The 56,457-nt window shown below is 60.4% G+C and carries 51 protein-coding genes and 9 pseudogenes (1 of these 60 only partly in view); 36 read left to right on the top strand and 24 right to left on the bottom strand.

Translation table 11 applies throughout. The annotated features are described in order from the left end of the window. Together AC0C6X_RS13615 and AC0C6X_RS13610 are read right to left on the bottom strand one after the other, a co-directional pair. Positions 1-665: the 5' portion of an NAD(P)/FAD-dependent oxidoreductase gene (locus AC0C6X_RS13615; protein WP_173519167.1), read on the bottom strand. Its footprint begins 610 nt before the window's first position; 665 of the gene's 1,275 nt are visible here — the first part of the coding sequence; the start codon lies at positions 663-665; its stop codon lies beyond the left edge, outside the window. 15 nt (positions 666-680) lie between these two features. Beyond that, positions 681-1,349, bottom strand: a complete 669-nt coding sequence (locus AC0C6X_RS13610; RefSeq protein WP_173519168.1) for a haloacid dehalogenase type II — start codon at positions 1,347-1,349, stop codon at positions 681-683. A 316-nt stretch (positions 1,350-1,665) separates the two neighbouring features. Here AC0C6X_RS13610 and AC0C6X_RS13605 point away from each other — a divergent pair, with 316 nt between their 5' ends. The 7 genes from AC0C6X_RS13605 to AC0C6X_RS13575 all read left to right on the top strand — a co-directional run bounded on the left by AC0C6X_RS13605 (position 1,666) and on the right by AC0C6X_RS13575 (position 10,080). Beyond that, the gene (locus AC0C6X_RS13605; RefSeq protein WP_472953576.1) at positions 1,666-2,502 is read left to right on the top strand and encodes a GNAT family N-acetyltransferase; all 837 of its coding nucleotides are present in this window, start codon (positions 1,666-1,668) and stop codon (positions 2,500-2,502) included. A 13-nt stretch (positions 2,503-2,515) separates the two neighbouring features. Further along, on the top strand, positions 2,516-3,892 hold the full coding sequence (locus AC0C6X_RS13600; protein ID WP_173519170.1) for an aspartate aminotransferase family protein: 1,377 nt from the start codon (positions 2,516-2,518) through the stop codon (positions 3,890-3,892). A 243-nt stretch (positions 3,893-4,135) separates the two neighbouring features. Further along, positions 4,136-4,849 carry an HAD-IA family hydrolase gene (locus AC0C6X_RS13595; protein WP_173519171.1) on the top strand — a complete coding sequence of 238 codons (714 nt, stop codon included), beginning with the start codon at positions 4,136-4,138 and terminating at the stop codon, positions 4,847-4,849. Between the two features lie 69 nt (positions 4,850-4,918). Continuing rightward, complete coding sequence (locus AC0C6X_RS13590; protein WP_472953574.1) at positions 4,919-6,529, top strand: ABC transporter substrate-binding protein; 1,611 nt, start codon at positions 4,919-4,921, stop codon at positions 6,527-6,529. Positions 6,530-6,614: 85 nt separating this feature from the next. After that, complete coding sequence (locus AC0C6X_RS13585; RefSeq protein WP_173519173.1) at positions 6,615-7,565, top strand: ABC transporter permease; 951 nt, start codon at positions 6,615-6,617, stop codon at positions 7,563-7,565. Beyond that, complete coding sequence (locus AC0C6X_RS13580; RefSeq protein ID WP_173510806.1) at positions 7,562-8,425, top strand: ABC transporter permease; 864 nt, start codon at positions 7,562-7,564, stop codon at positions 8,423-8,425. Before AC0C6X_RS13585 ends, AC0C6X_RS13580 begins: the two co-directional genes overlap by 4 nt. Next, positions 8,425-10,080, top strand: a complete 1,656-nt coding sequence (locus tag AC0C6X_RS13575) for an ABC transporter ATP-binding protein (RefSeq protein ID WP_173519174.1) — start codon at positions 8,425-8,427, stop codon at positions 10,078-10,080. The genes AC0C6X_RS13580 and AC0C6X_RS13575 overlap by 1 nt, the downstream gene beginning before the upstream one ends. A gap of 159 nt (positions 10,081-10,239) precedes the next feature. On the opposite strand, the gene AC0C6X_RS13570 is transcribed toward AC0C6X_RS13575, so the two are convergent. After that, positions 10,240-10,716, bottom strand: coding sequence for an Lrp/AsnC family transcriptional regulator (locus AC0C6X_RS13570; protein ID WP_472953570.1), 477 nt, complete (start codon positions 10,714-10,716; stop codon positions 10,240-10,242). Between the two features lie 235 nt (positions 10,717-10,951). Here AC0C6X_RS13570 and AC0C6X_RS13565 point away from each other — a divergent pair, with 235 nt between their 5' ends. Next, positions 10,952-12,277, top strand: coding sequence for an NAD(P)/FAD-dependent oxidoreductase (locus AC0C6X_RS13565; protein ID WP_173519176.1), 1,326 nt, complete (start codon positions 10,952-10,954; stop codon positions 12,275-12,277). 594 nt (positions 12,278-12,871) lie between these two features. Here the strand turns inward: AC0C6X_RS13565 and AC0C6X_RS13560 are convergent. Next, positions 12,872-13,162, bottom strand: a complete 291-nt coding sequence (locus AC0C6X_RS13560) for a type II toxin-antitoxin system RelE/ParE family toxin (protein ID WP_173519177.1) — start codon at positions 13,160-13,162, stop codon at positions 12,872-12,874. Continuing rightward, complete coding sequence (locus AC0C6X_RS13555; protein WP_173519178.1) at positions 13,150-13,428, bottom strand: CopG family ribbon-helix-helix protein; 279 nt, start codon at positions 13,426-13,428, stop codon at positions 13,150-13,152. Before AC0C6X_RS13555 ends, AC0C6X_RS13560 begins: the two co-directional genes overlap by 13 nt. A gap of 68 nt (positions 13,429-13,496) precedes the next feature. Here AC0C6X_RS13555 and AC0C6X_RS13550 point away from each other — a divergent pair. Together AC0C6X_RS13550 and AC0C6X_RS13545 are read left to right on the top strand one after the other, a co-directional pair. Next, positions 13,497-13,616: pseudogene (locus AC0C6X_RS13550) on the top strand (fumarylacetoacetate hydrolase family protein); the annotation flags it as partial. A gap of 181 nt (positions 13,617-13,797) precedes the next feature. Further along, positions 13,798-14,415, top strand: a pseudogene (locus AC0C6X_RS13545) (DUF433 domain-containing protein). A gap of 1,009 nt (positions 14,416-15,424) precedes the next feature. On the opposite strand, the pseudogene AC0C6X_RS13540 reads toward AC0C6X_RS13545, so the two are convergent. Further along, positions 15,425-16,542 (bottom strand): annotated as a pseudogene (locus AC0C6X_RS13540) (IS110 family RNA-guided transposase). A gap of 276 nt (positions 16,543-16,818) precedes the next feature. On the opposite strand from AC0C6X_RS13540, the gene AC0C6X_RS13535 reads away from it, so the two are divergent. After that, the gene (locus tag AC0C6X_RS13535; protein WP_173519179.1) at positions 16,819-18,273 is read left to right on the top strand and encodes a TrkH family potassium uptake protein; all 1,455 of its coding nucleotides are present in this window, start codon (positions 16,819-16,821) and stop codon (positions 18,271-18,273) included. Here AC0C6X_RS13535 and AC0C6X_RS13530 read toward each other — a convergent pair whose 3' ends face one another. Together AC0C6X_RS13530 and AC0C6X_RS13525 are read right to left on the bottom strand one after the other, a co-directional pair. Further along, positions 18,274-19,521, bottom strand: a complete 1,248-nt coding sequence (locus AC0C6X_RS13530) for a glycosyltransferase (RefSeq protein WP_247958851.1) — start codon at positions 19,519-19,521, stop codon at positions 18,274-18,276. A 491-nt stretch (positions 19,522-20,012) separates the two neighbouring features. Beyond that, positions 20,013-20,453, bottom strand: coding sequence for a hypothetical protein (locus AC0C6X_RS13525; protein ID WP_376741687.1), 441 nt, complete (start codon positions 20,451-20,453; stop codon positions 20,013-20,015). Between the two features lie 524 nt (positions 20,454-20,977). Between AC0C6X_RS13525 and AC0C6X_RS13520 the strand changes: the two genes are divergently transcribed. Together AC0C6X_RS13520 and AC0C6X_RS13515 are read left to right on the top strand one after the other, a co-directional pair. Beyond that, positions 20,978-22,498: an amino acid permease gene (locus AC0C6X_RS13520; RefSeq protein ID WP_472953566.1), complete on the top strand. Its 1,521-nt coding sequence runs from the start codon at positions 20,978-20,980 to the stop codon at positions 22,496-22,498. A gap of 305 nt (positions 22,499-22,803) precedes the next feature. Next, a complete protein-coding gene (locus AC0C6X_RS13515; RefSeq protein WP_247958852.1) occupies positions 22,804-23,412 on the top strand; it encodes a DNA-3-methyladenine glycosylase I in 609 nt (202 codons plus the stop codon). 300 nt (positions 23,413-23,712) lie between these two features. Here AC0C6X_RS13515 and AC0C6X_RS13510 read toward each other — a convergent pair whose 3' ends face one another. From AC0C6X_RS13510 to AC0C6X_RS13500, 3 genes are read right to left on the bottom strand one after another with little or no spacing between them, the layout of a single operon-like run. After that, entirely contained in the window at positions 23,713-24,912 is a 1,200-nt protein-coding gene (locus AC0C6X_RS13510; RefSeq protein ID WP_247958853.1) for an efflux RND transporter periplasmic adaptor subunit, read from the bottom strand. A gap of 4 nt (positions 24,913-24,916) precedes the next feature. Then, positions 24,917-27,280 (bottom strand): ABC transporter permease, encoded by a 2,364-nt coding sequence (locus AC0C6X_RS13505; protein WP_247958854.1) that lies wholly within the window; start codon positions 27,278-27,280, stop codon positions 24,917-24,919. 5 nt (positions 27,281-27,285) lie between these two features. Next, positions 27,286-28,005: an ABC transporter ATP-binding protein gene (locus tag AC0C6X_RS13500; protein WP_472953564.1), complete on the bottom strand. Its 720-nt coding sequence runs from the start codon at positions 28,003-28,005 to the stop codon at positions 27,286-27,288. Positions 28,006-28,254: 249 nt separating this feature from the next. Between AC0C6X_RS13500 and AC0C6X_RS13495 the strand changes: the two are divergent. Further along, a pseudogene (locus AC0C6X_RS13495) lies at positions 28,255-28,659 on the top strand (TAXI family TRAP transporter solute-binding subunit); the annotation flags it as partial. 360 nt (positions 28,660-29,019) lie between these two features. On the opposite strand, the gene AC0C6X_RS13490 reads toward AC0C6X_RS13495, so the two are convergent. Together AC0C6X_RS13490 and AC0C6X_RS13485 are read right to left on the bottom strand one after the other, a co-directional pair. Beyond that, positions 29,020-29,448 (bottom strand): ArsR/SmtB family transcription factor, encoded by a 429-nt coding sequence (locus tag AC0C6X_RS13490; RefSeq protein ID WP_472953562.1) that lies wholly within the window; start codon positions 29,446-29,448, stop codon positions 29,020-29,022. Further along, positions 29,445-30,089 (bottom strand): peroxiredoxin, encoded by a 645-nt coding sequence (locus tag AC0C6X_RS13485; protein WP_472953559.1) that lies wholly within the window; start codon positions 30,087-30,089, stop codon positions 29,445-29,447. The genes AC0C6X_RS13490 and AC0C6X_RS13485 overlap by 4 nt, the downstream gene beginning before the upstream one ends. 124 nt (positions 30,090-30,213) lie before the next feature. Between AC0C6X_RS13485 and AC0C6X_RS13480 the strand changes: the two genes are divergently transcribed. From AC0C6X_RS13480 to arsH, 12 genes are all read left to right on the top strand, one after another. Then, a complete protein-coding gene (locus tag AC0C6X_RS13480) occupies positions 30,214-31,140 on the top strand; it encodes an MBL fold metallo-hydrolase (protein WP_247958855.1) in 927 nt (308 codons plus the stop codon). A 5-nt stretch (positions 31,141-31,145) separates the two neighbouring features. Next, the gene (locus AC0C6X_RS13475) at positions 31,146-31,577 is read left to right on the top strand and encodes a YeeE/YedE family protein (RefSeq protein WP_173519188.1); all 432 of its coding nucleotides are present in this window, start codon (positions 31,146-31,148) and stop codon (positions 31,575-31,577) included. Beyond that, positions 31,574-32,014, top strand: coding sequence for a DUF6691 family protein (locus AC0C6X_RS13470; protein WP_173519189.1), 441 nt, complete (start codon positions 31,574-31,576; stop codon positions 32,012-32,014). Before AC0C6X_RS13475 ends, AC0C6X_RS13470 begins: the two co-directional genes overlap by 4 nt. 14 nt (positions 32,015-32,028) lie before the next feature. Beyond that, positions 32,029-33,705, top strand: a complete 1,677-nt coding sequence (locus AC0C6X_RS13465; protein WP_173519190.1) for a bifunctional protein tyrosine phosphatase family protein/NAD(P)/FAD-dependent oxidoreductase — start codon at positions 32,029-32,031, stop codon at positions 33,703-33,705. A 16-nt stretch (positions 33,706-33,721) separates the two neighbouring features. Then, complete coding sequence (locus tag AC0C6X_RS13460; RefSeq protein ID WP_173519191.1) at positions 33,722-34,513, top strand: sulfite exporter TauE/SafE family protein; 792 nt, start codon at positions 33,722-33,724, stop codon at positions 34,511-34,513. A gap of 73 nt (positions 34,514-34,586) precedes the next feature. Continuing rightward, complete coding sequence (locus AC0C6X_RS13455; protein ID WP_247958856.1) at positions 34,587-34,973, top strand: DUF302 domain-containing protein; 387 nt, start codon at positions 34,587-34,589, stop codon at positions 34,971-34,973. Between the two features lie 332 nt (positions 34,974-35,305). Beyond that, complete coding sequence (locus tag AC0C6X_RS13450; protein ID WP_173519193.1) at positions 35,306-35,590, top strand: EF-hand domain-containing protein; 285 nt, start codon at positions 35,306-35,308, stop codon at positions 35,588-35,590. 678 nt (positions 35,591-36,268) lie between these two features. Then, positions 36,269-36,628, top strand: coding sequence for an ArsR/SmtB family transcription factor (locus AC0C6X_RS13445; protein WP_173519194.1), 360 nt, complete (start codon positions 36,269-36,271; stop codon positions 36,626-36,628). 19 nt (positions 36,629-36,647) lie between these two features. After that, positions 36,648-37,157 (top strand): arsenate reductase ArsC, encoded by a 510-nt coding sequence (locus AC0C6X_RS13440; RefSeq protein ID WP_173519195.1) that lies wholly within the window; start codon positions 36,648-36,650, stop codon positions 37,155-37,157. Between the two features lie 3 nt (positions 37,158-37,160). Continuing rightward, complete coding sequence (locus tag AC0C6X_RS13435; protein WP_472953555.1) at positions 37,161-37,859, top strand: aquaporin; 699 nt, start codon at positions 37,161-37,163, stop codon at positions 37,857-37,859. A 2-nt stretch (positions 37,860-37,861) separates the two neighbouring features. Beyond that, positions 37,862-38,287 (top strand): arsenate reductase (glutaredoxin), encoded by a 426-nt coding sequence (gene arsC, locus AC0C6X_RS13430; RefSeq protein ID WP_173519197.1) that lies wholly within the window; start codon positions 37,862-37,864, stop codon positions 38,285-38,287. Further along, positions 38,262-38,987, top strand: coding sequence for an arsenical resistance protein ArsH (arsH, locus tag AC0C6X_RS13425; protein WP_472953551.1), 726 nt, complete (start codon positions 38,262-38,264; stop codon positions 38,985-38,987). The genes arsC and arsH overlap by 26 nt, the downstream gene beginning before the upstream one ends. Positions 38,988-39,178: 191 nt before the next feature. Here arsH and arsK read toward each other — a convergent pair whose 3' ends face one another. Beyond that, positions 39,179-40,426, bottom strand: coding sequence for an arsenite efflux MFS transporter ArsK (gene arsK, locus AC0C6X_RS13420; RefSeq protein WP_472953549.1), 1,248 nt, complete (start codon positions 40,424-40,426; stop codon positions 39,179-39,181). Then, a complete protein-coding gene (locus AC0C6X_RS13415; RefSeq protein ID WP_173519199.1) occupies positions 40,419-40,784 on the bottom strand; it encodes an ArsR/SmtB family transcription factor in 366 nt (121 codons plus the stop codon). Before AC0C6X_RS13415 ends, arsK begins: the two co-directional genes overlap by 8 nt. A gap of 42 nt (positions 40,785-40,826) precedes the next feature. Here AC0C6X_RS13415 and AC0C6X_RS13410 point away from each other — a divergent pair. The 3 pseudogenes from AC0C6X_RS13410 to AC0C6X_RS13400 all read left to right on the top strand — a co-directional run bounded on the left by AC0C6X_RS13410 (position 40,827) and on the right by AC0C6X_RS13400 (position 41,847). Beyond that, positions 40,827-41,316, top strand: a pseudogene (locus tag AC0C6X_RS13410) (DUF6428 family protein). A 74-nt stretch (positions 41,317-41,390) separates the two neighbouring features. Then, positions 41,391-41,573, top strand: a pseudogene (locus AC0C6X_RS13405) (ProQ/FINO family protein); the annotation flags it as partial. Positions 41,574-41,575: 2 nt separating this feature from the next. Then, positions 41,576-41,847, top strand: a pseudogene (locus AC0C6X_RS13400) (WGR domain-containing protein). Between the two features lie 461 nt (positions 41,848-42,308). Here AC0C6X_RS13400 and AC0C6X_RS13395 read toward each other — a convergent pair. From AC0C6X_RS13395 to AC0C6X_RS13385, 3 genes are all read right to left on the bottom strand, one after another. Continuing rightward, positions 42,309-42,599 carry a hypothetical protein gene (locus AC0C6X_RS13395; RefSeq protein ID WP_173519200.1) on the bottom strand — a complete coding sequence of 97 codons (291 nt, stop codon included), beginning with the start codon at positions 42,597-42,599 and terminating at the stop codon, positions 42,309-42,311. An 83-nt stretch (positions 42,600-42,682) separates the two neighbouring features. After that, positions 42,683-43,225 (bottom strand): hypothetical protein, encoded by a 543-nt coding sequence (locus AC0C6X_RS13390; RefSeq protein WP_173519201.1) that lies wholly within the window; start codon positions 43,223-43,225, stop codon positions 42,683-42,685. Between the two features lie 111 nt (positions 43,226-43,336). Beyond that, the gene (locus tag AC0C6X_RS13385) at positions 43,337-43,750 is read right to left on the bottom strand and encodes a SyrB-like regulator (protein ID WP_472953546.1); all 414 of its coding nucleotides are present in this window, start codon (positions 43,748-43,750) and stop codon (positions 43,337-43,339) included. A gap of 828 nt (positions 43,751-44,578) precedes the next feature. On the opposite strand from AC0C6X_RS13385, the gene AC0C6X_RS13380 reads away from it, so the two are divergent. Next, complete coding sequence (locus AC0C6X_RS13380) at positions 44,579-44,833, top strand: type II toxin-antitoxin system HicA family toxin (RefSeq protein WP_247958861.1); 255 nt, start codon at positions 44,579-44,581, stop codon at positions 44,831-44,833. Beyond that, the gene (locus AC0C6X_RS13375) at positions 44,830-45,186 is read left to right on the top strand and encodes a type II toxin-antitoxin system HicB family antitoxin (protein ID WP_247958862.1); all 357 of its coding nucleotides are present in this window, start codon (positions 44,830-44,832) and stop codon (positions 45,184-45,186) included. Before AC0C6X_RS13380 ends, AC0C6X_RS13375 begins: the two co-directional genes overlap by 4 nt. Before the next feature lie 207 nt (positions 45,187-45,393). Here the strand turns inward: AC0C6X_RS13375 and AC0C6X_RS13370 are convergent. Further along, positions 45,394-46,725 (bottom strand): annotated as a pseudogene (locus tag AC0C6X_RS13370) (caspase family protein); the annotation flags it as partial. A 367-nt stretch (positions 46,726-47,092) separates the two neighbouring features. Here AC0C6X_RS13370 and AC0C6X_RS13365 point away from each other — a divergent pair. Beyond that, on the top strand, positions 47,093-47,986 hold the full coding sequence (locus AC0C6X_RS13365) for a PGN_0703 family putative restriction endonuclease (RefSeq protein ID WP_472953543.1): 894 nt from the start codon (positions 47,093-47,095) through the stop codon (positions 47,984-47,986). Here AC0C6X_RS13365 and AC0C6X_RS13360 read toward each other — a convergent pair. Then, positions 47,959-48,246, bottom strand: coding sequence for a topoisomerase DNA-binding C4 zinc finger domain-containing protein (locus tag AC0C6X_RS13360; RefSeq protein WP_472953541.1), 288 nt, complete (start codon positions 48,244-48,246; stop codon positions 47,959-47,961). The two genes, AC0C6X_RS13365 and AC0C6X_RS13360, sit on opposite strands and share 28 nt — an antisense overlap. Before the next feature lie 109 nt (positions 48,247-48,355). Between AC0C6X_RS13360 and AC0C6X_RS13355 the strand changes: the two genes are divergently transcribed. Continuing rightward, positions 48,356-48,709, top strand: a complete 354-nt coding sequence (locus AC0C6X_RS13355) for an AbiH family protein (RefSeq protein WP_472953539.1) — start codon at positions 48,356-48,358, stop codon at positions 48,707-48,709. 248 nt (positions 48,710-48,957) lie between these two features. On the opposite strand, the gene pdxY is transcribed toward AC0C6X_RS13355, so the two are convergent. Beyond that, positions 48,958-49,803: a pyridoxal kinase gene (gene pdxY / locus AC0C6X_RS13350; RefSeq protein ID WP_472953795.1), complete on the bottom strand. Its 846-nt coding sequence runs from the start codon at positions 49,801-49,803 to the stop codon at positions 48,958-48,960. Positions 49,804-49,808: 5 nt separating this feature from the next. Further along, positions 49,809-51,035 (bottom strand): benzoate/H(+) symporter BenE family transporter, encoded by a 1,227-nt coding sequence (locus AC0C6X_RS13345; RefSeq protein WP_247958866.1) that lies wholly within the window; start codon positions 51,033-51,035, stop codon positions 49,809-49,811. A gap of 115 nt (positions 51,036-51,150) precedes the next feature. On the opposite strand from AC0C6X_RS13345, the gene pdxR reads away from it, so the two are divergent. The 3 genes from pdxR to AC0C6X_RS13330 all read left to right on the top strand — a co-directional run bounded on the left by pdxR (position 51,151) and on the right by AC0C6X_RS13330 (position 54,888). Next, positions 51,151-52,641, top strand: coding sequence for a MocR-like pyridoxine biosynthesis transcription factor PdxR (gene pdxR / locus AC0C6X_RS13340; protein WP_472953537.1), 1,491 nt, complete (start codon positions 51,151-51,153; stop codon positions 52,639-52,641). Positions 52,642-52,789: 148 nt separating this feature from the next. Then, positions 52,790-54,091, top strand: a complete 1,302-nt coding sequence (glyA, locus tag AC0C6X_RS13335) for a serine hydroxymethyltransferase (protein ID WP_472953536.1) — start codon at positions 52,790-52,792, stop codon at positions 54,089-54,091. Positions 54,092-54,102: 11 nt separating this feature from the next. After that, positions 54,103-54,888, top strand: coding sequence for a YggS family pyridoxal phosphate-dependent enzyme (locus AC0C6X_RS13330; protein WP_247958869.1), 786 nt, complete (start codon positions 54,103-54,105; stop codon positions 54,886-54,888). 211 nt (positions 54,889-55,099) lie between these two features. Here AC0C6X_RS13330 and AC0C6X_RS13325 read toward each other — a convergent pair. Beyond that, a pseudogene (locus tag AC0C6X_RS13325) lies at positions 55,100-55,689 on the bottom strand (alcohol dehydrogenase catalytic domain-containing protein); the annotation flags it as partial. 19 nt (positions 55,690-55,708) lie between these two features. Beyond that, the coding region (locus AC0C6X_RS13320) for an ATP-binding cassette domain-containing protein (RefSeq protein ID WP_472953534.1) at positions 55,709-56,457 on the bottom strand (749 nt) is incomplete at its 5' end.

Below are 56,457 nucleotides of genomic sequence, written 5' to 3'. Positions count from 1 at the left end.
CCGCGGGCGGTCTTCAATGCGTGCCGGCCGGCCGCCTGCCGATGCTCGGTAACCGCCGCGCTCTCGAAGACCGTGGCGCCATGGCGGGTGGCCGCTTCGGCGAGTCCGACGACATAGCGCCCCATGTGCATCATCGCGCTCTTCTTCGAGAGCATCGCCCCGCAGAAGGGCGAGCCGACTTCCTGCTTCAGGTCCTGTGCGCAGAGAAGCGCGGTGTCGCGGTCAACTTCCGTGTTGACCGCCTCGAAATTGCGGGCGATCGCCTCGAAATGCTGGGGCTTCGAGGCGAGCTTCAGTTTGCCAGCGCGGCGGAAACTGCAGTCGATGCCTTCTTCGGCGATTAGTGCCTCGATCGTGTCGATCGATTCGTCGAACGCCTGGTAAAGCGCAATCGCCCGCTCCCTGCCGAGTTCCGCCTTGGCCGCGAGATAACTGTGGGCGAGCCCGTTGTTCAAGTGGCCGCCATTGCGTCCGGAGGCACCCCAGCCAACCCTTTCCGCCTCCAGCACGACGACTTTGGCGCCAGCCTTGGCAAGTTGCCGAGCAGCGGCGAGGCCGGTGAAACCGCCGCCGATCACCGCGACGTCGTAGTGGCCCTCGACCGGACCCTGAGCAGCCCCGGCAAAGGCCGGGGCGGTGTCGTGCCAGTAGGACAGAAACTTCATGGCGGACTGCCCTTTCTAAAGACCGACGACGCCCGGAAGGGAAGAGATGCCGGCGATCTCGATGTAACCGTAATACGGATTGGCCGGCTCGTGGCCGCGATTGACCCAGACCTTGTTCTTCATGCCGAGATCATGCGCCGACATCAGGTCATAGCGGAAGGAAGACGAGCAGTGGAGAATGTCCTCGGGGCCGCAGCCGAGCATGTCGAGCATGTATTCGAAGGCCTTGAAGCGCGGCTTGTAGGCCTGCGCCTGTTCGGCGGTGTATACTGCATGGAAGGGTGCGCCGAGCTTTTCGACATTCGACATGATCTGCGAATTCATTGCATTCGACAGGATCACCAACGGGATCTCCTTGGCGACCCTGGCAAGCCCCGCCGGCACGTCCGCATGCGGCCCCCAGGTCGGGACACGCTCGTAGACCATCTTCGCAGCTTCATCGCGGAACTTTATGCCGTTGCGCTTGCAGGTCCGTTCCAGCGAATTGTGCACCACCTCCGCATAGGGCTTCCAGTCGCCGAGAATTTCGTCAAGACGATAGGCGGCGAAATTCTTGATGAATTCGGCCAAGCGCGCTTCATCGAGCTGCTCCCCATAGAGGTCGCGCGCAGCTTCTGCCATCTGGAAATTGGTTAGCGTGCCGTAGCAGTCGAAAGTGATGTATTTCGGACGGAACGTCGTCATGTGCGTATCCTTGTAAGAGCGGGACCAGGTATTCTGTAAGGATCATAGGCGCTGCGCCTCCCATCGCCTCGCCTGATTTGGCGGCGTTCGAAGCAGAATCTATCGTATCGAGAGCCGGCTTTGGCAGAAGGTTGCGTGGCTGCTGATCGTCAACAGTGCCTTTCGGCCCGGCGCCGTCCCAGCGCTCCTTCCTTATCAGCATAAGATGCGGCGACCGGCAGACGCAAAGCTATAAGATACCGCGCGAGCCAAAGCTTTCAGACGATCTTCCGGTCAGCACTCCTTCAGACTAGCGGGCAGAAATGAAGGAAACGCCATGCAGACAAGTCAGATCGATATTGCCGCCTTCGGGCCTGAGCATCTGGAGGCCGCCGTCAAGCTCTCGCGGCAGGCCGGTTGGCCACATCGCCTTGAAGATTGGCAGATGGCGCTAATTATGAGCAAAGGTGTCGTCGCGATTGAGGGCAACCGGGTCGTCGGCACTGTATTCGTGACCCCTTACGAGTCGGACTGTGCGACGATCAACATGGTCATCGTCGACGAGGCGATGCGCGGCCGCGGCCTCGGTCGCAAGCTGATGGACGCGGCGGTGGAGCTGGCAGCCGATCGTCCGCTTAGACTCGTGGCAACGACTGAGGGCATGCCACTGTACGAAAAACTTGGCTTCGAGAAGACCGGGCGCGTGCTGCAACACCAGGGGATCGCTCGAGAAATAGCCACGCCAGCGGCAGCCGAGGCGGCGGACACCTTCGACATCCAGGCGATCGCCGAGCTTGATCGTCTAGCCTTTGGTGCCGACCGCAGGAGGCTGATCGCCTATCTGGCCGAGGTTGGCGAATTCGCCGTCATTCGCCGCGACGGTCGCGTCTCCGGTTTCGCAGCCTTGCGCGCCTTCGGCCGCGGCGAGGTCATCGGCCCCATCGTTTCCGGCAACCTCGATGACGCCAAGGCGCTCGTTCAACATTTCATCGCCGTCAAAACCGGCCGCTTTCTCCGAGTTGATACTACCGCCAATACGGGCCTTTCGCCCTGGCTTGCCGAATACGGACTTGCCCATGTCGGCGGCGGGATCGCCATGATGAAGCCGCCAGTTCACCGCGCCGCCGATCCCGCCGCCATCACCTTCGCCCTCGCCAATCAGGCGCTCGGCTGATCCGGAGATCATTATGTACAGCAATTCCCTTATCGAGCTCGACCGTGCCCACCTGATCCATCCGGTCGCCTCCTATCGCAGCCACGAAAAGCTCGGCGTGCGCGTGCTCGCCTCGGCCAAAGGTGCAACGGTCACCGACGCCTCGGGCAGGCAAATGATCGACGGTTTTGCCGGACTCTGGTGCGTCAATGCGGGCTACGGACATGAAAGTATCGTCGAGGCGGCAGCAAAGCAGATGCGCGAACTCCCTTACGCGACGGCCTATTTCGGCCTCGGTTCGGAGCCGGCCATCCGCCTCGCTTCTGAACTCGCCGAACGCGCGCCAGGCGATCTCAACCATGTCTACTTTACGCTGGGCGGTTCCGATGCCGTCGATAGCACGATCCGCTTCATCCGTTATTATTGGAATGCCCGTGGCGAGCCGCAGCGCGATCAGTTCATCTCGGTCGAACAGGGCTATCACGGCTCCTCGACCGTCGGCGCCGGCCTCACCGCGCTGCCGGCCTTCCATGCCGGCTTCGGCATTCCCTTCGACTGGCAGCACAAGATCCCGTCGCATTATGCCTACCGCAATCCGGTGGGTGAGGATCCGCAGGCAATCATTGACGCATCGCTGGCGGCACTCCGTCGCAAGGTCGAGGATATTGGCCCCGAGCGCGTCGCCGCCTTCTATGCCGAGCCCATCCAAGGCTCGGGCGGCGTGCTGGTGCCGCCCAGGGGCTGGATGAAGGCGATGCGCGAACTTTGCCGCGAGCTCGGCATCCTCTTCGTTGCAGACGAGGTGATCACCGGCTTCGGCCGCACTGGCCCGCTCTTCGCCTGCGAAGAGGACGAGACCGTGCCGGATTTCATCACCACGGCCAAAGGTCTCACTTCCGGCTACGTGCCGATGGGCGCGGTCTTCATGGCCGACCATGTTTATCAGACGATCGCCGACGGTGCCGGCGCTGCCGCCGTCGGCCACGGCCATACCTATTCGGCTCATCCGGTCAGCGCGGCGGTCGGCCTGGAAGTGCTGAAGCTTTACGAAGGCGGCCTGCTGGAAAATGGGCGGAAGGCCGGTGCCCGTCTGATGCAGGGCCTTGAAAACCTGAGAGACCACCCGCTCGTCGGCGATGTGCGCGGCCGTGGCATGCTGGCCGCCGTCGAACTCGTCGTCGACAAAGTGAAGAAGACCCCTTTGCCGGCAGCCGCGGAGCCAGCGCGCCGCATCTTCGACCGTGCCTGGGAAAACGGCCTTGTCATCCGTGCCTTCGCCAATGGCGTGCTGGGCTACGCGCCGCCGCTCTGCTGCACCGAAGCGGAGATCGACGAAATCGTCGAGCGCACCCGCCAAACGTTGAACGAGACCTTGGAAGACCTGGATGTTCGCCAGGCTTTGAGGGCCTGATGGACGACTGACGCGATATGTCGCGGAACCGCCATATTCGAAATTTTGTGCCGCGCTACGGCGCCCTTTCAGAGACTCCAGCGCGGCACAACTGCCAAACTCAAATCAAGGAAGCGGCCGGATCCCAGCATATGCGGCCTTTCCAGCAAGAGCGGGAGAGAACATCCCGCCGACGGGAACAGAATATTCTTCTTCATGAAGTCGGCGCTCCGACGTGGGACGCGAAAAAACTGGGGAATCGATGTGCACAAGAGCCTTCCCGAATTCAAATACATGACCTTCGACGTCGTCGGCACGCTGGTCGACTTCGAGGGCGGTCTCAAGGATTGCCTCGCCGGCGTCGCCGCCGAGGCCAGTGTCGCCATCGATGGCGAGGAGGCGCTCAGCCTCTACCGCGCAGCGCGCTACTCCAAGGACGCCGACCTCTTCCCGGACGATCTGGTGCGCGTCTATCTTGAAATCGCGCCGAAGCTCGGCCTTCCGACTGAGCGGAAATATGGCGAGCGTCTCAGGGACTCCGCCAGGAACTGGAGGGCCTTCGCAGACAGCGCCGAAGCGCTGGCGCGCCTTGCGAAGAATTACCGGCTTGTCGCTATGACCAATGCGCGCCGCTGGGCCTTCGATTTCTTCGCCGAGGAACTGGGCGATCCCTTCTACGCCGCCTTCACCGCCGACGATACCGGCACCGAAAAGCCTGACCCCGCCTTCTTTCAGAAGGTTTTCGACTTCATCGGCTCGCAAGGCAATTCGAAGGACGACGTCCTCCATGTCGCCCAGAGCCAGTACCACGACATAGGCATTTCGCGGAAGCTCGGACTGACCAGTTGCTGGATCGAGCGGCGCCACGCGCAGAAAGGTTACGGCGGCACCATAGAGCCGGCCGAGTTCACCGAGCCCGACTACCACTTCACCTCCTTGGCCGGCCTTGCCGATGCCGTGGCCGTCGCACGTAGCTGACCAGTTCACCGGATTGGGTCTAAGTCCGCGGAAGACGTGCAGCCCGTCAACAACGAAAAGGGGAATGACATGAACGACAAGATCACCAATTGGACCAGTTCCGACGACGCCCTGGTCGAAAACGCCATCCGCCGCGGCGCTACACGCCGTGAGCTGCTGCAGATGATGCTCGCGGGCGGCGTTGCTCTCTCCGCCGGCGGTCTCGTGCTCGGCCGCGCCTCCAACGCGGTTGCCGCAACGCCGGTCTCCGGCGGCGCGCTTAAGGCGGCCGGCTGGTCGTCCTCGACTGCGGACACGCTCGACCCGGCCAAGGCATCGCTCTCCACCGACTATGTGCGCTGCTGCTCCTTCTACAACCGTCTCACCTTCCTCGATAAGAGCGGCACCCCGCAGATGGAGCTCGCTGAGGCAATCGAGTCTGAGGATGCGAAGACTTGGACGGTCAAACTGAGGAGCGGCGTCACCTTCCACGACGGCAAGCCGTTAACCGCCGACGACGTGGTCTTCTCGTTGAAACGCCATCTCGATCCATCCGTCGGTTCGAAGGTCGCGAAGATCGCCGCGCAGATGACAGGCTTCAAGGCCGTCGACAAGCAGACAGTCGAGATCACGCTCGCAAATCCGAACGCCGACCTGCCGACCATCCTGTCGATGCACCACTTCATGATCGTCGCCGATGGCACGACGGATTTTTCCAAGGGGAACGGCACCGGCGCCTTCGTCAGGGAGGTCTTCGAGCCCGGCGTACGCTCGATCGGCATCAAGAACAAGAACTATTGGAAGTCCGGCCCGAACGTCGATTCCTTCGAGTACTTCGCGATCAGCGACGATAGCTCGCGCGTCAACGCATTGCTCTCAGGCGACATCCATCTCGCTGCTACGATCAATCCGCGCTCGATGCGCCTGGTCGAGGCCCAAGGCGACGGCTTCGTGCTCTCGAAAACCACCTCGGGCAACTACACCAATCTCAACATACGCATGGACTTGGAGCCCGGCAGCAAGCGGGACTTCGTCGAGGGAATGAAGTACCTCGTCAACCGCGAGCAGATCGTCAAGTCGGCGCTCCGCGGCCTCGGAGAAGTCGGCAACGACCAGCCGGTTTCGCCGGCAAATTTCTACCATAATGGCGACCTGAAGCCGCGGGCGTTCGATCCGGAGCAGGCGAAGTTCCATTTCGAGAAGGCCGGCGTTCTCGGTCAGTCGATCCCGGTGATCGCATCCGAGGCGGCGAACTCGTCGATCGATATGGCAATGATCATCCAGGCTTCCGCTGCCGAGATCGGCTTGAAGCTCGATGTCCAGCGCGTTCCGGCCGACGGCTATTGGGACAATTATTGGCTCAAGGCACCGGTCCATTTCGGCAACATCAACCCGCGTCCGACACCGGACATCCTGTTCTCGTTACTCTATACTTCGCAAGCGCCATGGAACGAGAGCCAGTACAAGTCGGAGAAATTCGACAAGATGCTGATCGAGGCGCGCGGCTCACTTGACCAGGAGAAGCGCAAGGCGATCTACAACGAGATGCAGGTGATGGTCGCAAACGAAGCCGGCACCATCATTCCGGCCTATATCTCCAATGTCGATGCGATCACCGCCAAGCTCAAGGGCTTGGAAGCCAACCCGCTTGGCGGCCAGATGGGTTATGCTTTCGCGGAATATGTCTGGCTCGAAGCCTGATGAAGCGAACGGTCGGGGTTGCAGCCGCAGCGCTGCAGCCCTGATCCTTTTGGTTTGAAATCTCGAATGCCGAAAGGGAACGCGTGTGAACAATCGTGTCCTATCGCTCGTGTTGAGCAGATTGCTCATCGCCTTGATCACGCTGGTGATCGTCTCCTTCGCCGTGTTCTTCGCCACGACGCTCTTGCCGGGAGACACAGCGACGATCCTGCTTGGACAGGCCGCCACGCCGGAGGCAGTCGAAGGCTTGCGCAAGGCCATGCATCTCGACGACCCGGCGATCTTCCGTTTCCTGCGCTGGATCGTTGGTTTGCTGCAGGGCGACCTTGGCACCTCCTATGCCAATGAGATGCCTGTCGCGGATCTGATCGGCGGGCGCTTCATCAACACGCTGCAACTCGCGGGCGTCACCGCGCTCTTTTCCGTGCCAATCGCGCTGACGCTCGGCATCACGGCGGCGATGCTACGTGGCTCGCTGTACGACCGCGCCGTCACCGTGCTGACGATAGGGGTCATCTCCGTGCCGGAATTCATGATAGCGACCTCCGCGGTGTTGATCTTCGCCGTCTACCTGAAATGGCTGCCGGCGCTCTCCTTCGCGAACGAAGTCACGTCGCTGACAGAGCTCCTGCGCATCTATGCTATGCCGGTGATCACCCTTACCTTCGTCATCTCGGCACAAATGATCCGCATGACCCGGGCAGCGGTGATCGAGACGCTCAACACGCCCTATGTGGAGATGGCGTTGCTCAAGGGTGCCTCGCGGCCGCGCATCGTGTTTCGGCATGCGCTGCCGAACGCTCTGGGCCCGATTGTCAACGCGGTCGCGCTTTCGCTCTCATACCTGCTCGGCGGCGTCATCATTGTCGAGACGATCTTCAACTATCCAGGTATTGCCAAGCTGATGGTCGACGCCGTCGCCACTCGCGACCTGCCGCTGATCCAGAGTTGCGCGATGATCTTCTGCCTCGGCTATCTGCTCCTGATCACGGCCGCCGATATCATAGCCATCCTTTCCAATCCGAGGCTCCGATGACAATGACCAATTCTGAGACCAAGGCTGACCGGATTTCAGGAACCCGGCTTGGCTATCGCTTCAACATCATCGGCATGGTCGGTCTCTCGGTCATCCTTTTTTGGGCGTTGATCGCGATCTTCGCGCCGCTGATCATCCCCTACCCCGTCGGCGAGATCGTCGACCTCGACTACTTCGGCCCGATGAGCCGCGACTTCTGGCTCGGCTCGGATTATCTCGGCCGCGACATGCTCTCGCGAATCCTGATGGGCGCCCGCTATACGGTCGGTATCTCGCTTGCGGCAGTTACGATCGCCTGCTTCAGCGGCGTGATGCTCGGCATGTTCGCAGCGGTCGCCGGCGGCTGGCTCGACACGGTCCTGAGCCGCTTCCTCGACGCCCTCAACTCGATCCCGAGCAAGCTGTTCGGCCTTGTGGTCGTCGCTGCCGTCGGCTCCTCCATTCCCGTACTAATCCTGACGCTGTCGGTGATCTATATCCCCGGCGCGTACCGTTTCGCCCGCGCGCTTGCCGTCAACATCAACGCGATGGATTTCATCACCGTCGCCCGCATCCGTGGCGAAAGCACGCTCTATCTCATCCGCTCGGAAATCCTGCCGAACATCGTCGGACCAGTACTTGCCGACCTTGGCATCCGCTTCGTCTTCATCGTTCTCCTGCTCTCCGGCCTCTCCTTCCTCGGCCTCGGCGTCCAGCCGCCTTACGCAGACTGGGGGGCTCTCGTGCGTGAGAATATCGGCGGCCTGCCCTTTGGTGCACCGGCGGTGATGGCTCCCTCCTTTGCGATCGCCAGCCTCACCATCAGCGTCAACCTGCTGATCGACAACCTGCCCAAGAAGATCCGCGATCGGAGCGAATGATGGTAAATCTCGTAGAAATCCGCGACCTGAAGGTCGAAGCCACCACCGATTCCGGCCGCCGCGTCGAGATCATCAACGGCGTCAGCTTCGACATCGCTGAGGGCGAGATCGTGGCGCTGATCGGCGAAAGCGGCTCCGGCAAGACGACGATCGCACTCACGCTGATGGGCCATGCCCGTCCCGGCTGTCGCATCTCCGGCGGCAGCGTCTCAGTCGCCGGAAAGGATATGGTGACGCTGAGCGAAAAGCAGCGCGCCAGGGTACGCGGCACCGAGGTCACCTATGTTCCGCAATCAGCCGCCGCCGCATTCAACCCGGCCACCACAATCATGGACCAGGTGATCGAGGTCACCCGCATCCATGGGATTATGTCGTCCGACGAGGCGCGCGCCCGCGCAGTGGATCTCTTCCGAGCGCTGTCGCTACCAGAGCCCGAAACGATTGGTAGGCGCTATCCGCACCAGGTCTCCGGCGGCCAGTTGCAGCGGCTTTCAGCGGCGATGGCACTGATCGGGGACCCGAAGCTCGTCATCTTCGACGAGCCAACGACGGCGCTCGACGTGACGACGCAGATCGAGGTGCTGCGCGCCTTCAAGTCGGTCATGAAGAAAGGCGGCATCGCCGGCGTTTACGTCTCGCACGACCTCGCCGTGGTCGCCCAGATCGCCGATCGGATCGTCGTCTTGAAAGGCGGCGAGACCAAGGAGATCGGCACGACCGAAGAGATCCTCAATGGCGCGAAGCACCCGTACACGCGGGAGCTGCTCGCCGCCTTCGAGCCGAAACCCCGTGGCGCTGCGGGCGCGGCCGAGAGTGGTCCGGCCCCGTTGCTCGAAATCGAAAATCTCATCGCAGGCTACGGCCAGGTTCAGGCCGACGGCCTGCCGCTCGTGCGCGCGGTCGAGCATGTCAGTCTCAAGGTGGAGAAGGGGCGCAACCTCGGTATCATCGGCGAGTCCGGTTGCGGCAAGTCGACGCTCGCTCGCACCATCGCCGGCATATTGCCGGCCGCTGTCGGCAAGATCGTTTTCGACGGCAAGGAACTCGGTCGCAGCGCCCGCGAGCGCTCGCGCGACGAACTACGCGAAATGCAGATCGTCTTCCAATATGCCGATACGGCGCTTAATCCGGCGAAATCCGTCGAGGACATCTTAGCCCGGCCACTTACCTTCTATCACGGGATGAATGCCAAGGCGCGTAGCGCACGCATCGATGAGCTGCTCGACATGGTGCGTCTGCCGCGCAACCTGCGTCATCGCCGCCCGGGCGAGCTTTCCGGCGGCCAGAAGCAGCGCGTCAACTTCGCCCGCGCGCTTGCCGCCGACCCGAAGCTGATCCTTTGCGACGAAATCACCTCGGCGCTCGATACGGTGGTCGCCGCCGCCGTCATCGATCTCCTCAAGGAATTGCAGCGCGAGCTCGGTCTTTCCTACATCTTCATCAGCCATGACCTCTCCGTGGTGGAGTCGATCTGCGACGAGATCGTCGTGATGTATGGCGGCAGAAAGGTAGAGGAAATCTCGCCGGCGAAGATCAAGACACCTGAGCATCCCTATTCGCAGTTGCTCTTCTCGTCGGTGCCGAGGCTCGATCCCACGTGGCTCGATGGGCTCGAACAGGATCCGGAGCTCGTGCGAGCCTATCGCCAGCGCTGAGGCGCCGGCTCATTCCAACCTGCTGGCCATCGCCTCAGTCCGAAGAAGGACCGAAGGAGACGCGGACGAAACATCATACCTTGTCAGGTGCGGCTCCGGAGGAGCGGGCCAGATCGCAGGCGCCCGCTGCGCAAGCCGGCGCAAGCCGATCCGAAGATTCTACATCCGAAACAGGCTGGTCAGTGGCATGTGCACCTTGACGATCGGCGACTTCAAGACGACGAAACTAAAATACTTGTCGATGCCGACGTCCATGTCGGTGAGGCGCTCCATGATCGTCTGGTATTCGCCGATCCCGGCCGTGACGAATTTCAGGAGATAGTCGTAGCCGCCGGACACCAGATGGCATTCGATCACTTGGTCGACCTTCTCTATCGACGCAAGGAAGCGGGCGAAGTCGATCTGCCGGTGGTTCTTCAGCGTGATCTCGGTGAAGACCGTAAGGGTTTGCCCGAGCTTGCTGACGTTGATCTGCGCTGAGTAGCCCTCGATATAGCCCTCCGACTGCAGCTTCTTGACCCGCATGAGGCATGGGCTCGGGGAAAGATTGACGAGCTCTGCAAGCTCCACATTGGTGATGCGGCCATTCTTCTGCAGTTCGTACAGAATCTTGATGTCGATCCGGTCGAGTTTCATGGCGGGCCTTTCCCCTTGCTGAAGTGGCCAACGGCGCAGCAGATTGTGCTGCGATTTTCCCGACGATGACCTTAACACATTGGAGAGGCGTGTCGATTTGGTTTGGGACAGTGGGCCAAAGCAGAAAGGGCGGCATTGCTCCTGCAAGACGGCATCTTCTGCTGCGCTTCGGCCATACTCCGGCAACGCCTTCGCGCCCAAGCCGCTAGACTGCGCTCGAAACGGAGGTCCCGCCATGCCCGCACCACTGAAACTCGTCGACACAACTCCGCAGTTGCCCGATGCCGCCGATGCCGTGGTAATCGGCGGCGGCATTGTCGGCGTGTTCGCGGCCTATTACCTTGCCCGCCGCGGATTGAACGTCGCCCTCGTCGAGAAGGGACGGATCGGCGCGGAACAGTCGAGTCGCAACTGGGGCTGGTGCCGCCAGCAGAACCGGGACGCCCGTGAATTGCCGATGGCGACGAAGAGCCTCGATCTTTGGGAGCGTTTCGCCGCCGAGAGCGGCGAGGTCACCGGTTTCCGCCGCTGTGGGCTGCTCTACCTCAGCAATAGCGAAGAGGAACTGGCCGGCTGGGCACGCTGGCGCGATTTCGCCCGGACCGTCGGCGTCACCACCCATATGCTCGACAGCGCCCAGGCGACCGAGCGCGGCCGCGCAACCGGCAAGCCATGGAAGGGCGGCGTCTTTTCGCCGAGCGACGGCACCGCCGATCCGGCAAGCGCGGCACCCGCGGTCGCGCGTGCGATCCTCAAACTTGGCGGCACCGTGCACCAGTCCTGCGCCGCCCGCGGCATCGAGACAGAAGGCGGTCGCCTATCCGGTGTCGTCACCGAGCATGGCACCATCCGCACGAAAACGGCCGTCCTCGCCGGCGGCGCCTGGGCCTCCTCCTTCTGCCGCCAGCTCGATATCCGCTTTCCCCAAGCGTCTGTCCGCTCATCGATTCTCGCCGTCTCGCCGGGCGCCATCGGCCTTCCGGATGCGCTGCATACGGCCGCTGTTTCGGTGACGCGCCGCGCCGACGGCGGCTATACACTCGCCATCAGCGGCCGCGGCCGCGTCGACCCGACGCCACAGCAATTGCGCTTCGCGCCGCAGTTTCTGCCGATGTTTGCCCGGCGCTGGCGCAGCCTTGCACGCGGCGGCCTTGAAGGTTTGCGCTCCGGTCACGAGAGCCTCACCCGTTGGCGCATCGATGCTCCGACGCCAATGGAGCGTATGCGCATCCTTGATCCCGCAGTCGACAAGGCCACCATTCGCCTCACTCACTCACGCGCGGTCGAGCTGTTGCCTGACCTGAAGAACACCAGCATCGCCGCCGCATGGGCCGGCTACATTGACAGCACGCCCGACGGTGTGCCGTGCATCGGCGAAATCGCCACCATACCAGGCTTCATCCTGGCCGCCGGCTTCAGTGGGCACGGCTTCGGCATTGGTCCTGGCGCCGGTCACCTGATCGCCGACATCGTCACCGGTGACGAGCCAATCGTCGACCCCCGCGCGTACCATCCGGACCGCTTCCGAAAATCCGTCTGGGGTAAGGTCGCCGATTTCTAGTCACCTGAATCCATAGTTCGGTCATTGTTTTTTGGCAGAATCGTTTGACGGCGGCGAGGATGCTGAGCGTCGATCAAGCGAGGACCAGTCCACCGGAAGGAAGCCGTAGCGGGACGTCATCCCTCGTCGACGAAATGCAGATCAGAGCTTGCAAGTTCAAACCCGCCTTGACGGCATGCCATAAAGCAGTTCCGCCGGCGCTGAAACCAATCCCGAGGCACGAAGGGCTCTCTTCACGACGGCTCTGGACGGCCCGCTCTAAACCATCACCCTTAAAAAGATGGTTGTGAAGCTCCTCTCCGCTCAGATCCGGCCGTCCACTTACGTCAGCTAGTGCAGATTTCGGTGTTCGAAGCGAACAAGCGGTTCAAATACGTTTGGACAACCACGAATGAATGTCTCCACCACCAACCAAATCTCGTATCCGGGACATTAATCAAACCTGGCTTCATCAGAGTGGCAGCTTTGCACCGCTAGAGTGCTTGCGATACCTAAGATGGCCATTCCAGTCGATACATTATGCGTTCTTCGGGCGGGTGAACCACTGCGGCCCGTTGGCCTTCGCTGATAACCAGACCAACAGCCGGTCTACCCTCAGAAGCCAGCTTCTTTCTGATGCCGCACGGCGAGGATTGTCACAACGTCGTCGTCAATGCGGTACCGTGTAATGTATCCGCTATCTCCAAAATCGATGAGCCACTCTCGATACTGATCCGGCAAATCATCAATGAGGCGCCCCAATTTTGGATGTACGCCAAGGGCTTGCACACCTGTTAGAATGGCTTCAGCCGCGCGCTTTGCTGCCAACGGGCTTTTCGGTTGCAAGAATTTTCGGAGGCGCTCAAGATCACGAACCGCTGCCTGAGAGAAGACTATTTGTGGCATTCAGGCGCAGCACTCTCGTCGTCAGCTCCCCACGTGGATAGCCAGTTTTCGACCTCAGCCGCAGTGGCATGGAGGCCGGTCGATTGATACTCCTCCCACGCCGCCAGCGTGTCCTGTCGCAATGCTTCTCGCTTCTCTTCTCGCTCGACGTATTGCGCAATCGCTTCTCGCATGATCCAGTGAGACGACCGGCGACGGATTTCAGCCAAGTGTTGAACGCGGCCCTTCAACTCATCATCGAGCTTGAGCGAAGTCGGGGATGCCATAGCAGCCGTCCTTAGTTTAAGGTAATACCAAGCGCTAAATATAAGTGCTGCGGTTTCACTTGTCTATGATCCAGCATCTCGTTTCCTACCTGTCGCAGTACACGTCGCTGCAGCCGGGCGACATCATCTCGACCGGCAAGCCGCCCGGCGTCGGCACCCAGAAGCAGTTCGCACGCGCGGACGACTGATCTTACGTCGAGGAGAATGACCGCTAACGGAAATCCCACGCCGTCGTTTCCAGACGATACATTATGCGACTTTCGACGCACAAAACAGGAACAGCACGCCCGTCCTCAATACTGACACTTTAGGGAGGCTCGGAACTCCTCGATCGCGAATTATATATTCCGCCACATCGGAAGATTTAATATGGAGGCTCAGGTGTCTGCAGTTGCGGAAATGCTGAAGGCGAGCGAGGCTCGCCGTTGTCTCACGCGTGAGCTTACGCGACATCAATCGCGTCATTGATGAGCACGTTCTGCCAGACGCCTTCGTTTCGCTCGACAATGGCCGCCACATCCTGGCGGGGGCCTGTTCACTCATCGCCTTCTATTTTGAGAGCGCACGCCGCCTTACGTCGGAGGAGCGATTGTTTGCTATCCGCACCGCAGAGGCGCGACTGGCAAAAGCGCGCACACTCCCCTGGGCGGCTCTGTTGCGCGAGGACTGGACCGTGCACCATGAGTTTCTGACGATCGATCTTATGCCCTTTATGAGAGGTGCGAGCGAACGGCTGGACGACTTGCCGCAGCGCGAGAGATCGTCACAGCCTCACCCGACGTCCTTGGCGATACGCCTGTCATCCTCGGCACCCGCGTTCCGGTCTATGATGTTGCCGCATCCGTGGCTGCTGGTCATTCGGTTGAGCGCATCCTGGAAGCCTGGCCTAGCCTGGACGCGGAGAAGATAAGGCTCGCCTCTATCTATGCGGAAGCGAACCCCTTGCGCGGCCGGCCCCGCGTCTCCCGCGACATTCCCGAAGGCTAGGTCATCCCCACGGATCGTCGCGTCCCCCGCCGTAGGAAGACGGGATGAAGTTTCTGATCGACGAGTGCCTCAGTCCTCAACTGGCAAAAATGGCAATCGAAAGGGCCACGGCGAAGGCGGCCTGAAGGACCGGGAGCTCAAACCGATCATTCTCGAAGGCGACTGGACATTTGTCACGAAAACTCGGTCGATTTCCGGGGACCAAAAGACAAGCCAGGCACCAAGGGACAATATGCCGACGTCGCCATCCATGCCGGGCTGATCTGCCTTAACGGCCCACCCGGCATGGACCTCGACATGCAATTGAGTTGTTCGAGCAGGCATTGATCGAGCTCGACAATGACGATGATCTCATCAATCGGGTGTTGGAGATTTCCCTCGAAGACGAAGACCTGCGCGTGCTTCGCTACGCTCTGCCGAAAGAATAGTCAAAAAGGGCGCGCGCACCCCTCGACTTTCATCTGAGCCTCGACGCCCAACGTGTGTTCGGAAACCGCGGAAGATCTTTTCTACATAATTGCCAAAATCGGGGCTCTTGAGATCCCATCAGGGGTGAGTAGCGGCCAGCACCGTGGCAGAGTGAGGTCGCTAGAAAACTCTCTGGAGGCCAACCATGCCGATGACACCAGATCAAACTCAAGCACCGACCGCTACCCCCATCGATCTTGGCGCAATTTTCGTTTCGTTGGAATTCTTATGTTCATTTGCAAGTGGCGTAACCACGACTGTTCGCCCCGCCAACAATGGCTGGTCCTTTAGGGTGTAGCTAATGCGCAATGTAGGAGACAGGGCGTCAAGACGACGGTTTGCAAACTCTTATACGCGGGTTGAATACCGCATTTCGGTGTGTACGCCTGGGGCTGCTTCTCTCTGAGCACGGGCATCGACGTCGTCGGCCACTCAATTCCATCGAAGATTCCCCGACCAGGGCCCTGCCTCCAACATTGGGCATCAGCAGATGATCGATGTTTGCCCTCCTTCTAATGCGCGCTCTATGCGGGGCGCTTGGCTAAGCTTGATGAACTGGTTGCACTTCCTGGCCAATAGCCCAGAGGAATGCCGCCATTTCTCGCGCGATCGCGGTGATCGCGACGGCCTTTGCTTGCCCGCGAGGGTCATTTTTCGATAGCGTGAGCAGAGGCGGAGCTGACCTTTCCAGGCTATTTCGCGAACGCTTCTCGACGGCCTTCCAACTGCGCTTGCTTGGATCGACTTACCCGCGCAGGGAAGCGGTAAGCCCATGCGCCTTCAACCAGCAGGCGACGGGCCCGAGAGTTCCCGGCCTTAGTGATGCCACCACGTTTGATATGTTCACCTGTCGAGCTCTCTGACGGAACGAGGCCAAGAAAGGCCATCAGCTGGCGGGGGTTTTCGAAGCGGCGGATGTCGCCAATTTCGGCAACAAAGACGACGGCGGCAATCAACGACACGCCCCGCAGCGCCTGATTAGGCTTCAACAACAGGAGCCATCGTCCAGGATTTGACAGTCTCCGATATCAGATCGGTCAGAGGCTTCAACCGCACCTCGGCATCCTCGATCGCCTGGCAGTATTCCTTGAGCACGATGAAGTGCGCCGGATGCTCGAACTTCAGAGTCGATATCCACCGCATATGCGCCAGCGACCAGGATGAGCGGCCCGAATAGACGCGGCCATGTCGAAGGAGGAACGACTGAAGCTGCTGACGCGCCCGCTTTTGAGCCTCCTGTGCTGCTTCTCGGGCCCGCACGAGATCGCGCATAGCCTCGTGCCCGCGGTCAGGCACCCAAACCGCTGTCAGCTCACCCGCACGATGTAACCGCGCCAAGCTGACCGCATCGCGCCGGTTTGTCTTCACTCGATCTCCGGGACGCTTGGGAATTAGTGCCGGTGCCACCACCACACAATCATGGTCCATCTCGGTGAGCTGGCGGTAGAGTTCGTAACCTGTAGGCCCTGCCTCGTAGCAGAAGTGGAGCTTAGCTCCTCGCTTGGCCAGCTTTTGCACGACATTCGCCACCGACGCCGGATCTGAGGGTATGTCCCCAAAAAATCTTACCTCACCACCCCGCTCGCCATCTGCGACTGCTACAGAAATCTTCAGTTTCGCGACGTCCAGACCGACGAAACGTCTGCTATGCTGATCCATGGTTCATCCTCGCTAAGCTTGGGGCTCGGCTTCGGCCACTCCGAAGCAACCCCCGATCTCAGCTTACGGCGAGGGTGAGCCGCCTTCACCCCGAGAACATACGGTCTGAGCGGAATCGAACTGCAGACCCGCAATTCACCAGTTCAAGGTGGCCCGGCTCGACGAGGATCGCCCGGCAACCACAAACCGCTGGATCCCCGCTTAGGCCTTGTTGTTCATTGACCTCTTCACAAGGAAGCGTCACGTTCGAACAAAATCCAGGACCAGGGGCCATTCATGTCAGCTGAAACCTATAGATCCGCGCTCCACGTTGCAGCGGTGTTCGGCTTTTACCTGTGCTGCGCGATGCTGGTGCCTGCCTTCGTGGACTTTTATACCGGGCACCCGGATTGGATGGTGTTTACGCGGGCGGCGATTTTCTGTGGCGGTTTCTGCGGTGCGGCCGCGCTTGCGACACGCGACACCCCACCTCCATTGAACCGCAAGACCGGGTTCTTGCTGGTAAACCTGCTCTGGGTGGTGTTCTCGTTGATCGGTGCCATCCCGTTGTGGCTGTCATCTAAAGATATGAGCCTGATGAAAGCTATATTCGAGTCCGCGTCGGCCGTCACCACGACCGGATCGACGGTCATGACCGGGCTCGATTATGCGCCACCTGGAATCTTGCTTTGGCGATCGATGCTGCAATGGTTCGGCGGCATTGGAATTGTCGCTCTTGGACTTTTCGTCATGCCGTTCTTGAGACTTGGCGGCATTTCCTTCTTCCGTATGGAATCGTCCGACACAAACGAGAAAGTCTTTGCGCGCATTGCCACCTTTATGCGGGCGTTCGTCGTCATCTACATCGCCATCACGCTCGTCTGTTTTACGGTGTACCACGTCCTTGGCATGACGCAGTTCGACGCGCTCAATCACGCCATGACGACGGTGGCTACGGGCGGTTTTTCGACGCACGATGCTTCGTTTGGATACTTCCAAAGCGTGCCGCTGCTGTGGGCCTCGACCTTTTTTATGACGCTATGCAGCCTGCCGTTCTCCATTCTTATTCTCTTTCTTGTCAAGCGAAGTGCCAAAGCCCTGCAGGACCCGCAAATCCTCGTGTTCCTGGGGTACCTCACCGTCGCGGCGTTCCTGCTCGCCGCTTATCACAGGTTCACCAACGGCGTGCCGTTCGGCGTGGCTTTGTCGCACGCCTTTTTCAATCTCGCTTCTATTTTGTCGACTTGCGGGTACGCGAGCGAAGACTATACCCTCTGGGGTAGTTTCGCGGTAATCTTGATGTTCTTTGCGACTTTCGCCGGGGGATGCTCGGGGTCTACGGCCGGAGGGATAAAGGCCTACCGCTTCGTCATTATCTTCGGGACCGTAAAACCCGCGATCACTCGCATTCTTTATCCAAACAGCGTCATGACGGTTCGATACGGTGAAGCAACTGTCGACGCCGATATGCAGCGGGCCGTCCTTCTGTTCTTCGCCGTCTTCATAACGTTGTGGGCGCTGGGCAGCCTTGCCCTGGCCGCATTGGGCTATGATATCCTTACGGCGACCTCAGGTGTAATCACCGCACTTTCCAACGTCGGCCCCGGGGTTGGACCGGTGATCGGACCTGCCGGCAACTTCGCGACCCTGTCGGATCCAGCCCTCGGCGTGCTCACGGTGTTGATGATCATGGGTCGCTTGGAGGTGATGACGGTCCTCGTCTTTTTCTCTCCGTTCTTCTGGAGAAGTTGATCACGATCCCGATCTATGCGTCGTGTCGAGGTCCTCCAGGATGCGAATGGCGCGCTGAACGCCACCCTCGCCTCGCATCTCCAAGCCGACTTTTGACGCACCGGAGCGAATCCGCGGATCGTCGACTGCCCGGAGGGCAGCGATGATCTTTTCGACCGTGAGGTGCTTCATGTCGAGTGGAGGCGGCCCCGCCTCCAAAGCGCACACACGATGCGCCCAGAAGGGCTGATCCCCAAAAAAAGGGCAAATTATCGACGGCTTCCCGGCGCGTAAGGCTGCGGCAGTCGTTCCCGCTCCTCCGTGATGAATTACCGCATCGGCTCGCGGAAATAGCTGATCATGCGGAGCATATTCGATCGGGAAGATGCGGTCCGAACCAGCCACGTTTCCAAGAGCGCCGCCTGTGGCGAGAATCGCGCGCTTGCCGATTCGGCTGGTTGCCTCCACGAATATGGCGGCGAGTTTTTCACCGTCGAGGTTCGGCATGCTTCCAAACCCCACAAAAATTGGCGCAGGCCCTCCGGCGAGAAACGCCTCAAGCTCGGCCGACGGTTTCCAGTCCGGATCGTCAAGCCACCACGTGCCTGTGACATGAACATCCTGCCCCCAGTCTGGGGGGCTGGGCACGAGAAATCGACTATAGGCGTAGAGCGTCCGCGCTGGCTTTCGCGGTGGTGCCGAGCATTGGGGGAGCCCCAGCGACTTCTTCCTCCACTGAGCCAGGTTTTTCGCAAACAGTCGCTGCGAGGACCATTCGGTCAACCTGTGGCTCATCCGGTTCAATGGCCCCAATGTGTGGAACGGGACCATTGGGGTTGGAAACGCCGACGTCGGAGTGAGCACGGGAAGAGGCGCCGCCAAGACCGACAGGCATCCCAATCGCGCCGCCATATGTGGCGACGCGATTGATTTAGGATGATAAACGATCATCTCGGGCCAGAATGCATGCGCCGCCAGCCATTCATGACTGAGCAGATCACTCATCAACGGACGGATGTTTTTGAGCAACCTGAAGCCCGCAAGCGCACTGCCTCGCCCCATGGCTTGCTTGCCTGCCGGGGTGTCGAGCAGCCGGATCATTTCATCCGGCAACGATGCGTATGGCACGCCATGCTGCAATGACAGCGAGCCATACTGATGCGGCCCGACAATTTGAACTGAGTGGCCGGCGCGCAGCAATTCTTTGCCGAGGGCGACATACGGCTGGACGTCTCCACGTGTTCCGTAGGTGTGGATGCTAATACGCAATGGACGAAGGGCTCCTTCCGCGCCGTACAGCTCACACCCACTCGCGCATAAACGCCTTGGGTCAGATCGCATTCATGCACAATGCCCCGTTGTAGCCCTAAGAACAACTGTTGCACAAATTTGGGGAACCCAATTCGGAGTCTTAGAAGAGTGCGCCCGCTCCCGCGGAAACGTCCTTGCCGACCAAGATATGGAATTCGCCCCTCAACTCTGAGACGTCTCCGCCGCAACGGTAGGCTCGACGTGGAGGGAAATCGTGTGTGCTACGCACCGATTGTTGCATGGCCTCGCCGCCAGCGGCTCGTCGGGGCCATACTTCCCTTGGATCAGATATCCCGCGCAAGAATACTGGCCGCTGCTGATCGCTCGCAGTCACTCGGGCCGAGTGTAGCAGTCTTATCTGGTAGGCACTTCCGGGGAGGCAAGGCAGCAGTGCTCAAGCTCGCCTCGGTCAGCGCCCTCTTCCGATGGAGCATTTCAGCGCTACCTACCTAGACTCGAAAAATCATCATCGCGTTCAACAGCATGGCGAACAATCCGGGACCCGGTGCAGCCACTTCACGAACGCATTCGGCGACAACCGCGGCGCGCACCGTAGCTCCAGAATGGCAACTGCACACAAGCTGATGCATATCCAGGTCGCTCAACTCGAAGAACCGCTTTGTCTCCCCGTAAGTATCACCACCAAGACCGTCAGCGCGCAGGACGGAATCCTCAAAGGCCACGGTAAGGGGAGAATTGTCGCTTCGCATCCCATCCCGTATTGCAGCCGGTCGGTACTCGGTCTCCGAAAGCGTGTTGAGGTACCGATCAGGTGTTCTTTCCAAGAGCTCTACCCATCGAGCTAGACGCTCGCCCCGCGTCAATGCGCGACGCATATTTGTATGGACATCGGCTATCCTCTGAAGCCGTTCTCGTGTTTGATGCTCCATTGTCGCCTCCCACTGTTCTACAGTTCGCGCCCAGGCATATGCCCAGCTGCAGCGCCCGCTTCAGGGGAAATTTACTTCCCCTGCAGTGTATTCGTCGGATTGCTACCGATCGAGTAGGATATCACAGCTTTGCCTGAGTCACGAATCCAGCGTAAACCGAAGCGGCTGTCGGGGTCAGGCGAAATTATATTTGTATAGCGCGCTGATTCTTAACTATCGAAGCAGAAGCAGCGTCCTTTTAATACTATCTCAGTACCAAATCGCGCTTCTGTACCACGAGCGCGCTATCATGCGTTTATAGTTTCTCATTTTCCGCGCAAAGGAAACGACCAACATTTGACAAATCAGCTGGTTAGGCGTGAAGTTGTTTTTGAAGTGCTGCGGAAGCTGCGGCGTAATTGAGATTTTCTTTGCATAAAGTCCTCGAAAGGTGAACTTGTCCGGCGACGGCTCATACCAACCTAATTCCGCTTCGTCGCACCGCGTTTCCGCGTACACGTTTACTCTGATCGGGAGGCACGGTCATGGCCAATGATAGCAGGGAGCACGAGGGCGGCGTAACCTACCACGTGCCCGGTCAAGAGTACTTCGAAAGGCGAGGATTGAGGCGCCACGCGGGCGTCTTTTCACTTTGGGCCCTCGGCGTGGGCGCTGTCATTTCCGGCGACTTTTCAGGTTGGAACCTCGGTTTTGCAGTGGGTGGCTGGGGCGGGATGTTCGTCGGCACCATTCTTATCACGATGATGTATCTCGGCCTTACCTATTCTATCGCCGAAATGAGTCCTGCTCTGCCGCATACAGGCGGCGCGTACTCTTTCGCGCGAACTGCTTTCGGGCCGTGGGGTGGCTTCATAACCGGCGTAGCGGAGAATATCGAATATGTACTCACGCCGGCGGTGGTTGTGTTCTTTATCGGCGCATACCTCACCGGAATTTTTGAGACACCACAAAGCTTCCAACCGGTCTGGTGGCTGATCGGCTATATTATCTTCGTCGGCCTCAATGTTCGGGGCGTCGAGCTTTCATTCGCGGTGACGATGGTCGTCACGCTGGTCGCGCTGGCGATCCTTTGCTTGTTTTTCGTAAGCGCGATTCCGTTCATCGACTTCGGAAAATATGCAATGAATATCAGCGTCGACCCGGCGACTGGCGCGATCACGGAGCTCCCGGATGGGGGTGGGCCGTTCCTGCCGTTCGGCCTCTATGGTGTGCTGGCCTCAATGCCCTTCGCCGTATGGCTTTTTCTTGCCATCGAACAACTACCGCTCGCCGCCGAAGAGTCCGTCGAACCAAAGCGTGATATGCCGAGGGGCATCATGCTCGGCATGTTCACATTGATTGCCACAGGCTTCCTGGTGCTGATTATCAATCCGGCAATTCCAGACGGTGCCTTCAAGCTCGGCTCTTCGGGCGAGCCAATCCTCGATGGCTTCCGCGCGATCTATGGGGCCGGATGGGCTAAGATTCTCGCACTGTTCGCAGTCGCTGGGCTGATTGCCAGTTTCCACGCGATCATCTTCGCCTTCGGGCGGCAGATATATTCGCTTTCGCGCGCCGGCTATTTTCCACATTTCCTGTCGGTGACGCACGGACAACACAAGACGCCCAACACTGCGTTGGTCGCCGGTGCGCTGGTTGGCTACCTTGTGATGTTGGTCGTGTGGTTCACTCAAGGAGGTGAGTTGGCGGGGTCATTCATCGGGGGCGTGCTTCTGAACATGGCGGTATTCGGTGCAATGTTCTCCTACCTCCTGCAGGGGCTGACCTTCATTCAACTGCGGCGCGCTTTCCCGCATATCGAACGGCCATATCGTAGTCCGTTCGGTGTGCCGGGCGCGGCGCTCACCGTGGTCATTGCACTTGTCACGATCTTCTTCCAGCTCACCGATCCACTCTATCAGAAAGGCATCATCGGGGTGGCTATCTGGTACGCCCTCGCAATCCTCTATTTCGCCGTCTACGGCCGCAAGACGCTGGTTTATTCGCCCGAGGAAGAGTTTGCGGTCAAGCAGCGAGAGGGCGCCGCATCGATGCAGCACAGGTGAAACTTGAGCGGGTCATGCCAGCTACCACACGTTGGCCTACTGCAAAGCAACAGCACCGTTCGACTAACATATAGGAGAGCAACGCTCCGACCGCCGGAGCCCCAATCATCCAATCTTTTCTTCTTGCAGGCAGCCTCCAGCCGAACGCGGGCGGGACACACCTTGCCCACAATATTGATCGGAAAAGCCTCGAAGCGTTGGTTCAGGAGGATCCTTTCTTGGCAGAGCGAGTGGTGAGCGCCGATATCCACGAAGTCACGCCAGGCCGCGTTGATGAACGGCTTATTTTTCTGAAAGAGTAATCGATGAGCGGAACTGTCCTGGGTCATGACGGGCGGCTGCGCTGCCGGTGGTGCGCGACCGCACCCGAGTTTCTTCATTACCATGACGCCGAGTGGGGCTTTCCGGTCTCCGACGATTTTCGTCTTCTCGAAGGGCTCTGCCTCCAAGGCTTTCAGTCGGGCTTGAGTTGGCGAACAATCCTCGCCAAGCGCGAGAACTTCAGGTCTGCCTTTTGGGCCTTCGATTTCAATCGCATCGCACAATTCAACGACGCCGACATCGATCGACCCTTGAGCGACGAGGGAATTGTACGACATCGTGGCAAAATCAATGCAGTCATCAACAATGCGAAGCGTGCGCAAGAGCCCGTCAAGGCGGAGGGCTCCTTCGCCAGCTATATCTGGCGCTTCGAGCCGAGACGGGAAGATTGCGCCGAACCGCAGACTGCATCGACTTCCGCAGCTTCAATTGCGCTATCGAGAGATTTGAAAAAGCGTGGGTGGTCCTTCGTGGGACCAACCACCGTTCACGCTTTCATGCAGGCGATGGGGCTCATCAATGACCATGCCTGGGGATGCGAGATCAGGGCTTCGGTCGAAGAAGCAAGAGTGGAATTCCAGCGCCCAATGTGACAGACAGGAGAGAACCCAGGATCTTCCAGGGGTTGCGGGACTGCTCGAATTCTACAGTCCTCATAAGGATGAATGAGCATAGGCGCGCGCCGGGAACTGCACGGCGGTGAACGTTTCGGGCACCTCGCCCCGACACGACAACAAGTCCGCCGCTGTCACTCTTTCGAGCTGTACGAAAGCCTCTTTCAGGTGCGACGCCGTGCTTTGTCTGCCGAAACCAGCGAGCAAAAGAATTGTGCCATTAATCTTGTTCACAGGAAGCATCATAAGGGTTGGAGCGCGATCGTTTGATCCCTTTCTTTAACGCTGAACAATAGCCACGCCATCCCGGATCCGGTCGCTCGGATAGAGAACGACTTTCTCCCCTTGTCGAATGCCCTCGCGAATTTCAACCGCTAGGTTGTTGCGGTGTCCAACGACAACAGTGTGGATACGTGCCCTTCCCTCATCCGCGATGAAGACGGCCCATTCTTCGCCTTGCCGGAACAGCGCACCGAGTGGCAGCATAAGAATTTCCCCCTCGAAGAGGAGGACGCGCACGTCGACCCGATAACCATGGCCAAGCGAACGCCAGCGTTCCGGAGATGAAACAAAATCGAGGATAACATCAACGCGCTGCTCCTCGATCCCGAGCGCCGAGACTTCGGTCTGCCCGAACGGTTCGACGCGCCGCACGACTGCATTGAGATCTTCTCCACCCCAGCCGGTAATGATCGCTTGCTGGCCAGGCTGGATCCGCACTGCGTCCTCTGAGAGGAAGTTGACAGCGATCTCAAGATCCGTTGGGTCGCCTATAGCGAGCAGCGGCGTTCCCGCTTCCACCACGCCTTCGCTGCGGCGCAATACCTGAAGAACGACACCGCTCACTGGCGCCGTAACCGGCATACAGTTACATGGCTCACGCAGGCTCCTGATCTCCTGGCGCGACAGCAGGCGAGATTGCGCCTGAGCAAGCTCGTACTCTCGCACTTTCAGGGCGGCTTCAGCTGTCGCGAGATTGGCTTGTGCGACATTGTAGGCACGCTCGGCATCTTCCAGACTGCGCTGCGAGATCGTCCGACGTTCGATCAGCAGTCGAGCGCGAGCGCGCTCCCCCTCGGCAAAGGTCAGATCGGCTTTAGCCTTATTGAGTTCGGCGGCAGCAAGGTTGTGGGCTGCTCGCGCCGCCTCGGCCGCCGCCTGCAGCTCCGCCTCGGTCCGCACGTCGAGGAAGGCGGGCGGCGCGGCTTCGATTTGTGCGAGTTGAGTCTCGCCGGCCTCAACGACGTCGCCGGCCTCGGCGGTAATGCGCTGCAACTGGCCGCGCAACGGCGCGTGAAGCGTGTAGACGTGGCGTACCCGTGTTTCGCCCTCCTCGTCGAGGGTGACGCGCAACACGCCGGTCTCGGCGGTGGCGAGATCGACCTGAATTGGCTGCGGCCGCAATGCATAGCCGATCCCGGCCGCTAGAAGGGCGAGCAGGCTGCCCCAGATTGCCACCCTGCGCTTCGCAATGCTCATCAGCCTACTCCCTTGTCTTCAGCACCGCTATCAGGTCCAGACGATCGAGCCGCCGCCGCACGACCGCAGCGCAGACAAGCGTGGCAGCAAGCGCGATCAACGCCGCCTTGCCGTAGGTCGAATCCCGCAGGACGAGCGGCACGCGGTAGAGTTCCGTCTCGAAGGCGCTGGTCATGTACCATGCGAGGCCGTAGCCGATCGCCGCGCCGAGCGGGATGGCGACCCACGTCAGAATGCCGACTTCGCCGAGCAGGATGTAGGAGATTTCCCAACGACTGAAACCGAGCACGCGCAGCGTCGCGAGTTCTCGCGCCCGTTCGGATAGTGCAATGCGGATCGAGTTATAGGTGACGCCGACGGAGAGGGTCATCGAGAAGGCGACGAAAAAGCCGATGAAGATAAAGATGGTTTCGCCCATGGTCTTGTAGAAGGTGTCGATTGCAGCCTGCCGGAAGAGCACCGCCGCGACGTTGGGGATGTCCTTCAGTTTTGCCAACAACGTCGCGCGGCTCGGGGCATCGACGAGGATATGCAGTCCGCTCACGACGCGACCGTCGCCCGCTATCCGGTTCAGCGCGTACATGTCCATGTAGGCGGGAGTGCCGAGATGGGTTTCGAAGACCTGAGCTACCGGAAGGCTTAATCGCGCCTGGCGCCCTTCCAGGAGTTCAACGCTCACGGTATCGCCGGCGCTTACGTGAAGCAGCTCGGAGAGCTTGCGCGATACCATGAGTCCGCCGGGCGGGACCTCGATCGGACCGCGATCGACGTCGAAGACGGGACTGAGGATTGCACCGGGCGGGACGCCGATTATGCCTTGTCTCTCGACAAGGTGCCCGTGACTGATGCGCGCCGAAGCATAGCGGTAGGGTTCCGCCGCCAGGACACCGGGCAGCCCCTCGAAGTCTCCAACTGTGTCGATGGGTTGCAGGTCGTTGAAGGCAACGGTCGCGTCCTGGTGCTGCCCACGTTCGAAGACTGTTTCGGCAAGGGAATCGATAGCGTCGACCCATTGCAGTGCCATGATTAGCACTGCCATCGACATTGCAAGGCCGAGGCTGGCGAGAAGCGCCCTGACTGGCCACCTGATGATGCGTCTTAATATCATGCGCGACGGCTCGTCTAGCGCACCGGCGAGCGCGGTCCGCGATGCCCAGGTACGACGATAGATGGGCGGGGAAGGGGGCAGCATGGCTTCCGCAGGCGGGAGCCGGACGGCGCGACGGACCGCGGCGAGGCTGCCGGCGAGCGCCGCACCTAGACTGATTGCCCCGGCGATCACGAAGCCGGCGGGGCCGGGGCGATAGAGCAGGAAGGGGAACCGGTAGAATTTCGTGTAGAGCTCGGTGTTCCAGTGTCCGAGCCAGGCGCCGACCAGTGAGCCGATCAGGATGCCAAGCGTGCCGATGACAAGGACCATCTTGGCGTAGTGCCAGCCGATTGCTAAATTGCCGTAGCCAAAAGCCTTCAGTAGCCCGATCTCGCGACGCTCGGTCTCGATTAGCCGCGCCATCACCATGTTCGTCAGAAAGGCGGCGACCGCCAGGAAGATGGTCGGCATGATGCGGGACAAGTTCTTCTGTTGGGCGATTTCGCTTTCCAGGAACCAGTTCGAGGTCTGGTCGGCACGACCGTAGGCGCCGGTGGTGCCGAAGGGAACCAGAAGGTTGTCGAGCCGGCGGATGACGTCCCTTTCGTCGGCGCCGGGCAGGAGGCTCAGCGTGACGCTGTTGAAGGAAGCCTTGAGGTCGAAAGCGGCCGCCAGCGCCTCGTGACCCATCCACAGAATGCCGAAACGCTCATCGTCCGGCATGAGCCCGCCCGGGGCGATAGCGTAGACGAATTCCGGGCTAAGGGCGGTGCCCACAACCTGCAACGTACGTTTGCGCCCCCTTAAGACTGCGTCGAAGCTGTCACCGAGCCTCAAGTGATGGGCTTCGGCGAAGGGTTCGCTGACTACCACCTCGTCGGCGCGCGTCGGGTCGATTGGGCGACCGGTCCGGATTACCAACACGTTCAAAAGCTGAGAGCTTCGTTCAGGCAGCGAATGTAAGTTGGCAACGACCGGCTCCGCAAAGCCCGGCATATCGAGAATGGCGCCTTCGACAATGCGCGTCTCGGCGACGCGGACGCCTGGGATATCCGAGATCTCGCGCGCAAGATATTCAGGAGCGCGCTTCACCTGCGCAAACACATCGGCAAAACGCGTTCGCTCGTAATAGGCGGCGGTCGTCTCCTCCAGAGCTTCGATGGTGGTCAGCGCCATGATGAGCAGGGCAGTACCGGATGCAATCACGAGCGCAATCGCAAGAACCTGGGCCCTTAGCCTCCAGAGTTCACGAAGCAGCTTTCGATCGAGACTGCCCATCATGATCACCAGGCCAGTTCGCCGGGGGCACGTTGGACGGCGTTCCGCCGTGTTTCGACAATGCGCCCATCAGCAAAGTAGAGTACGCGATTGGCAATGTCGGCAATAACCGCGTTATGGGTGATGAGCGCGGTAGTCGTTCCAAGCTCGCGATTGATCTTGAGGATAGCGTCAAGCACAAGGATGCCGGTCTTGCTATCAAGCGCACCCGTCGGCTCGTCGCACAGGAGCACGTCTGGTCGCTTGGCGATCGCTCGGGCAATTGCGACCCGCTGCTGTTCGCCGCCGGAAAGCTGTGCCGGAAAATGATCCAGCCTCTCGCCAAGGCCGACGATCGACAGGGCCTCAAGGGGCGGTATTGGGTTCCTGGTAATTTCGGTCACGAGGGAGACGTTTTCGCAGGCCGTCAGGCTGGGGATCAGATTGTAGAACTGGAATACGAAGCCGACGTGATTGCGCCGATAGAGGTTGAGGGCGCGTTCACTCTCCATCGCCAGCCGCTGATCGCGAAACAGGACATCGCCGCTGGTGGGCGGGTCGAGACCGCCGAGAATGTTGAGCAGAGTTGACTTTCCGCTTCCAGATGGCCCCAACAGAACCACCAGTTCACCCTCGCGAAGGTTAACGTCCACGCCACGCAAGGCGAGAACTTCAACCGTACCCATACGATAGGTCTTGGTGAGTTTTCGCCCCTCAAGGGCAATAGCCGATTTCTCGTTTTCCATTGCTGGCTCCCGGAATCCAGGCGTGGCGTTGCAAATGTCCCGCCCTCGCCGCCGTCAAGCAGATACCGTTCCGAGGGTCTCGATCTCCCGGATCGACTACTCTACCAGATCCTTTGGCTTATGGTGGCGGGAGCAGCAGAGCACAACTGCTGAGAAGGACGGGCGCCCGAGAGTAAACCTTGGCGGCCTCGGCCCCGTTGCGATGGCTCACCAGGGGCAACGTGTTTCCCTTGGTGGTTCAGCATTTCAATGAAGAACCGCCAGCTCGACGCGACACTCCAGTCGGCAGGCCTCGGTGTCTCGTCCTTCAAGGACCTCGCGACATCGCTCGATGTGCAGATGGTGTCGGTGCCTGAGGCCATCGCCGCCAAGCTCGGGGCGCCCTACATCGCCGCAATAGTTCCGGCAGGGACCTATCAAGGCCAGTACAAGGACGTTCCGATGGTCGCGGTCGTCAACTTTCTCGTTACACATTCCAAGGTTTCCGACGAGACCGCCTATCAGATGACCAAACAGCTTTTCGAGAACCTGCCGGCCATGGCAGCCGCTCACAAGGCCGCCGAGAAAATCAAGCTTGAGGACGCAGTGAAGAGCATGCCGATCCCTCTGCATCCGGGTGCGGAGCGCTACTATAAGGAAAAGGGGCTGCTCTGACGGATTTGAGACCGTCCATGCGACGACGGAGGATTGCCGCATGGACGTCCTCTTCCAGCGGATATTTCGGGAGGAAATGATGCACGACAACGATGCACCGGCCGGCAGAACGACCGTCGATCTCAACAAACACGACGCGCTCGCGGGCGCATTTCCCGCGACAAGCGAAGGGCGCCTGCTCTTTGCAATCGCTTTCCTATTTTCCATGTTTCAGATCGCCACGGCGACCCATTTTGTCGACCCGCCGAGCCAGCTCGTGCGCGCAATCCATGTCGGTTTCGTTACGGTGCTGATTTTCCCACTGCTGGCCAACATGGCTGGCAAATTGTGGCGGCCCCTTCGACGTGGCCGAGGTATAGCCTACCGCGCCGGATCCAACCGCGCGAACTGCGCCGCTTCGCCGATATCCGCCTTCCGCGCGGTGTCTGACGACGATAAAGGCGCAGGTTGCCTGTCGCGCGAGGATTGCGGATAGCGGTCGGTGCCGCAGAAGAGGTCGAGGAGCAGGCCCATGACCGCTTCGACCCGTTCATCGGCAACGGAGTAGTAGATCGTGCGCGACTCCCGACGCGTCTTGACCAGGCCTGCCTGGCGCAGTTCCGCAAGTTGTTGCGAAAGTGCCGGCTGCTTCAGCCCAAGATCATTCTGGATGTCGCTGACTGACCGTTCTTGCTGAGCGATATGGCAGAGCAGCATCAGGCGGCCTGGTGTGCTGAACAACCGCATGAATTCGGCCGCCTCGGCTGCTTTGTCCTGCAATGCTTCGACGGGAATGTCTTTCCTCATCATGCGACCCGTTCCCGATAGTACCAGGCGCCCTTCGACCCATTGGCCGTTTCCGCCTCCTCCATGGTCGTTGCCGCTGCCTCGACGAGCGGATCACCAGTCCGCCAGCCCTCTGGTGTGGATGCGCCTTCCTCCAGGGACGCCTGCAAGGCTTCGACAAGGCGCAGAAGTTCGTCCACGGACCGGCCGACATTCATGGGATACCAGACGATGGCGCGGATGACGCCTTCAGGATCGATGACATAGGTAGCCCGGACCGTGGCGCTGCTCGGCGAGGCACTGTCGAGCATGCCATAGGCTCGTGCAATCGCCATCGACGGATCCTCGATCACCGGGAAATCCACCCTTACTCCGAAGCTCCGCTCGATATCGCGCAGCCAGGCAACGTGCGCGTACAGGCTGTCCACCGAGAGACCCAACAGTTCGCACTCGAGTGCCGAAAACCTCCCCTTTGCACGTGCCAAGGCTATGAATTCGCTCGTGCAAACCGGGGTGAAATCCGCCGGGTGCGAAAAGAACAGGACCCAGCGGCCACGATAGGAGGCAAGCGACAGCTCTCCCGTCGTCGATCGAGCCGAGAAGCCAGGCGCGATATCGTTGATCCTGAGAGATCGCACCTCGATCCCTGAATCGGTGTCGTCCATTCCAAATCTCCTGATCGGCCATGCTTCTTCGCCTATAGCTCAGAAGTTTTCACGATTCCATTAAATACATACTTGCATATTTAATGTAAATATATATGTAGTGGGTCCAACCAGGAGGTTAACCATGTCGGACACCGCACTCTCCCACGCTCGCGACGTCATCCTCGCCGCCCAAGACGATGCATCGAAAAGCCCCGCCGTCACATCCTTCTTCGACCCCGCCACATTCACCATCAGCCACGTCGTTCGCGATCCGGGCTCGAACGCCTGCGCCGTCATCGACAGCGTGCTCGATTACGATCCGGCCGCCGGCCGGACGATGAACGCTTCGGCGCGCGCGCTCATCGATTACGTGAAATCCGAAAATCTCGAAGTGCAGTGGCTTCTGGAGACGCACGCCCATGCGGATCATCTGTCCGCAGCTCCGTTTCTGCAGGCGGAACTCGGTGGCGCGCTGGCGATTGGTCGCGAGATCATCCGGGTCCAGGAAGTGTTTGGCAAGATTTTCAATGCCGGTAGCGAATTCCAAAGGGACGGCAGCCAGTTCGATCAGCTCTTTCGGGACGGCGACCGGTTCAAGGTCGGCCGCCTCGAAGCGACCGTCTTGCATGTACCGGGACACACACCCGCTTGCCTCGCCTACATCATCGGCGATGCAGTGTTCGCCGGCGACACGCTGTTCATGCCGGACTATGGCACCGCGCGTTGCGACTTTCCGGGCGGCGACGCCCGCCGGCTCTATCGCTCGATTCAGCGCCTGACGCGTCTGCCGGACGAGGCCCGGATGTTCATGTGCCACGACTACAAGGCGCCTGGCCGCGATGAATATGCCTGGGAGACCACCGTCGGCGCAGAGCGGACCGGCAATGTTCACGTGCACGAGGGCGTTGACGAAGATGCGTTCGTCAAGATGCGCAACGAGCGGGACGCGACGCTTTCCATGCCGAACCTGATCCTGCCATCGGTGCAGGTCAACATGCGCGGCGGCAGACTTCCACCGCCTGAGGACAACGGCGTGCAGTACCTGAAAATCCCCGTGAACGTGTTGTGAGCGCGATGATTGAAATCAACTATCTCTGGCCGCTCGCCGGCGGCCTTCTGATCGGTATATCGGCTGGGCTATACCTTCTGCTGAACGGACGGATCGCCGGGATTTCCGGTCTTGCGGCCGCTGCGGCGGGCCTGACACATGACGGCATCAGTAAGTTGGGACTGGGCTTTCTCGCCGGCATCATCGCCGGCGCGTGGCTCGCGTCCCACCTCATCCGACAACCCCACATCACCATCACCTCCTCGCCCGCGCTGCTGATCGTTGCCGGACTGATCGTCGGCTACGGCACACGGCTCGGATCGGGCTGCACGAGCGGTCATGGCGTCTGCGGCCTAGCTCGTCTTTCGCCACGTTCGATCGCGGCGACGGCGATCTTCATGGCCATCGCGGCTGTCACCGTCTTCGTCACGCGCCATCTTCTTGGAGTCCAGTCATGACTGCCCGCATCGCAGCATCGATTATCTGCGGCCTCATCTTCGGGACCGGCCTGGTGATCTCGGACATGATTAATCCAGCACGCGTGCTGGCTTTCCTCGATGTCGCCGGCAACTGGGATCCGTCGCTGGCCTTTGTCATGGGTGGTGCGCTGATCCCCTCCGCCGTGGCCTACATCATCCGCGGCCGCCACTCGGCGCCCTTGCTCGACAGCCGATTCTTTGTGCCGGCGAATGCCTCGATCGACTGGAAACTGGTGACTGGCGCGGCCCTGTTCGGGCTTGGCTGGGGGCTGGTGGGTTTCTGCCCCGGTCCCGCCGTTGCTGCATTATCGACAGGGCGGTGGGAGGCTGCCCTGTTCGTCGCGGCCATGCTGGTCGGGATGTCGGCCTATCGCTTTTCGCTCGGCCGGCGCCTTCCGAATTACAATTTTCGATGAGGAGGAAGAACAGCATGGACATCCGCAAGATTGATGACACGATCAGCGTGTCACCGCAGATCGGGCTTGAGAATACGAACGAGCTAGCGGCGCTCGGATTCAAATCCATCATCTGCGACCGACCGGATGCCGAGGAAGCCGACCAATCCACCGGCGCTGACGTCTGCCAGGCCCCCATGGGCGCGGGCCTCGACTTCCGCCACATTCCGGTCATCGGTTCAAACATCACAGACAACGACATAGCCCTCTTCCGCGAAGCCTTGGCGGTTCTACCAAAGCCAATTCTTGCCTACTGTCGATCGGGCACGCGCTCGGCGACGCTTTGGGCCCTGTCGACGGCCGAGACGACCAGTGTCGAGCATGTGATGGCGACCGCAGCGGAAGCCGGCTACGACCTTAACGCGCTTCGCTCGCGCCTGGAGGGGTCTCAACGGCGAACCACAAAATGTGTCTCAGCCGCGTGCGACGTACTCGTGGTCGGTGGAGGCGCCGCCGGCATTGCAGCGGCTACGAGCCTGCTGAAGCGGCGTCCCTTTCGCAACATAACCATCGTCGACCCCTTGGATCGACATGCCTATCAACCAGGCTGGACCATGGTCGGCGGCGGCATCTTCAAGCCGGCCGATACCGTTCGCCCAATGCGATCGGTCATACCGTCCGGCATCCGCTGGGAACAGGCGGCCGTCACCGAGTTCGATCCGCAACATGACCAGGTTGTCCTGAGCGATGGCCGCCGGTTGGGCTACCGCATGCTGGTGGCCGCCCCCGGCCTCAAACTCAACTGGTCCGGAATCGAAGGCCTTGAGGAATCGCTCGGCCGCAATGGCGTGACGTCGAACTATCGCTACGACGCGGCGCCCTACACCTGGCAACTCGTGCAGAACCTGAAAGGAGGGCGTGCGCTCTTCACGCAGCCGCCCATGCCGATCAAGTGCGCCGGCGCGCCGCAAAAGGCGATGTATCTCTCGGGAGGCCATTGGTACCGGCAGGGTCGCATCAACGACATCGCCACAGAGTTCCACACAGCAGCTCCGGTGCTGTTCGGCGTCAAGGACTATGTGCCGGCGCTGATGAAATATGTGAAGCGCTACAGGGCGAACCTCAATTTTGGATCGCACCTGACAGCCGTCGACGCTGATGCCAAGGTGGCCACGTTCTCCGTAACCGGCGCCGACGGGCAGGCAACGACAGTCACACGCGAGTTCGACATGATTCACGTCTGTCCGCCGCAGGTTGCCCCGGATTTTGTCCGCGAGAGCCCGATTGCTGCCGGAGGCGGCTGGATTGATGTCGACGAAACGAGTCTGCAGCACAAGCGTTTCTCCAACATCTTCGCGCTCGGCGATGGCGCCGCCACCTCGAATGCCAAGACCGCGGCCGCGGCCCGCAAGCAGGCACCGATCGTGGCCGAGAACCTTCTCGCGGTCATGGACGGGCGAACGATGCCGGCCGCCTATGATGGTTATGGGTCCTGCCCGCTTACGGTCGAGCGCGGCAAGATCGTGCTCGCGGAGTTCGGCTACGGCGGCAAACTCCTGCCGACATTTCCGACGTGGCTCATCGACGGCACCAAACCATCGACGCTGGCTTGCTATCTGAAGGCCGAAGCCATGCCGCCGATCTATTGGCACGCGATGCTTAAGGGCCGCGAATGGCTTGCATCGCCGGAACTCAAGGCCGAGGCCGCATAGCACCCCAAGGACATTCATGTATCTCGATGCTCTACAATATCTGCTCGGAGGGCTGTCCGGCGTCCTGGTTGGCTTCACTCTCGGGCTCTTCGGTGGCGGTGGTTCGATCCTTGCCGTCCCGCTGATGGTCTATCTCGTCGGCGTGCCGAGCGCGCATCTGGCGATCGGCACCAGTGCGCTCGCCGTCGCCGCCAACGCTTTTACGAACCTTGTCGGCCATGCTCGCCTCGGCAACGTCAAATGGCGATGTGCCGCCGTCTACAGTGCCGCCGGCGTCGTGGGCGCGTTCCTCGGCTCCACGCTCGGCAAAATGGTCAACGGTCAGCACCTGCTAATACTGTTCGCCCTCCTGATGCTGGTCATCGGCGCACTGATGTTCAAGCGGCGAGATGCCGAAGGCAATCCGGGCGCCCAATGCAGTCCCGAGAACGCCTCGAAAGTCCTGGGTTTCGGCGGCATGACCGGTATCCTGTCGGGGTTCTTCGGCATTGGCGGCGGGTTCCTCATCGTCCCCGGACTGATTGCCGCGACAGGAATGCCAATCATCAACGCCATCGGCTCCTCGCTCGTCGCCGTCACCGCGCTCGGGCTGACGACAGCCATCAACTACGCTCTTTCCGGCTATGTCGATTGGGCACTGGCTGCCGTCTTCATCCTCGGCGGTGTCGCAGGCGGAGCGTTCGGCGCGTTTGTCGCGGCCCATCTTTCAGCCAGGAAAGGCGTGCTCAATAGCCTGTTCGCCTCACTGATCTTCGTGGTTGCCGGCTACATGATCTACAGGGCCGTGGGCCAAATTGCTGCGGCTTGATCTCACGCGCACCGAGGAGATCATTTCGAAGCAGGCTGAAATGCGTCGATGAAAACCGACGAAGGGAAGTCCAATGAGCTACTACTTCGCAAAAACATTGTCATGCGGCTTTGACGAGGCGGTACAGCGAACGACGGGCGCGTTGAAGGCCGCCGGCTTTGGCGTCATCACCGACATCGACGTCAAAGAGACCCTTAAGAAGAAGATCGACGTGGACTTCCGTCCTTATCGAATCCTCGGTGCCTGCAACCCGCGCATGGCGTATGAGGCGCTCAACATCGAGGATAAGGTCGGGACGATGCTGCCGTGCAACGTCATCATACAGGATGCCGGTGGTGGCAACATCGAGGTCGCCGCCATCGATCCTGTTGCCTCCATGCAGGCGATCGGCAATCCAACGCTTTTGGAGGCGGCCAAGCGGGTGCGGTCGATGCTGGAGCGCGTAATCGAGGGCCTCTGAACGGTCACAGCGCTCATCGCGCGGTAAGAAGGTCCGGAAGGCGGCCCAGATAGAGCCGCTCGTTGTCGGCCAGTCCGTCCGTCGTTCATGTCGATCAATGCCCAATGCCGGTCAGCGACATAACTTTGATTTTCACCGAGCAGGAGCAGAGCGATGTACAAGCGTTCCATGATTGTAGTGCTGACCCTTGGGATGTTGTCAGGGCAGACGCTCGCCGACGACGACTTCGGACCGCGATGAGGTTGGCGACAGGGTCCTGGCCCTGGAATGATGCAGCGTCTCGGCGCCATCGACACCAATGATGACGGCATGATCAGCGATGACGGGAATCGGTGTTTGCCGCGATGGATGGTGATGACGACGGTGATTTGACCGAGGACGAATATATGAGTTTGCGCATGGGGCCTGGACGAGGCTTCAATGAGGCACGGCAAAAGGCGATGCAGGAGCGCAAGAAGATCCGGTTCGCTGAAATGGACCACGACAAGAGCGGCAAGGTCAGCAAGGCGGAGTTCATGGCGGCCGGCAAGGCTCGCTTCGAAGCGGCCGATACCGACAAGGATGGACGGGTCCTGTGCAGTCAGCTCATGGTAAAACCAGACGGGCGGATTGCGTGACCGATGCCCTTCCTGCGCCAATCGCATCGCGGCCTTCGACCAGGGCGAGCTCGTCCCGCAACATTTCTGCGATAACTGTGGCTTCTACTTGCGGCGTGCGTCGAATGTCGCTGTCCGTGCTGCGACAAGGCGGCTCGACCGTTGCATCAATGATATCTGCCGCTTGGAAGCGATCACCGGATCTCTGGCCAGAGGCAACCTCGTTCAGCGCTTGCAGGACCTGCGAGCCTCAGCCGGCATCTATGCCACATCGAACCTGACCGGCCTGTCCACAGCGGCGCGTATTCGGTGCATGGAACGCCTGGCCGAGCAGCCGGTCGATTGGCTGACGACAGAAGACGACGTTGTTGTCGCCATCGGGCGGCGGTTGATTCTGGCGCCAGGTGGGCATGCCCCCTTGATCGCCCATATCGCAACAACGCTGGAGCGGCGAGGGCAACGCCTCCCGACGAGCCGGACCGCCGGCTGCCGAACTCCCAGTCGTCCTGGGCGCCTACTTACGCATCAGAGAGGCTCCTCATCGGCCGCCCCGTCGAAACCGCGGTCCGGTCGGCGATAGAGAAAGTGCTGATCCCGATGCCCGCGGCGACGAGAGCCACGGGTGACGCCGTCCCAAGGGAACGGTTCAAAATACTGTCATGTCATTGAACTGTCATATACATCCATTATTCTGGATATATGGATGATAATCAGACAATTGCAGCGCTTGCTGCCCTTGCCCAGCCAACGCGCCTACGCACGTTCCGCCTGCTGGTCGAACGCGAACCCGAAGGGGTGCCGGCGGGCGAACTGGCTAAGCTCGTCGACGTGCCGCAGAACACCATGTCGGCGCATCTTGCGACACTGTCGCAGGCCGGACTGGTGCGGGGCGAGCGGCACAGCCGCTCGATCGTCTACCACGTCGACCTCAATCGGTTCCGCGCCGTCATGGTCTACCTCCTGCAGGACTGCTGCGGCGGCAACGCCAGTCTCTGCGCGCCATTGATTTCCGACCTGACCCCCTGCTGCGCTCCTGGGGAGGAGACGCAGGCCTGTTGAGCCAAACTGGAGAGCGCCCATGAGCGACAAAGTCTACAACGCCCTTTTTCTATGCACGGGCAACTCCGTCCGCTCGATCATCGCCGAAGCCATCCTCAACAGGCTTGGCATGGGCAAGTTCAACGCCTATTCGGCAGGCTCGCAACCGAAGGGGGAAGTGCATCCGTTTGCCCTGCAACTCCTCAAGAGGCTGAACTACGACACGTCCTTCGCCCGTTCGAAGGCTTGGGACGAATTCGCTGCACCCGGCGCACCGCAAATGGATTTCGTCTTCACCGTCTGCGATAACGCCGCCGCCGAGGCCTGTCCCGTGTGGCCGGGGCAGCCGATGACGGCGCATTGGGGCGTGCCTGATCCCGCCGCGGCCGAAGGCAGCGAGGCCGAGCGGCACTTCGCCTTCGCCGAGACCTACCGCATGCTCAACAATCGCATCTCGATCTTCGTGAGCCTGCCGATGCCGAGCCTCGACAAGCTCGCGCTGCAGAAAAGGCTCGATGAGATCGGCCGCAACATTCAGAAGGCCGGCTGAAACATGGCATTCGATCTCAAGCGCCGCCTAGCCGCGGAAGTCCTCGGCACGGCCATCCTGGTCGCCACCGTCGTCGGCTCCGGAATCATGGCCGACCGTCTTTCTGACGACGTCGCGGTGTCGCTGCTCGGCAACACCATACCGACGGGTGCTATCCTCGTCGTGCTGATTAGCATTCTCGGCCCGATCTCCGGCGCCCACTTCAATCCTGCTGTCACCATGGTGTTTGCGGCACGGCGAGAGATCGAGGTACCTGCCGCGGCGCTCTACGTCCTTGCGCAGATCACCGGCGGCATCGTCGGGACGGTGATCGCTCACGCGATGTTCGACCTGCCGCTGCTACAACTGTCGGAAGCCGTCCGCACCGGCTCAGGCCAATGGATTGCTGAAGTGGTCGCCACGTTCGGGCTTGTGCTCACGATCCTGACGGGACTTCGCTTCCGTGGTGACGCGATCCCATGGCTCGTCGGCCTCTACATCACAGCGGCTTACTGGTTCACGGCCTCGACGTCGTTCGCGAACCCTGCGGTGGCTGTGGCCCGCGCTTTCTCCAACACGTTTGCGGGCATCCGTCCGACGGATGTCCCAGCTTTCGTCGGCGCCGAGGTCCTCGGTGCGCTGGTCGCCACGGTCATCGTAGGCTGGATGCTCACCGAGCGAAACACCTCAATAGCGGCAATCATGGCCAAGGGAACCGAATAACCATGGACGTCACCATCTACCACAACCCCGCCTGCGGGACCTCGCGCAACACGCTGGCGCTGATCCGCCACGCCGGCATCGAGCCGACTGTCGTCGAGTATCTGAAGACGCCGCCAAGCCGGGATGAGCTTGCCCGGATGATCCGCGACGCCGGGCTCTCTGTTCGCGAGGCGATCCGCGAAAAAGGAACGCCCTATCTGGATCTCGGCCTTGATGACGCAACTCTCTCGGACGACCAGCTCCTGACAGCGATGCTCGAGCATCCTATCCTCATCAATCGCCCATTCGTCGTCACCCCGATGGGCACGCGGCTGGCTCGGCCATCGGAGGCGGTTCTCGACATCCTGTCTGCCGACGCCTTCAAGGCCGCGTTCGTCAAGGAGGACGGCGAGAAGATTCTCGATGACGAGGGCCGACGTATTGTCTGATCTTCCTGCCGCCGATCTGCGCCATCTTCAGAAGCCCGATCTCGACGCGCTTCGGCCGCCGTTCTCGAGCCACCCGCCGCGCATCCTGATCCTCTACGGCTCGGTCCGCCAGGTGTCCTATTCCCGATTGCTGGCCGTGGAGGCCGGACGCCTGCTCGAACACTTTGGGGCCGAGGTGCGCTTCTTCGATCCCTCAGGGCTGCCGCTTCCGGACGACGCGCCGGTCAGCCATCCGAAGGTCCAGGAACTGCGCGCACTTTCGGCGTGGTCGGAGGGCCAGGTATGGGTGAGTCCGGAACGGCACGGGGCGATTACCGGGATCATGAAGGCGCAGATCGACTGGATTCCGCTGTCGATCGGCTCTATCCGGCCGACGCAGGGAAAGACGCTTGCTGTCATGCAGGTGTCGGGCGGTTCACAGTCCTTCAATGCCGTCAACACGCTTCGCCTGCTCGGGCGCTGGATGCGCATGATCACCATCCCGAACCAGTCGTCGGTCGCCAAAGCCTACCAGGAGTTCGATGGAAACGGTCGCATGAAGCCGTCCTCCTACTACGACCGGGTCGTCGATGTCTGCGAGGAACTGGTGAAGTTCACGCTGCTGACCCGCGATGCATCGGCCTATCTCGTCGAGCGCTACAGCGAACGCAAGGAGACCTCGGAGAAGCTGGAACAGTGCGTCAAGCTCAAATCAATCTGACCACGCTTTTGCCCGCAAGCAGCGACAATGGCCGATGAGTGAGTGAGGGAATACAAAAGCAAAAGATCGATTGGACCAAACCCTGGTGGAAGCCCGTCCTGATCGGCACCTGCATCGTGGTCGGGCTCGCACAGCTGATCGGCGGCATTGTTATGTATTTCGCTTATCGATAACACGGGCGGCGCCGGTCCTCATGGCGTCACAGCGGCCGCGCGCTTCGCGGCCGCCGTCACCGCGACGAATGCTGCGACGCCGACCGCACCGAGCAAGGCACTGACGGTCAAGGCAACATCGATCCCGAAACGCTCCATGAGGACGGAGAGGACGAAGGGGGCCACGGCGCCTGCCGCCAACCGGGTGGCGGCCATGCGGCCTGTGATCGCGCCGTAGCCCAACGACCCGAACAGCCACAGAGGCAGCGAGCCCTGGGCAATGCTGTTGATGCCGGACCCTAGGCCAAGGCAGATCGCGAAGGCTGCAGCCCCGGGCAGCCAGGTTCCCGACAGGCTGAGGATGACAACCGCCGTGACGATCAATGCGGCGGAGAGGGTCGCGAGTGCGGGCGGCGACACATTTTTGCCGAACGCCATGTTGATCAGCCGGCTTAGAACCTGCGCAGGCCCGAACAACGAGCCGATCACCACGGCCGCCGTTCCGAAGCCGATGGCTCCGAGCATCGGAACCATATGCGTCAGCATCGCGGAAAGCGCGAATCCCTGCAGCGCAAACGCCAGGGAAACAAGACGCAGTCCACGCCGCCTGACCTCGGCCGGCAACGCGCCGACGACCACCTCCCGATCCTCGCGTGCAAGTGCGCTCGCTTCGGACCCTCTGCCGCACATGATCCGATAATGGAGCGGGAAACAGACGAGCAAATTGAGAACAGCGTAGGCGACGTAGATTTCGCGCCAGGTGAAGTGTTCGCGCAGGTTTGCGGCGATCGGCCAGAAGAGTGTCGAGGCAAAGCCGGCGATCAAGGTGAGATAGGTGATGCTGCGCGCGGCGGCCCGCGGACGGCTTTCGACGAGGGTCGCAAAGGCCGCCTGGTATTGCACCATGCCGGAGGCCACCTCCAGGAGGACGACCGAAGCGGCAAACACCGCGATCGATGGAGACCAGGCGCACAGGAGCAAGGCCAGCGCGGAAAGGACCGAGCCGACGGTCATAATCATCGCTGCGCCGAAGCGATCCATCCAGCGGCCGATGAAAGTCGCCGAAAGCCCGCCCACGAAAAGTGACGCGGAGAAGACGCCGAACACCTGCTCGACACTGAGCCCGAGGTCGCTTGCCATGCCCGGCGCGAGGATGCTGAAGCTGTAGTAGAGCGTGCCGTAACCGATGATCTGGGTGAGGCCAAGCGCGGCGACGATGCGCGCCGGGATGGCGGGAGTGAGCGGAACGGTTGTTGCCGCGGGAGCGTCGGGCTTCATCTTAGACATTCCCGCCTTCAGCGGTCGCGGACGAGGGCGAGCAGCAATTGTCGTCCTGCTCGAGGAGGGCGCGCACGCGGGCGTGCCCGGCGCAGCAATCCTCCATCAGGAACTTCACGAGACCGGACAGTGCATCGTAGTTCGCGCTGTAGACGATCGAGCGCGATTCACGCCTTTGCGCGATCAATCCGGCTCGCTCCAGCTCCTTCAGGTGGAAGGAGACATTTGATGGTGAAACGGCCATCGCCTCCGCGATCGCACCAGCCGCCATGCCGTCGGGGCCGGCCACGACGAGCGTTCTGACAATGCCGAGGCGGGTCTCTTGCGACAGGGCCGCAAAGGACAGGAGGGCTTGACGCTCTTCCATGATTCAATAATCCTTGAAATATTGAATCATGGAGTAGCGCAGATGACGCTTATAGACAATACCCGATACGCGCCCGCTCACATCACCCTGGCGCCCCGTTGGAAAAACTTGGACAAGTGGCCCTCAGGCCGCTCGTCTTCGAATACGACGGCAAGGCTGTCCGCCCGGGTTACCATGTCACCGAGGTCAAGGCCGGCCAATTCTCTGCCTTGGATTGCGGAGCCAATCCAGAAGCCTGGTCGGAAATCTTCGTCCAGCTCTGGGACGTCGATGATGGCGATCGCACGCACATGACGGCGGGCAAGTTCTCCGTCATCGTCAGGAAGGTTTCAGAACACGTCGCCATCGACGGGGCCGCCAAGCTGACCTTCGAGGTCAGCGATGGTGTCAAGCCGATGCAGCTTTACTGCGCCGGCGACCCGTCGAGCGCGACAACGCCGTTTTCATTCTCCTGTCACCGCGCCCTTCGAGCTGCAAACCGCGCGATCGATGGCTCGCCGCACAAACCGCCCCGGCACAAGCGGGTTCTTAAAGCGTGACATCCTGGATTGGCGGGGGCTGCGATGGGTCGGAAAGCGGACGCGACGAAATCTCCCCGAACGCACTCTGCGCCGATTCTGGCGCGCGAACGAGAGGTCGCGAAAAACCGCGGCGATCAACGCTCTCCTCACCCGGCCAATCGGGATCCTTCCGGCGAAAGTTGGCGACCCGGCCAGCCCCTTTGCGCTCGGGCTCTGGAATGACGTCCGTCCCCTGCTGAAACCGGAAGTCAGCGTCTCGGCTCTGCGCGCATAATCACGCAGCCCTATCGCCTCTACATCGAACGCAAGGACACGACGAAGAACATGGCGCGCTTCTATTCGCTCGAGATCGGCAGCAACCTCTTCGGCGAAATCTGCCTCACACGTCGCGGGGACGGATTGGCGCGCGCGGACAAACGGCGGCGCATCAGTTTTCGCGCGAAGAAGACGCGGTCGGCCTCTTCCTTGATTTGGCGCGCCGCAAGCTGCGGCGCGGATATCGCCCGCGGACGGGGACGCGGCGAGAAAAACAGACCACTTGATCTTGTGCGGCGAAGGACAGATTGCTGCTGCTTGAACCAGGCACAGCGTCGACGATAGCGAACTAGACGCGATCTGCGCACGCTGACAGCGTCAGGACGCCAGGCACTCTTCACAGATCCCACAACCGTCTGAGTCCATGCTCGTCGCTGGGCGCTTCTTTTGACAACAGAGGCAGGTGACGGTGTCGCGCGCGCTCCTGTTGTCGCGCTTCGGCGGTATGATTTCGATTGGATGGTCGGAGACCGTTTGTCTACCTTGTTGATCCATCTCGGCGCTCCGTGTCGAGGCTGCTAGTTCAGATAGGAAGCCTTGAGACGGCAACAAGATGTGTAAGCGGCAACATTATGCTTCCGGCGTCACTCGGTCGGGCGGATAGGAGCGAGATGCGCAACCCCGACTGTGAGAACCACGAATGGAGACGGTATTTGGGCTGAAATCGCGCTTGAACGGATACCGGAGCTCATTCCTCACCGTCTTGCATGATCCGCAGCGCCCGGATGAGGTCCGCCGCATCGAGAAGAGTATCTCTCGCGTCCTCTGGTGACAAATCTCGGGCGCGCGACGACGCAACCTGCAAATCGACCAGCACGTCCCTCGCGCGCCGACTACCAACCCTTCCGGTCTGCTCGCGCATATCGCGGATCGTGTCGACAGACCGGTCAAGAAGACGGCTCATCTCGTGCGGTGTCAGCTTCTCGATCTCATTGGCGGCTCTGATCAATTCGGAGATAAAGGCGGGAATGGAAGACATGGCGGGGAACGTGTGGATGCTATGCCACTTCAATGTTGCGTTCGTCGTGCTCGGTCAAACGATCGTCGAAAAGCGCGCTCAGATCACGACCTGTCAAACCGCTTCAGCAATCCTGCAAGCTGCTTGTTCTGCAGCCGCAGCTTTTCTGTGAGCTGCCGCCTGAGCTGCCGGACCTCTTCATCCAGAGCAGCAACTTCGTCGGACAACGTCGGTGGCGACCGCACGACGACGGATGCTTCCTTCGGCTGCATCGCTGCAACCACAGCAACTGGCCTTGCGCTTGGCTTCCTGACGCGCCGCTGCACTTTTCTCGGTTGCGCCGATTGTGCGCGTTCCGACGCGTGATCGTCGGCGCGCGGCGAATCGACCCTAATGGCCGCGGACACCTGCTCGACTATTTCGACCGGGACAACGAGGTTACCGGTCGGGTCAGCCGACGTGTCCGGCCCGTCAACCGTCGCGCTTGCACCGTCGTCGCTCCGATCCAAGGGTGCCGGAATGCCCTCTTCCCGAGCGAACGATGGTTCGTCCGGCTTCGAATTTTCAGCTTCCGGCGGGCTCGCAGGCTCCTTGATTGTCCGGCCAAAAGACGTCAAACCGGCCAGGTATTTCCAGGGTGACTTCATCGTGCGCCCTCATCTCACGCGATGGCGTCGGCACCCATTGCTGGGACCGTAAGCCACCAAAATGTAGGAGGAGGCCGATCGCGCAGACCGATCGGCTATCACCGAAAACGATCAGGAAAGACCGAGCCGCTTGCGCAGGTCCGCGTTCTCGGCCCGCAGCTTTTCGGCCAGCGCCTTACGGAGTCGTGCATTCTCTTCTTCGAGCTGAAGCAGGTCCGCGATGTCGTCAAGGACCGGAGCTGCCGCTGCGATGGTTTGCTTCGGCGCTCGGGTCTTTCCGGCGCCCTTGGCGCTGTTCTTTGCCGAGGTCTTGCCGCCAGTCGCGACAGAGGTCACGCCTTCGGCCGACGTCGCGGATTTCTTCCGGCGTCCCCTTCCCGTCTTGACACCATCTTCCTTTGGGGCTTCGGCGGTCGCTTCCGCAGCGACGTTCTTCGGCTTCGGGCCCCGGCGCTTTTTCGGCGGCGCAATTTCCGCCGGGGTGGTCGTCGTCTCGACGGTCTCAATATTGTTGTCGTCTGCCATGGCTGTTCCCTCTGCAACTATCAGGCTTATTTCCAACGCGGAAAGGGCAGAGTCAATGAGACTCTCCGGTCCGCAACAACCCGGCTATCAAAAGACGGCGCCGCTTTTCGGCAGCTTGAGACTTTCGCAGAGGCGTGAACTCAGCGAAAGGGGTTTTGTACGGGATCCCCTCTCCATCCAAAAGCGCTGTACAGGCGTTGGCGGGGTCCACTGATCAGAGCCCTTGCTCGGTCTAGCACTACGACTGCGCCAGAGCTCCGTAACCCGGTCTCTTGTAGCATGCTCTCGTTGGCCGCGATTTCAGGATCGTAAACTCTTGCATCCCACTCCGCCGGTTCCACTTCGGAGATGGAAACGGAAGGCGAAGCATCGCTTGAACCTAATATGGCTTTCGCGGCTTCGACTATCCCTGAGGCGTAAGCTGGAAGCCGGCCTTCAGCTTCCGGCCTCGAACGCGACGTTAAAGTATTCGATTGGCACATCCGCCTCTCGCACTCTTTGCTCGTTCTGCTGGGCGCGTCGAACGGCAAAGTTCCACCCGACTGATACGATCGAAAGCCGGCGACATGCCGCCAGTCCGGATATCGATTCCTATCCTTCGCCTTGAAGAGAATCGAACCCGCCGCCAGTTCTTCCCGGGCGTGCGACTCGCAAACGACTATGCCAAAAGCCACGAGCGCACGGATCTTCGCAGCGTCAAGGGTGCACGGGCGCGCAAGTAGAGATCGGACCCATCGAGCGATGCACACCCATGGCTCAAAACACGCGGATCGTATTTGCATGAGAAATAACGCTTGCAGAAATAGCAAGCACCACTATATATGCTAGATGAACAGCAAGCAGAAAAAGACGCTCGTGGCGGTCTTCAAAGATCCGGTCTCGGGAACCATCGAGTGGGCCGCTATAGAAAACCTGCTTGTCGCTGCCGGCGCGAACGTCATCGAAGGAAACGGCTCTCGCGTTAAGTTCGAAAAGGACGGCATAATCGCGAGCTTCCATCGTCCTCATCCCGACAAGGAGGCAAAGCGTTATCAGGTTCGCGATGCTCGCGAGTTCCTGACGCAAATTGGAGTAGAACCATGAACACCATGACTTACAACGGTTATCACGCTCGCATAGAATTCGACGCGGAGGACGAACTGTTCTTCGGTAAGATTGCAGGCATTTCTGACGTAGTCGGGTTTCACGGGGACAGCGTTGGTGAACTGAAGAAGGCATTCCACGAGGCTGTCGATGATTACCTCGAGGCCTGCAAAAGCATCGGCAAAGAGCCTCAAAGGCCCTATTCAGGCAAGATGATGTTTCGTGTTGCTCCTGAAGTGCACCGCCGGGCTGCTTTGGCGGCCGAACTTTCGGGAAAAAGCCTCAATCAGTGGGCCGAGGAGGCCCTGGAAGAAGCCGCGGCGCACTTCACTGAAGCTCGTCTTTCAGCGTAGCGCGTCCATTGGGTGCAGGATGGCCGCAGACTCCACTCGGCCATTCTCTTCCTCACAAGGCTGGCATTCCAGTCGATACATTATGCGATCCTTTGAGCACAGATCGGGAACAAACACAGCACAATACTCGTGTAGCGTTCACCTACTGGGCCAACTGAGCGCAAAAGGGGGGCGCGCAAGCGAGCTCAGGCCACGGATAGCGACCGTTCAATCACCCTCTGCTGTTAGCGTCGAGTGCCAGTTTTCTATCACTCTGGAAAACATATCCATGGCGGCAGCGCCTTTCTCCAAGGTCAACAAAGAGCGTCGGCGATTTTGGTACGTCATGGGAATATCAATCCACCTGCGATCACGAAGAAGCGTCGTGTTTTCTGTCACCGCATCGGTGAAGCCATTGAGAGCAAGCATGTGAAATTCGTCGGTGATCTTCGCGGGTATGACCAGCGGATCACCTCGCTCCTGCTCGCTCTGCTTCATCGAGACGCGCACGATATTTGCGATGCCGCCGCCGGGAAATTGGGCGGACGGCGAGAAAATGAACTCGAGGATATGGCTTGCAGGTAGCGATGGGTCCGTGTTGCGCCGGATTTTCATCACTGCCGTCAGACCGCGCTCTGGAACCTCTATTTGCGCCTGGATAATGGGCTCTGGCTTCGCATCACCTTCCGATGATTCTTCCTGCACTGACCAAACTACATTCCCTCGAACGGCTGCCGGCGCAGAGCCTCCATATTTTTCCTCGTAAAGGAACACACTTTGTGCCTCGACGGGTGCCGGTGATGGGGGCATGTCAGCTGGTATGGTCGATGTTTTTACGCGGTGAATCTTCGCCGTCGCCTTCTCATCCGAAGGCACCACAAACCCGTCTTTCAACCCAAGCACCAAGTCCCCCGTTAGCGATGCTACCTCCCAAGGAAGTTGCTTGTCGTTTGTTGCCATAAGGACATCGCGCCGAACTTTCCGCATTGTCAGCGCAATATCGACCCCGGGCTCGCCGAGGTGTTTCAGTAAGGCTTCGGTGTATGGACTGTTCCGGCCGACTCCATCACTAGCAACTTGTCCGGGTGAAGTTGAGTAGGAGATCATCATACCGACGCCGGATTCCACTCGCGCTAGACCCCGCCCCGCACTTGCCGATCGGGTAGCACTCATAACGTTCACCACAGGATTGTCGCGACATGCGTCCAAAAAAACGAGATTCGATTTCCCCTCCCGCTCCATCGTCGACAAAATCAAATCGAGCGGGATTGTCTCGAACGGCAAATCATCATGCGAGCGAAGGCTAGCGCCGACCGGCGCCATGTAATTCTGCCCGGCAACCTGTAGCCCATGCCCAGCGTAGTAAAAAAGAGCCACGGCAGATCCGGGGATCTGGGCGAAAAATTCACGAATCTTGCCCTCCATCTCACGACGGTCGAGATCGAAACCGGAGATCACGACGAACCCCAGGGACGTGAGTTTCTCTGATACGTCAGTAGCATCATTGACCGGGTTGGATAGCCCGGGCATCGAAATGTAGTCGCCATTGCCAATAACGAGAGCGACTCTCCGGTCAGCGAATGAAGCAGCGGAAGTGCCCGTAAAAAAAAATGAACGCTAGAGCCAGCACATAAAACAGCTTCATCGCTAATCCCCCACACACAACGCAGCTATCAAAAAATCGTGCCAGCAGACACCTTTATCGGAAGGTTCGAGGCACTCGGTACGGAACGTGTATCACTTTCTTTTGCCGAAAATCAGGAGTTGCGTTTATTAGCGCCATCAAATTAACTGACGAGAAATGAGATAAGCAAGTCGTTTCTCTGAAGAGTCTAACCCGGGAGTCTTGCTGGATGCGTACAGGTGTAAAAGCCGCGCTGTGGAAGAACGCCTTTGGCGACGGCGTTCGCATTGGGACGCCCCAGAGATGATCGATATCGAGGCAGTTCGCGCGAATCTGTTTCCAGCCAGCCACGGAGCGATCGCGGACTGGGCAGCGTTCCCCTGGCATCGTGATCGCACCAATCGGATTCAGGCCCACAAGGTGCATTCGTCGCAGGCTATCGCAATTGATGTGTTCGGCACACTCAAGATGAGCACAGATCGCGATCGCATTTTCGACGCCATCGCCGAGCGTACGGGAGTAGCACCAGGCGGCCCGTGGACAATAACACTCGAATGGACTGATACAGATCGGCTTCTTGGAGAACCGAGGGCCACGCAAGTGGATGCACTTGCAGTCAGCTCAAAGGCCGCGCTCGTCATCGAGTGCAAGTTCACCGAACCCGGAGGCCAGTGCAGCCAGACGGTGGCGTTATCTTCGGGCGAACGCCAATGCAACGGAAGCTACGCTAACCAAATAAACCCGCGGAATGGTGTGCGCGCGCAATGTGCTCTGACAGGTAAGGGAATTCGATACTGGGAGTACATCCCAAAGGTCTTCGACCTCGACCCAGGTGTCGATCATACGCCCTGCCCTTTCAAGGGAGACACCTATCAGTGGATGCGCAACGCCGTTCTGGCGGCAGCGATAGGCAAGCATCGTAACCTTGAAGCGCTCGCCTTAGCAGCCTTTGCCGATCATCCAGGCTTTCCGACGGCACAAAAGGTTAAGCGAGGCCTGGTGGATCCCGGTCACACCGGTCGAGCGGCGGTCACACCCATCTCCTACCAGCAGATCATTGCGATCGCTCGCCAAGTTGGCATCGACGAAGAACTCTGGAGCCGCCTTTCTGCGTGGGTCGATCAAAAAATCGCGCAGGCGGCGTCGGTACACTCCCGAAAAAGCGCGATTCAATCGCCAGTAGCGCCAGGCATTTGAATCCTTTCACCGCTTCTTCGCAGTCTCGGCGCCGGTCGCGCTGGAACACGTTCGGTCCGGCTGCAATCGGGAAACTGATTGCAGCCGCAAAAAACTGAACCGTCCCGATTTCGTTTCTCGATGATCTGCCCGACCAGACAGGTCGGACATCGACGCAAAGCGGTCCCTTCAGTCGTCTCGAAGCGGATGTCGTCGCCGGCGATCTCGCAGAGCTCGCGGATGTATCGCGATGGCTGGCGGCTGTCCGCAACGAGGTACACACCCCGGCTGGCGCGTGTCAGCGCAACGTAGAACAGGCGCCGTTCTTGTAGGTCCTACAGGGCGTTCGGCCAGTTTCTTCGCGAGCGCGACCGTAGGACATACGACAAGGTGGACCGCTATTTCAGCGTTGACGACGATTTCTGGTACGAATTCGAGGATCGCCTAGCGACGCTCGACAGCGAGAGCCTGATTGAAGACGCATCGGTGTTCCTAACCGGTTACGGATCCGACGACTGGAGCGACGCCGCCAATCACGACTATCAATACGAGATCAACGAGGTCGGGCAGGTGATCTCGAAAAGGCTTCGAGACGGGCTCGCGGAATGGATCCCCCAGCTTCCCCTACCCTCGGCAGCTGCAATCGCTGGTGTGCGCCTGCCGATCGATGCATCGGCGATCTTTCTGAACTTCAACTATACACCATCGTTGCAGCAACTGGACATGTTCATGGCTGATGCCTGAGATGTTGCGGGTGCCGCCGGCACCAGCGCCATATTGCTCCAATGCGTCACGAGCAGCCCCGATTACATCATCGTGGACGCCCATCGACAGATAGACGTTGGAACACCAGATCGTGACGCGCCTGCCGGTCCGATGATCGAAAGCATAGATATTGCTATGCGCCACCCGTTCGAGATCGGCGAACACGCGATAGCGTCCCTCTCGGTGCAATTGCGCCCGCGCAAAGAAGTCCTGGTGGCCGAATTTGGTCATTGGGGTTTCTCCGCCTGCCTTGAGCCAAGCAGGTCGATGACGCTGGCAAGTTGCATTTCATGCGAATCTTCCACCACGGTTCGGGCGAGGACTTCGAGGATGGTGGCGGCAGCGCTGCGCGCGGCTTCGACCAGCGAGCAGCCCCGTGTGAGTTTGGCGGTCAGCAGGCCCGTGTAGAAATCACCGGTGCCGACCGGCACGATAGGCAGGCGCGGCGACGTCAGCCGCGTGCAAGACTTTCCATCGAATACAACGTTCTCAAGGGAGCCGTTCGGCGTGTCGTCCAGGGTGCAGCCTGTTACCACCAGCCAAGCGCCGCGGTGGCCCTGGATTTTCGTGACTGCCGCATCGAGCTGCGTCCAGCTCGCAGGCTGGCTTTGAGATATCAGCCCGATCTCGAACTGGTTGGGCGTCAGCAGATCGGCCAGCGGCACAAGTTCGCTGCAAATGCAGTCGACCACCTGATCGGGGACGAACACCCCGAGATTGGAATCTCCCATCACCGGGTCGCAGATATAGGTGATGTCCGGGTTGATCTGGCGTGCGCGCCGCACGAAGGCCGCAACCACATCGCCATTCGCGCGGGAGCCGAGATAGCCGGAGACGATATAGCGGCTCGTCTCGATCAGCCCGCGTTCCTCGACGCCGCGTAGCAGATCGCCGACAAGCTCGGATTCGAGGACGCGCCCACGCATGGTTTCAAAGCCGGGATGGTTCGACAGCAAGGTCGTCGGCACCGCCGCCACGTTCAGCCCGTGGGTCTGCATGGGCAGGACGGCGGCGCTGTTGCCGACATGCCCATGCACGACCTGGCTCTGGATCGAGATGACGGATGTGGTCATCGCGGTCACTTCGCCGTTCCCTCGCTCACAGTCAGGTCGGTGCGTTCACGGCGCGGTAGCCGGCCGTTCAGGACCATGTAAGCGACCAGACCGATCACCAGCCCCCAGAACGCACCCCCGATGCCGAGGAGCTTGATATTGGCAGCGGACGCCAGGAAGGTGATGAGCGCAGCTTCTCGCGATGTCGGATCGGCCATCGCACCGGCCAGGCTGCCGCCAATCGTGCCAAGCAGCGCCAGACCGGCAAGCGTCGTGATGAAGGTCGCAGGGAAGGCCATGAAGACGGCGGCCAGTGTGACACCGAAGACGCCCACCAGCACATAGAAGCAGCCGGCTGCAATGCCGGCGATCCAGCGCTTGCGCGGGTCTTCATGCGCTTCCCGGCCGGTGGCGATTGCCGCCGTGATGGCGGCGATGTTGAAGGCATGGGAGCCGAACGGGGCCATGATGAGGGAGCCGAGGCCCGTCACTGTGACGATGGGATTGGCGCTGGTCTTGAAGCCATCGTTCCGCAGCACCAACATTCCGGGCATGTATTGGCCGGTCAGGGTGATGAGGAACAGAGGCAGCGCGACGGATAGAAGCGCATTCAGCGAAAAGGCCGGCATCGTGAAGACGGGCGCTGCGAACTCCAGTTTCAGCCCCGAAAGATCGACCCGGCCCTGCGTTAGCAGGAAAACCAGCCCGAGAGCGAGGATGCCGACCACTGCATAGCGGGCCGAGAAGCGCTTCAACACGACATAGGCAACGATCAGCAGTCCAACCAGCAGCGGATCGATGCTTGCCCCGCCGAATGCACCGATGCCGAATTGCAGCAGGATGCCCGCCAGCAGGCCAGAGGCGATGCCCGGCGGAATCAGCCGGATCACCTTCTCGAAATAACCGGACAGCCCAAGCGCAACGAAGGCCGCCGCCGAGATCATGTAAGCGCCGACCGCCTCGGCATAGGGCGTCGTTGCCAGTGCGGTGACAAGGAACGCCGCCGCTGGCGTGGACCAGGCTGTGATGATCGGCTCGCGAAACCTCCAGCTCAGAAATAGCCCGGTCAACCCGACGCCAATCGAAACCGACCAGACCCAGGAGGCCGTCAGTTCCGGGCCTAGCCCCCCAACTTTCGCGGCCTGAAACACCAGAATGAAGGTGCCGCCATAGTTGACGATGACGGAGATCAGCCCCGCCACGATGGGATGGGTCAGATCGTTGAGACGGATGGGCGATGAACTGGACGGCATGGTCGTGACGGAACTCCTGAAGTTTTTCGGGTCGCGGAGGCAACGAATTACCTTGACAACTAGTCGACCAATGGCCTGATCTACCCATCCACTTTGCTCGAGAGATTCAGACCATTTGTTCAAGCACTCCCAACTCGAATCCGTGAAGGCATGGCTTGCCCATCCCGCCCATGCGGCGATGCCGCTTCATGCGCGGATTCAACGCGCGATCCGGCAACTGATTGTTGATGGCGCACTTGGGCCGGGCAAGCCGCTGCCGGCTTCGCGCGCGCTCGCAAAATCCCTGGGGGTGTCACGCGACACGATTGAAGCGTCTTACGCGCAGCTTCATGCCGAAGGGTTCATTGACCGCCGGGTCGGTAGCGGCAGTTTCGTGGCGCAGATGACGGAATTCACGCCCGGCCACCGTCTTTCCCAGCGGGACGCGCTCGCGCGCAACCAGGCTCCGAACCTCAGCAAGCGCGGCAGCGGCATGTTCCGCAGCTGCGGCGTCCGCGAGATGCTGACCCCGCGTCCTTTCGCGCATGGCGTGCCGGAAACCCGCACATTTCCGCTCCCGCTCTGGGAAAGGCTGGAACGGCAGGTGCGCAAGGAATTCGGTGTGCAGGCACTCCATCACGGCGACCCGCAGGGAACAGAGCCACTGCGCCGCGCCATCGCCGACTATGTAAACCTTGAACGTGGCGCACGCGCCACCGCCGACCGCGTGTTGGTGCTGACCAGTTCGCAGCAGGCCATGTCACTCTGCGCCAATATGCTGCTCGATCCCGGTGATCGGATATTCATCGAAGACCCGGCCTATTACGGCGCGCGCAAAGCCTTCGACGCAGCGGGGCTGGAGTGTGTTCCGATCCGTGTTGACCGGCAGGGCGTCGTTGTCGAGCAGATCATGGCCGAGCCACGAAAGGCGAAAGCCATCTTCCTGACGCCTTCGCACCAATTCCCGATCGGCGCGACGCTGGCGCTGGATCGTCGGCTCGCCCTGATCGAATGGGCCGCCCGGCATCAGGCATGGATTATCGAAGACGACTACGACAGCGAGTTTCACTATGCGGGCAAGCCGACGGCTTGCGTGCAGGGCCTGGATCCGCATGATCGCACCATCTATATCGGCACCTTCACCAAATCGCTCTTTCCAGGCTTGCGGATCGGCTATGTCGTGTTGCCGCCGCAACTGGTGAAGCCGATGACCGTGGCGCGCACGCTTCTGGACGGTCATACGGCCCCCATGGCGCAACTGACATTGGCTCGGTTCATGGAAGGCGGGCATTTCGGTGCGTATGTCCGCACCATGCGCGGCTTCTATGCCGAGCGGCTCGACGTGCTGGTCAGCCTCGCCAACAAGCACCTGGCGGATTTGGTCGAACCGCGCGTTCCCATCGGCGGTCTGCAAATGCCCTGTCTCCTGACAGGCGATCTAACCGAACGCGCTGCGATCGACGCGGCCCGACGGGTTGGGATCGAACTGCTCGGATTGTCAGCGCTGCACGCCGCCGGCAAAGCCAAGGCCGGTTTCCTCATGGGTTTTGCCGCTTATACACCGGCCGAGATCGAGGTCGCGGTCAGGAAACTGGCAAATGCTCTCCGGGCTGTGTCGAAGTCGTAGATCAACGCTTCGCCTCAAGCCAATTGGTCTGGTCAACTCATGGCAAGTGGAGGGGAATAGCAGACCACGGCCATGATAGGTGCTGGTGAAACACCGCCGCGCGAGGCTGCCCGGCGGCGAGTTATCAGCACCTTGAAGGAGATCACCAATGGAAACATCGGTCGCGCAACACGCAGTCCAGAACGATAAAGCAGGCGTGAGCGCAGCCGGGCTATCCGTCGCCGATGACGCCATTGCCACCGCAATCGCCAGCGAAACGATCCGGCAGCGCGAATCCATCGAACTGATCGCCTCGGAGAACTTCGCGAGCCAAGCCGTACTCGATGCGCAAGGATCGGTGCTCACCAACAAATATGCCGAAGGCTATCCGCATCGCCGCTATTATGGCGGCTGCGCGAATGTCGATGTCGTCGAGGATTTAGCGATTGAGCGGGTGAACAGGCTGTTCGGTAGCACCTATGCCAATGTCCAGCCGCATTCTGGCAGCCAGGCCAATCAGTCGGTTTTCCTCGCGCTGCTCGACCCCGGCGATACGATCCTCGGACTCGATCTCAAGGCAGGTGGGCATCTCACCCATGGGGCGCCAGTCAATATGTCGGGCCGGTGGTTCAACGTCGTCAACTATGGTGTGGACCCGGACACCCATCTCATCGACATGGACCAGGTGGCCGCGCTTGCCCACCAACACCGGCCCCGACTGATGATTGCCGGCGGTTCGGCCTATCCGCGTGTCATGGACTTCGCGCGCTTCCGCCAGATCGCCGATGATGTTGGCGCGATCCTGCTGGTCGATATGGCACACTTCGCCGGTCCTGTGGCCGGCGGCGTCTATCCGTCGCCCATTCCTTTTGCCGATGTCGTCACCTCGACCACGCACAAGACCTTGCGCGGACCACGGGGCGGGTTCGTCCTGACCAGTGACGCCGAGATCGCGAAGAAGATTAACTCGGCGACGTTTCCCGGTCTTCAGGGCGGCCCCCTCATGCACATCATCGCCGCGAAGGCCGTGGCGTTCGGTGAGGCGCTGCAACCGTCCTTCAAGACCTATACGCGGGCGGTGGTCGAGAACTGCCGGGTGTTGGCGCAAGCCCTTGCCGATGGCGGGCTGAAGATCACCTCCGGCGGCACGGATTGTCATCTGGCCGTGGTCGATCTGCGGCCCATCGGCGTAACCGGCAATATCGCCGAGAAGGCGCTAGAATCGGTTGGCATCACCCTCAACAAGAATGCCATTCCGAATGACCCGGAAAAGCCGATGGTTACATCGGGCATCCGCGTCGGCAGCGCCGCCGGAACCTCGCGCGGCTTCGGTGTCGATAACTATCGCGAGATCGCCGCGCTCATGCTTGACACGCTTGAAGCCGTTCGTGGCGGATCGCTCAATGCCCGCCGGCCGGAGATCAGTGGCCAGGTGCGCCAGCTCGTCGCGCGCTTCCCGTTGCCATACTGATCGGGGGCGACATGAGCACGCCTCCAATAGTTGAACTTCTGCCAGAGGACATCGCCCGCTTCGGCGACGATCCCGCCACGACATTCGCGGCGAACCTGAAGGCCGTGCAGGCGCGCATCACGGCGGCCTGCCAACGCTGCGGGCGTAACCCTGAAGACGTGCGCCTGCTCCCCGTCACCAAGACGGTCCCGGCGCATATCCTGCGGCTTGCCTATACTGCCGGGATTTTGGACTTCGGTGAAAACAAGCTCCAGGAGGCTCGTGACAAGCAGGCCGTCCTTGGCGACCTAGCCATCCGTTGGAACATCATCGGCCATCTCCAGACCAACAAGGTGAAGTATCTGGTCCGGCTGGCGTCGGAGTTCCACGCGCTGGACAGCTTCCGGCTGGCGGAGGAACTGAACCGCCGGCTGGTTGCCCTGGATCGCGATCTGGACGTATTCGTGCAGGTCAACACGTCGGGCGAGGAAAGCAAATATGGCCTGCACCCAGACGATCTCATGCCCTTCGTCGCACGGCTGTCTGAATATCCCCGGCTCAAGCCGCGCGGTCTGATGACGCTAGCGATCTACAGCGTCGATCAGGCGCGGGTGCGCACCTGCTTTCGCCTGCTTCGCGATTTGCGGGATCGTGCTGTCTTAACCCATCAGGGCCTTACGCAGCTCTCCATGGGCATGTCAGGGGATTTCGAGATTGCTATCGAAGAAGGCGCGAACGTCGTGCGGGTCGGCCAGGTCATCTTTGGCGCGCGGCCGACCGGACATGCCTTCTATTGGCCGGGCCTCGTTGAACAGTGATTTCGCTGCCCGATTGAAGCAATACCGGGGCAGGCAAGTCGGGATTTCGCTCTCGGGCTTCGTTTTGTCTGTCGACCGTCAGCCTACAGGGCGTCGCTTCCACTTGATACATTATGCGATCGTAGAAGCACGAAACCGGAACAAGCGGTGTGCAGGCGGCGGCGTCGAGACAGTTTCATCACTGGCAGAACAACAGTCTTGCGTTTACAGCCCGGTCAATGATGGTGGTGGCACCGAGGCCGGTGAGATAATCCGCCTCGGCCGTCCACCCAGTAACGGCAGCGACGCTGTAGCCGCGCGCGGCTAAAAGCATGGTTGCAATACTGCCGACACCACCGGCGGCACCGGTTACCACCACCTCTCCGCTATCCGGCATCACACCGTTGCGCTCGAGCGCATGGCGCACAGCATCGCCGTGTAGCCAGCGGTCCCTATCGCCATGGCGTCCCGGAGGCTGACCCTTTCCGGCTCCAGCCAGTCTCCACTCACACGCGCCTTGGCCGCCAGTCCACCCCAATGCCGCTCCCCAACGCCCCAGCCGTTCAGCACCACCCGATCATCCGGCTCAAAGGCGGAATGGGAACCTTCGGCAACGACGCCCGCAAAATCGATCCCAGGCACCATAGGGAAACTGCGCACCACCGGCGAGGCGCCGGTGATCGCAAGAGCGTCCTTGTAATTCAGGGTCGACCACGCGACATCCACCAGCACTTCGCCCTGAGGCAGTCGCGAGGTATCGATCTTCGAAAGACCGGCCTCCTGCCCGCTGTCGGACTTCTCGATCAGGACGGCGTCAAACATCTGAGGTCCAAATTCTTGCCTACGCGACTTTCTTTGCGTTGGGCGTAGAGCAGGCCACTTGCGAATTGACCATGGCGTCAACCGCTTGGGGCAGCGTCAGCACACCTATGGCCTGACCGGCGGCATCGACAACGGCGATCTCATCTTCCCCAGCCAGCGTCATCGCTCTTGCCGCTTCCTCCAACTTCGCGCCGGCAGGCACCGAAGTCTTCAACTCACGAGCCGAAGCACCCAGCGCAGTGGCGACCGTCTCGACGTTGATGACGCGGGCACGGTTCACTTCCCGAACGAAGCTGGCGATGTAATCGTCTGCCGGGTTCATCACGATGTCCTGCCCCGTGCCCTGCTGCACAACTTCCCCATCCCGCAAAATTGCAATGCGATCCCCAAGCCTGAGCGCCTCGTCCAGATCATGGGTGATGAAGACGATCGTCTTCTTTATCTCCTTCTGCAGGTCGAGGAGCACGGTCTGCATATCGACGCGAATGAGCGGGTCCAGCGCAGAAAACGCTTCGTCCATCAGCAGGATCGGCGCGTCGTTCGCCAGCGCACGGGCAAGACCGACGCGCTGTTGCATACCACCGGACAACTGATTGGGGTATTTGCTCTCGAAGCCCTTGAGCCCGACACGCTCGATCCATCGCATGGCGCAGTCGACCTGCCGGTTACGAGGTGCCCCTTGTATCTCCAGGCCATAGAGGGTGTTTTCGAGAACGGTGCGGTGGGGGAGAAGCGCAAACTTCTGGAACACCATGGCGGTCTGATGCC

This window comes from Ensifer sp. VA4 (assembly GCF_055710065.1).
Note: the sequence above shows the minus strand (reverse complement) of the source record. Positions and strands in the feature narration are given on the sequence as shown.

Excerpts from the sequence above, each read along its gene's own strand:
- AC0C6X_RS13515 (WP_247958852.1), top strand. The coding sequence starts at position 22,804 with ATGAGCGGAACTGTCCTGGGTCATGACGGGCGGCTGCGCTGCCGGTGG.
- AC0C6X_RS13505 (WP_247958854.1), bottom strand. The coding sequence starts at position 27,280 with ATGGGCAGTCTCGATCGAAAGCTGCTTCGTGAACTCTGGAGGCTAAGG.
- AC0C6X_RS13345 (WP_247958866.1), bottom strand. The coding sequence starts at position 51,035 with ATGCCGTCCAGTTCATCGCCCATCCGTCTCAACGATCTGACCCATCCC.
- AC0C6X_RS13570 (WP_472953570.1), bottom strand. The coding sequence starts at position 10,716 with ATGAAACTCGACCGGATCGACATCAAGATTCTGTACGAACTGCAGAAG.
- AC0C6X_RS13565 (WP_173519176.1), top strand. The coding sequence starts at position 10,952 with ATGCCCGCACCACTGAAACTCGTCGACACAACTCCGCAGTTGCCCGAT.
- AC0C6X_RS13385 (WP_472953546.1), bottom strand. The coding sequence starts at position 43,750 with ATGGCAGACGACAACAATATTGAGACCGTCGAGACGACGACCACCCCG.
- AC0C6X_RS13435 (WP_472953555.1), top strand. The coding sequence starts at position 37,161 with ATGGCATTCGATCTCAAGCGCCGCCTAGCCGCGGAAGTCCTCGGCACG.
- AC0C6X_RS13600 (WP_173519170.1), top strand. The coding sequence starts at position 2,516 with ATGTACAGCAATTCCCTTATCGAGCTCGACCGTGCCCACCTGATCCAT.
- pdxY (WP_472953795.1), bottom strand. The coding sequence starts at position 49,803 with ATGACCACATCCGTCATCTCGATCCAGAGCCAGGTCGTGCATGGGCAT.
- AC0C6X_RS13525 (WP_376741687.1), bottom strand. The coding sequence starts at position 20,453 with ATGGAGCATCAAACACGAGAACGGCTTCAGAGGATAGCCGATGTCCAT.
- glyA (WP_472953536.1), top strand. The coding sequence starts at position 52,790 with ATGGAAACATCGGTCGCGCAACACGCAGTCCAGAACGATAAAGCAGGC.
- AC0C6X_RS13365 (WP_472953543.1), top strand. The coding sequence starts at position 47,093 with ATGATCGATATCGAGGCAGTTCGCGCGAATCTGTTTCCAGCCAGCCAC.
- arsK (WP_472953549.1), bottom strand. The coding sequence starts at position 40,426 with ATGTCTAAGATGAAGCCCGACGCTCCCGCGGCAACAACCGTTCCGCTC.
- AC0C6X_RS13560 (WP_173519177.1), bottom strand. The coding sequence starts at position 13,162 with ATGCCACAAATAGTCTTCTCTCAGGCAGCGGTTCGTGATCTTGAGCGC.
- AC0C6X_RS13380 (WP_247958861.1), top strand. The coding sequence starts at position 44,579 with ATGAACAGCAAGCAGAAAAAGACGCTCGTGGCGGTCTTCAAAGATCCG.
- AC0C6X_RS13490 (WP_472953562.1), bottom strand. The coding sequence starts at position 29,448 with ATGATGAGGAAAGACATTCCCGTCGAAGCATTGCAGGACAAAGCAGCC.
- AC0C6X_RS13465 (WP_173519190.1), top strand. The coding sequence starts at position 32,029 with ATGGACATCCGCAAGATTGATGACACGATCAGCGTGTCACCGCAGATC.
- AC0C6X_RS13580 (WP_173510806.1), top strand. The coding sequence starts at position 7,562 with ATGACAATGACCAATTCTGAGACCAAGGCTGACCGGATTTCAGGAACC.
- AC0C6X_RS13605 (WP_472953576.1), top strand. The coding sequence starts at position 1,666 with ATGCAGACAAGTCAGATCGATATTGCCGCCTTCGGGCCTGAGCATCTG.
- AC0C6X_RS13575 (WP_173519174.1), top strand. The coding sequence starts at position 8,425 with ATGGTAAATCTCGTAGAAATCCGCGACCTGAAGGTCGAAGCCACCACC.
- AC0C6X_RS13480 (WP_247958855.1), top strand. The coding sequence starts at position 30,214 with ATGTCGGACACCGCACTCTCCCACGCTCGCGACGTCATCCTCGCCGCC.
- AC0C6X_RS13500 (WP_472953564.1), bottom strand. The coding sequence starts at position 28,005 with ATGGAAAACGAGAAATCGGCTATTGCCCTTGAGGGGCGAAAACTCACC.
- AC0C6X_RS13330 (WP_247958869.1), top strand. The coding sequence starts at position 54,103 with ATGAGCACGCCTCCAATAGTTGAACTTCTGCCAGAGGACATCGCCCGC.
- AC0C6X_RS13415 (WP_173519199.1), bottom strand. The coding sequence starts at position 40,784 with ATGGAAGAGCGTCAAGCCCTCCTGTCCTTTGCGGCCCTGTCGCAAGAG.
- AC0C6X_RS13440 (WP_173519195.1), top strand. The coding sequence starts at position 36,648 with ATGAGCGACAAAGTCTACAACGCCCTTTTTCTATGCACGGGCAACTCC.
- AC0C6X_RS13390 (WP_173519201.1), bottom strand. The coding sequence starts at position 43,225 with ATGAAGTCACCCTGGAAATACCTGGCCGGTTTGACGTCTTTTGGCCGG.
- AC0C6X_RS13375 (WP_247958862.1), top strand. The coding sequence starts at position 44,830 with ATGAACACCATGACTTACAACGGTTATCACGCTCGCATAGAATTCGAC.
- AC0C6X_RS13460 (WP_173519191.1), top strand. The coding sequence starts at position 33,722 with ATGTATCTCGATGCTCTACAATATCTGCTCGGAGGGCTGTCCGGCGTC.
- AC0C6X_RS13485 (WP_472953559.1), bottom strand. The coding sequence starts at position 30,089 with ATGGACGACACCGATTCAGGGATCGAGGTGCGATCTCTCAGGATCAAC.
- AC0C6X_RS13395 (WP_173519200.1), bottom strand. The coding sequence starts at position 42,599 with ATGTCTTCCATTCCCGCCTTTATCTCCGAATTGATCAGAGCCGCCAAT.
- AC0C6X_RS13555 (WP_173519178.1), bottom strand. The coding sequence starts at position 13,428 with ATGGCATCCCCGACTTCGCTCAAGCTCGATGATGAGTTGAAGGGCCGC.
- AC0C6X_RS13520 (WP_472953566.1), top strand. The coding sequence starts at position 20,978 with ATGGCCAATGATAGCAGGGAGCACGAGGGCGGCGTAACCTACCACGTG.
- AC0C6X_RS13510 (WP_247958853.1), bottom strand. The coding sequence starts at position 24,912 with ATGAGCATTGCGAAGCGCAGGGTGGCAATCTGGGGCAGCCTGCTCGCC.
- AC0C6X_RS13590 (WP_472953574.1), top strand. The coding sequence starts at position 4,919 with ATGAACGACAAGATCACCAATTGGACCAGTTCCGACGACGCCCTGGTC.
- AC0C6X_RS13445 (WP_173519194.1), top strand. The coding sequence starts at position 36,269 with ATGGATGATAATCAGACAATTGCAGCGCTTGCTGCCCTTGCCCAGCCA.
- AC0C6X_RS13610 (WP_173519168.1), bottom strand. The coding sequence starts at position 1,349 with ATGACGACGTTCCGTCCGAAATACATCACTTTCGACTGCTACGGCACG.
- AC0C6X_RS13470 (WP_173519189.1), top strand. The coding sequence starts at position 31,574 with ATGACTGCCCGCATCGCAGCATCGATTATCTGCGGCCTCATCTTCGGG.
- AC0C6X_RS13535 (WP_173519179.1), top strand. The coding sequence starts at position 16,819 with ATGTCAGCTGAAACCTATAGATCCGCGCTCCACGTTGCAGCGGTGTTC.
- AC0C6X_RS13475 (WP_173519188.1), top strand. The coding sequence starts at position 31,146 with ATGATTGAAATCAACTATCTCTGGCCGCTCGCCGGCGGCCTTCTGATC.
- arsC (WP_173519197.1), top strand. The coding sequence starts at position 37,862 with ATGGACGTCACCATCTACCACAACCCCGCCTGCGGGACCTCGCGCAAC.
- arsH (WP_472953551.1), top strand. The coding sequence starts at position 38,262 with ATGACGAGGGCCGACGTATTGTCTGATCTTCCTGCCGCCGATCTGCGC.
- AC0C6X_RS13455 (WP_247958856.1), top strand. The coding sequence starts at position 34,587 with ATGAGCTACTACTTCGCAAAAACATTGTCATGCGGCTTTGACGAGGCG.